Here is a 57671-nt window from a genome sequence, read left to right on the forward strand (position 1 = left end):
CTGATGTCCGCCGGCGCGGGTCTGATGCGAGGTGCGGACTATCTGGTCCTCGACCACCCGGACCGCGGTGACCTGGTCGGCGGCGACCCGGACCGCGGCGACCCGGCCCTCGGCGACGTGGTCCTCACCAGCAACGACGGTCGGCCGTCGCCGGACCGCATGCGGCACGCCGCGATCGCCGGCCTGTACGCACACGTGACCGCACCCCTGCGCCGGCTCGGCGACCGGTTCGCCACCGAGGTGTGCCTCGCGGTGACATCCGGACAGCCCGTGCCGGACTGGGTGTCGCGCGCTCTGCCCACCCTGCCGAAGCTGTTGCGCTCGGCGGATGCCCTGGCGGCGACGGCCGATCGGGTGAGCATCGACCTGACCGAGGCGGTCCTGCTGGCGAGTCGGGTGGGTGAGACGTTCGAGGCGGTCGTCCTGCACGCCGCCACCGAACACCGTCCGGCTCAGGTGTTCCTCACCGACGTCGCGGTGATCGCACCGTGCGAGGGCGACCCGCTGCCGGGGCAGCGTCTCGCGGTGACCCTCGAGGTCGCCGACCCCTCGTCGCGCACGGTGCGGTTCGTTCCCGCGGACCGGCCGCGGACTCCGTAGCGCCGTGATCGCGATCGGGCACCGACGGTCGGTGCGGCAGGCCCGTCAGAGGTCCTTGGCGACGCGGCGATAGGTCGCGATCGCGCGCTCGATGTCGGCTTCCTGACGTGCATCGATCCGACCGAGCACGAACATGTCCGCGGCCGAGACCGTACCGGACGCGGCGATCTCGGCCAGCCGATGCCGGTTGATCTGGGCGTCGTTGACGTCGCCGAGCGCCGACTGGATGGCCTTGGCGACCTTGGCCACCTTCCGGTACCGCTTGCGCGCCAGCGGCTCGGCGGCGTCGGTGCTGTAGCGCAGGCGCTTCGCCTTCTTCCGGATCGTGTGCATCTGCTCGGTCCACTCCGCCGAACCCTCGGTGAGGGTCGACAGGGTCGACTGGGCCTTGCGGATGCTCTTGCGGCTCTTGGCGATCGCCTTGTCCACGGCGACGACGGCGTCGAGGTCGGCGTCCGGCCCGGGTGGGGGAGACGCGATCATCTCGTCGATGGCGTCGAGCAGGGCGAAGTAGCGGTCGGAGTTCATCGCGGCATGCGCGGCCCTGATCGCGCGATCGTGGATCGCGGTCTCGGCGCCGGCGAGTGCGGCGATCAACTCCGGCGACGCGTTCTCCGCGCGGAGCAGTGAATCGTCGATGGCCAGTTGGACTTCGGAGTCCCGCGCGTCCCCGAGAATTCTTGCGAGCAGCTGCAATTCGGTGCTGAGGTGTGCGGTTCGGGTGGCATCGAGCACGCTCGGGAAACCGGAGAACACGCTGCGCAGACGTCGGCACGCCACCCGCATCTGGTGCACCGCGTCGTCGGCGTCGACCCGGACGAGCGGGTCGTAGCTGATCAACGAGTTGCGGTGGATGGCGATGTCGGTGATCACGAGTTCGAGCGCAGTCGGCCGCTTGCCGAGATGCGGTTCGGACACCGATGGGGTGGACCCGATCGCACGGGCGAGTTTGGACGCCGAGGACGCCGTGCGGCCGCCGCCGGCGCGGAGCAACTTCTCCGCGGCCTTCAGCAGCCGCGGATGTGCCTCGGTACCGAGGAGTTCGAACTCCCACTCCGCCCACTCCTGGAAATGTCCACCGGGCAGGAGGGATTGGGCGGTGACGAGGTCTTCGGCGAACTCGGCGACAGGGCGGCCGTCGGCGCCGAGCAGCGTGGTGATGGTCCGGGTCGTGGACACCGCGGCCACCGGGATGAGCTTGCGCGTGCGGGTCAGTGCGACGACGGGCGTGATGAGGTCGTCGGGTACGTCACCGTCGGCGGGTGCGTCGTCGAAGCGGACCTGGAGTTCGCGCCGGGCACCGGCGATCCCGGTCGGCTGCTTGAGGTGCCATCCCGAGTCGTGGCCGCCGGTGCGGCGTCGCATGGTGATGCGGTTGCCGGCGAGATCGAGGTTCTCGGTGTCGAAGTAGGTGGCGTCGAGGTTGACCGTCTCGGGGGCGGCGGCGCCGACGACACCGGGCAGTACGCGGAGATCCGGGGCCGTGTGACCCGCGTCGACATCGAACTTCAGTTCCACTTCGACCTGCTCGACTGCGGCCACCCATTCCTCCTGCGTGCTGTGATGACGCGCGTGCTGCCGCGTCGTGCCGGTGCTGCCCCGCAGTCTATGCGGACCGGTCCGCGAACTCGTCGGTCGCGGTGATCAGGTGGTGTTTGATCCCCGGTTCGAAGGAGGCGTGTCCGGCGTCGCCCACGATGTGCAGCGCGGCGCTCGGCCACGCCCGGTGCAGATCCCAGGCACTGCGCGTAGGACAGACGACGTCGTAGCGGCCCTGCACGATCACGCCGGGGATGTGCGCGATCCGGCCGATGTCGGCCAGGAGCTGCCCGTCGTCGAGGAAGCCGTGGTTGACGAAGTAGTGGTTCTCGATCGAGGCGAAGGCCAGATCGAATCGCGGGTCGCCCGCATCGTCGTCGTTGCCGGGCTTCTTCGGCAGCAGATAGCTCGTCGACTGCTCCCAGAGGGTCCAGGCGCTCGCGGCCCGCTGCGCCACCGCCGGGTCGGATGAGGTGAGCAGACGGTGATAGGCGGCGACCAGGTCGCCGTCACGCTCGTCCTCGGGGATGGGCGCCAGGTATGACTCCCAGAGGTCGGGGTAGATGTGCGCGGCACCCCCGTTGTAGTACCAGTCGATCTCGCTGCGTCGCAGCAGGAAGATGCCGCGCAGGACGAGTTCGGTGACCCGCTCGGGATGGGCCTGCGCGTAGGCGAGGCCGAGCGTGGATCCCCACGACCCCCGAACACCTGCCACCGCTCGATCCCGAGATGTGCGCGGAGGAGTTCGAGGTCGGCGATCAGGTGGGGCGTCGTGTTGACGGACAGATCGGCGCCGTCGGCGATGTGGGGGCGTGACCTGCCGCAGCTGCGCTGATCGAACAGCACGATCCGGTAGCGGGCCGGGTCGAAGAACCGGCGCTGGTCCGGTGATGTGCCGCCACCGGGACCGCCGTGCACGAAGACCGCCGGCTTCCCGTCCGGATCGCCGGAGGTCTCCCAGTAGATCTGCTGGCCGTCGCCGACGTCGAGGTGGCCGTGGTCGTACGGTTCGATGCTCGGATAGAAGTCGCGCATGGGTCAACCCTATGCGCGAGACCCACGTCTGGGCCCGACGTTTCGCTCCGGACGCCGGCGTCCGGTCAGTAGCTGTGTTCCGGTGCGGGGAACGTGCCGCGACGCACCTCGTCCGCGTACTGCTCGGCGGCCGAACGCAATTCCGTGCCGACCTCGCCGAAGCGCTTGACGAACTTGGCGGTCTTGCCGTGGGTGAGTCCGGCCATGTCCTGCCAGACCAGAACCTGCGCGTCGGTCTCGTTGCCCGCGCCGATCCCGACCGTCGGGATGGTCAGCTTGCGGGTGATCTGTCCGGCGAGGTCGGCCGGCACCATCTCCATCACCACGGCGAACGCGCCCGCCTCCTGGACGGCGATCGCGTCGGCGATGAGTTGGTCACCGGCATCGCCGCGGCCCTGCACGCGGTAGCCGCCGAGCCCGTTGACGCTCTGCGGGGTGAAGCCGATGTGTGCCATCACGGGGATGCCTGCGGCGGTGAGGGTGGCGATCTGATCGGCCACCCGTTCGCCGCCCTCGAGCTTGACGGCGTGTGCGCCGGTCTCCTTGAAGACCTTCACCGCCGACTCCAGTGCCTGCTGCGGGCTCGCCTCGTAGCTGCCGAACGGGAGGTCGGCGACGACGAGGCTGTGCGGTGCGCCGCGGACGACGGCACGGATCAGCGGGATCAGTTCGTCGATGGTCACTGGGATGGTGGTGTCGTAGCCGAGTACGACGTTGGCGGCCGAATCGCCCACCAGCAGGACGGGGATCTCGGCCGCATCGAAGATACGTGCGGTGGAGTAGTCGTAGCAGGTGAGCATCGACCACTTCTCGCCCTCGGCCTTCATCTGTGCGAGATGCTGCACGCGGGTGACGCGGCGGCGAGGTGCGGATGCGGAATCGGTCGCGACAGGGCTGGACGCGCCGTACACCGAAGAATCGGACATCGTTGTCTCTTTTCTGCCTCGAGTCCTGCTCAGCAGGTACCCGGGTTGGGTGGGACCGCACCATTGTCTCACCGTGGTTGGCCGTGATAAACGGCTTGACCTGTGGCTTTGCTCACATGCCCGCGCGAGTCGCGGCCGATCGCGACCGTAGGATCACCGTATGTCGTCCACCGCGCGCTCGATGGCGCGTCGGTTCCCGATCGTGGTGCTGATGCTCATCGCGGGGGTGGTGGCATCGTGCGGCGTCCCCGCCGCCGACGACGACATCGGTTGGCGCACGTGCGGAACCGACGACGGAGTCTCGGTCGGGTCGTTGCCCGCATCCCTCGACGGGCGCGTCACCTGCGCGCACATCGAGAACCCGCTCGACCCCGGTGATCGGTCCGCCGGAACCATCTCCATCGCTGTCGCACGGCTGCAGGCGCGGGGACCGCGTGAGGGGACCGTGGTGCTCAACCCGGGAGGTCCCGGCGGGGCCGGTGTGGCCCATCTCGTGGCGACGGCGCCGGAACTCGCCGCACTGGGGCTCGCCGACACCCACGACATCATCTCGTTCGATCCGCGCGGGGTGGGAGCGTCGCGGCCGTCGGTGCGGTGTCGCACCGACGATGAACGCGATGCCGAGCGCGCGGCGGACTTCGGGGACCGGACGCCGGCCGGGATCGCGCGGATCGAGGCCCACCAGCGGTTGGTCGCGCAGCGGTGTCGGGAGCGAACTGGCGAGGCGCTGCTGGCCCGGGTGGGCACCGACTTCGTCGTCGCGGATCTCGACCGCATCCGCGGGGCCCTCGGCATCGACAAGATCGCGTTCGTCGGCCATTCGTACGGGACCCGGATCGGTATCGGGTACGCCCGGCAGTTCCCGTCGCATGTCGCGGGTCTCGTCCTGGACGGGGTCGTCGACCCGGCGGAGGATCCCGTCGAGGCGTCGCTCGATCAGCTGCGCGGGTTCCAGGTCGCGTTCGACGCCTTCGCCGACGACTGCGTCCGGCGACCCGACTGCGCACTCGGCGACCGCGCAGACGAGGCGGTCACGAACTACCAGCAGCTGATCCGGCCGTTGAGTGATCGTCCCCTGCGGGTCGGGAACCGGACCCTGACGGGCGCCGACGCGGAGAACGGGACGGTGGCCGCGCTCTATCAGGAGAGCAGCTGGGCCCGGTTGCGAGTCGCGTTGCGACGGCTCGCCGACGGTGCGGGTGCCGACCTGCTGGCCCTGGCCGACCGGTTCGCCGGCCGCGACGCGCGCGGTCACTACGACGCGTCGCAGGACGCCTTCCTCGCGATCACCTGCGCGGACCAACCGTCGAGGTCCGCCGAGCGGAAGGTGTACGACGAGTTCGACCGCCGGGCACGCGACGTCGCACCGTTCCGCGACGACGGACGTGCCGGCGGACACGGACCGATCGGCATCTGCGAATCCTGGACGCCCGCCGCGCGATCCGATGCCGGTCCGGTCTCGGACGGTCCGTTCCCGCCGGGGGTGCCGCGCGGTCTCGTCGTCGCGGCGACTGGCGATCCGGCCACCCCGTATCCGACCGCGGTCGAGTTCGCCCGCCGGGTCGGTGCGGGGTTCATCGGCGTCGATGCCATGGCGCACACCGCCGTCTTCCGTGGCAACCGGTGCGTGGATGCAGCCGCGACCGCCTATCTGAGCGATCTCACAGTCCCGCGTGGTCGTCTCGTATGTTGAGATTCACGCCGAAAAACCGCAGGAAGAGGACTTTGAATTGTGGATGTAACACGGATTTAACAGGCTGCTCCTAATGTCCGGTGTCATGGATCGCCAAAAGGAATTCGTGCTCCGGACTCTCGAAGAGCGCGACATCCGATTCGTGAGGCTGTGGTTCACCGACGTTCTCGGCTATCTGAAGTCCGTGGCGATCGCGCCCGCCGAACTCGAGGGGGCCTTCGCCGAGGGTATCGGGTTCGACGGGTCGGCCATCGAGGGCTTCTCACGGGTGTCCGAAGCGGACACCGTGGCCAAGCCGGATCCGTCGACCTTCCAGATCCTGCCGTGGACGACCTCGAGCGGCCGGCACCACTCGGCGCGCATGTTCTGTGACATCGCGATGCCCGACGGCACCCCGAGCTGGGCTGACTCGCGTCACGTCCTGCGTCGTCAGTTGAACAAGGCCGCCGATCAGGGCTTCAGCTGCTATGTGCACCCGGAGATCGAGTTCTTCCTCTTGAAGGACGCGCCGCTGGACGGCACCGTGCCCACGCCGGCCGATTCCGGCGGCTACTTCGACCAGGCCGTCCACGACGCCGCCCCGAACTTCCGTCGCCACGCGATCGAGGCGCTCGAGTCGATGGGCATCTCCGTCGAGTTCTCCCACCACGAGGGCGCCCCCGGTCAGCAGGAGATCGACCTGCGGTACGCGGACGCGCTCTCCATGGCCGACAACGTCATGACCTTCCGCTACGTCATCAAAGAGGTGGCGATCGACGAGGGTACCTGGGCGACCTTCATGCCCAAGCCGTTCAGCGAACATCCCGGCTCGGCCATGCACACCCACCTGAGCCTGTTCGAGGGCGACACCAACGCCTTCCACAATCCGGACGACCCGATGCAGCTGTCCGACACCGGCAAGAAGTTCATCGCCGGGATCCTGCACCACGCCAGCGAGATCAGTGCCGTCACCAACCAGTGGGTGAACTCCTACAAGCGCCTGATCCACGGCGGGGAGGCGCCGACCGCGGCCACCTGGGGTGGGGCCAATCGCTCCGCGCTGATCCGGCTGCCGCTGTACACGCCGAACAAGGCGTCGTCGCGGCGCATCGAGGTGCGTAGCCCGGATTCGGCCTGCAACCCCTATCTGACCTTCGCCGTCCTGCTGGCCGCGGGCCTCAAGGGCATCTCCGAGGACTACGAACTGCCCGACGAGGCCGAGGACGACGTCTGGGCGCTGACCCCCGCAGAGCGCCGGGCGATGGGCTACCGGGAACTGCCCGGCAGCCTGGCCGACGCGCTGGTGGAGATGGAGAAGTCCGAACTGGTCGCCGAGGCACTCGGCGAACACGTCTTCGACTACTTCCTCCGCAACAAGTGGGCGGAGTGGACCAACTACCGCAGTCTGGTCACCCCCTTCGAGCTGAAGAACTACCTGCCGCTGTAGTCGCCGCCCTGCTCGACACCTGACCGGCGTCGCCCGCTACCTTTTGGTGTGTGACATCACTTCGTGGACGCGGCAGCGTGCCCAGCGCCGGCCGGCTCGGGCTGCTCGAGACCAGCGCCCCGGGCCACCTCGCGGACCTGGAGTGGGACAACGAGGATTCCGTCGACGTCTTGTGGGCTCTCTCGCGCGCACCGGACGCCGATCTCGCGCTGCGCGCACTGATCCGGATCAAGGGTGCCGTCGGAGCCGACGCCTGGGCCGAGGTCGACGATCTGATCCGCACCGACAAGGGGTTCCGGGGCCGGTTGTTCGCGGTGCTCGGCGGATCCGACGCGCTCGGTGACCACGTCGTCGCGGAGCCGTCGAGCTGGCGTCTGCTGACGACGTCGATGCTCCCGTCGGTCGACGAGATGAACGAGCGGATGCTGGCGTCGGTCGGCGCCACCCCGGAGCCCGGCGAATTGGAGAAGGGCAACAAGGTCTATCGCGCGGCGCTCACCGGTCCGAAGGCCGTGGTCGCACTGCGGATCGCCTATCGGGACCTGTTGCTGCAGTTGGCCGCCCACGACCTCGCGCCGACCGTCGAGGACGAGGAGGTGATGTACCTCCCCGAGGTCGGCGCCTATCTGGCCGATGCCGCCGACGCCGCCCTGACGGCCGCGTTGTCGGTGGCGATCGCCGAGGTCTGCGGCGACAAGCCGATGCCGGTCCGGCTCGCCGTCATCGCGATGGGCAAATGCGGGGCGCGCGAACTCAATTACGTCAGTGACGTCGATGTCGTGTTCGTCAGTGAGCCGGCCGACGGTGTCTCCGCGCGGATCGCCGGGGAGCTGATGCGGGTGGGGTCGCTGGCGTTCTTCGAGGTGGATGCGGCACTGCGTCCCGAAGGCAAGGCGGGCGCGCTGACCCGAACCGTCGACTCGCACCTGGCCTACTACCGGCGTTGGGCCAAGACCTGGGAGTTCCAGGCGCTGCTGAAGGCACGTCCGATGACCGGCGACATGCAGCTGGCCGACGAGTACCTCGCCGCGGTGAGTCCGCTGGTGTGGACGGCGGCCGAACGCGATGACTTCGTCCCCGAGGTGCAGGCGATGCGCCGCCGGGTCGAGTCGCTGGTGCCCGAGGAACTCCGCGAGCGCAACCTCAAACTGGGCAGCGGCAGCCTGCGCGACGTCGAGTTCGCCGTCCAGTTGCTGCAGATGGTGCATGGCCGCGTCGACGAGGAGCTCCGCGTGCGATCGACCGTCGAGGCCCTCGGCGCTCTCACCGCGGGTGGCTACGTGGGCCGCGACGACGGCGCGAACCTCACGGCGTCGTATCAGTTCATGCGATCCCTGGAACACCGTTTGCAGTTGCAGCGGCTCTCGCGTACCCACCTGTTGCCGGCCTTCGACGACGTGGACAACATGCGCTGGCTCGCCCGCGCGGCGCACATCCGTCAGGAGGGCGAACTCGATGCGACCGCGGTCCTGCGCGAAGAACTCAAGCGCCAGAAATCGCGGATCCGGCGGCTGCACGAGAAGCTGTTCTACCGTCCGCTGCTCGAGGCGGCGACCCGCTTCAACACCGACGAACTGACCCTGTCGGACAAGTCGGCCGAACGCCGGCTGTCCGCACTCGGATATGCGAAACCCGAACGGGCGCTGAGTCATATCCGGGCCCTCGCGTCGTCGGCTGGTCGTCGCGGTCAGATCCAGCTGCTGATCCTGCCGTCCCTGCTCGAGTGGATCGGCAACACCCCCGACCCCGATGCCGGGTTGTTGAACTATCGGCGGTTGTGCGACGTGATGGACGACGCCGACTGGTTCATCCGGCTGCTGCGCGACGACGGTGTGGTCGCCGAACGGTTGATGCACGTCCTCGGCACCTCCGAGTTCATCGCGAATCTGCTGATGCGATCACCCGAGGTGATCCATCTCTATTCGGACGGGGCCAACGGTCCCAAACTGTGCGAGGTGGATCCGGAGGACGTGGCCCGCGGCCTCATCGCGTCGACCGTGCGTCAACCCGACCTCAAACGTGCTGTCGCGGCGGCCCGTTCGCATCGACGGTTCGAGCTCGCCCGGGTGGCCTCCGCCGACATCCTCGGCATGATGGACGTGCCCGCGGTGTGCGCGGCACTCTCGAGCGTGTGGGCCGCGGTGCTCAACGCGGCCCTGACCGTCGTCATCGCGGAATCCGAGCGTGATCGCGGGGAGCCCGCGCCGGCGCGCATCGCCGTGATCGGCATGGGCCGGCTCGGTGGCGGCGAGCTCGGTTACGGTTCCGATGCCGACGTGTTGTTCGTCTGTCAGCCCGAGCCGGGCGTCGACGAGGCGCCGGCGGTGCGTTGGGCACAGACGGTCGCCGAGAAGGTGCGCTCGATGCTGGGGTCGCCCAGCGAGGACCCGCCGCTCGAGGTCGACACGGGTCTGCGCCCCGAGGGGCGCAACGGGCCGGTGGTACGGACCCTGGCCGCGTACTCCGCCTACTACGACCAATGGGCCCAACCGTGGGAGATCCAGGCGCTGCTCCGCGCCCATCAGGTCGCCGGTGACGACGCCCTCGGTATCGACTTCCTGCACATGGCCGATCGCATCCGCTATCCGGAGGGCGGGGTCTCGGCCGACGCGGTCAAGGAGATCCGGCGCATCAAGGCACGGGTCGACTCGGAGCGGTTGCCGCGCGGCGCCGACCCGGCCACCCACACCAAGCTCGGCCGTGGCGGACTGGCCGACGTCGAATGGACCGTGCAGTTGCTGCAGCTGCGTTACGGCCATCGCCATGTGACGTTGCACAACACGTCGACCCTGCAGTCGCTCGACGCGATCGGCGCGGCGGAGTTGTTGGGGGAGAACGACGTGGCCCTGTTGAAGGAGGCCTGGCTGACCGCGACCAGTGCGCGCAACGCGCTCGTGCTGGTCCGCGGCAAACCGATCGACCAGCTGCCGGCGCCGGGCCGGCAGCTGCGTGCCGTCGCCTACGCCGCCGGCTGGCCGGAAGATCAGGCCGCCGAGTTCCTGGAGAACTATCTGCGTGTCACCCGTCGGGCGAAGACGGTGGTACGCAAGGTGTTCGGGGCGTGATCGGCCGGTTCCTCCGGTTTCTCGCGGTCTTCGTCGGCTGTGCGCTGCTGGCCGGCGCCGGCGTGGCGATCTGGCTGCATCACCACGACTCGCAGGGGGAGATCGCGCTCTACCTCACCACCGCCGTGCCGTTCGCCGTCATCGCCGGTGCGCTGGCCGTGGTGATCTTCGCCGCCACCCGCCGCTGGATTCTGTTGGCGCTGTCCGTCGTCGTCACCCTCGGTGTCGTCTACACCCAGATCCCGCTGTGGCGGGCGCAGGCCGCGCCGGCAGGTCAGCCGATCACGATCGTCTCGGCGAACATCCTGTTCGGCGGTGCCGACATCGACGCGCTCGCCCGGCAGGTGGCGGACGCCGATGCCGACCTGCTGTCCGTACAGGAGGTGACGCCGGAGGCGCTGGCCAGGTTGCGGGCCGGCTCGATCGCCCGGCAGCTGCCCTACGAGTACGCGGTCCCCGGACCGGTCTCGGCCGGCACCGCCCTGTTCAGCCGGACGCCGTTGAGGGGCCAGACGCAGGTCGACGGTACGGTGCTGCGCAACCTGGAGGCGCAGACCGATCTCGCCGGTGCGGCCGGGACCCGCGTCCTCGCGCTGCATCCCGGCGCACCGCTGCGCGGCCGTTCCCAGGTGTGGAAGGACGACATCGACAGCATCCGGGACCACCTGAGCGGGCTGCCGCCGGGGCCGGCCATCGCGGCCGGTGACTTCAACGCCACCTGGGATCAGGCCCGCTATCGGGCGCTGTTGCAAAACGGTTTCGCGGACGCCACCGATCAGGCGGGGGCCGGATTCGTCGCCACGTGGCCCACCGACCGGCCCGGCGGAGCGCCGGTCATCGCCATCGACCACGTCATCACCCGGGGATTCGTCGCGACGTCGATACGGACCTTCGACCTCCCCGGTTCCGATCACCGCGGTGTGGTGGTATCACTGGTGGCATCATGACGACCACGCCCGAAGACGCCCGTCGCCTCGTCCACGCCGAGCCCGCCCGCCCTCTCTCGGAAGACCTGCGTGCCGCGACGGCGGTGGCACACGACCGGGCGGAACGCGCGACGTTCGTCGACGATCTGATGTCGGGCCGGCTCGATGCCCTCGGGTATCGACGGATGGCCGAGCAGCTCTACTTCGTCTATCGGGCGCTCGAGACCGTCGGCGACGAGCTGTCCGGCGATGACGTCGCCGGGCCGGTCGTGGACGAGCGTCTGCGTCGTCTCCCGCGGCTCGGCGCCGACCTGGCGACCCTGGGCGTCGATCCGTCCGCGGTGATCCCGCTGCCGGGGGTACGCGCGTATGTCGCGGCCATCGAGGCGACCCGCGATGACCCGGCGCGCTTCGTCGCACTCCACTACACCCGATATCTGGGCGATCTCAGTGGGGGACAGGTGATCCGGAGCCGGATGAAGCTGCACTACGGACTCACCGACGACGCGCTGACCTTCTACGTCTTCGACGACATCGACAAACTCAAGCGCTACAAGGACGCCTATCGCGACACCCTCGACGCGCTGCCACTCGACGAGGCGCAGGCCGCGGCGCTCGTCGAGGAGGCGGTCGCCGCGTTCGGACACAACGAGCGGATGTTCGCCGAATTGACCGGCTGAGTCACGAAACCGCCCGGCGCCGCACCTACTTCGCGTTGTCCGCGCGCTCCTCGCGGGCGTGCTTCACGCCGGCCTTGGCCAGCAGATAGGGCACGAACAGGGTGCCGACGGCCGTGACGACCCAGACGATCACCGTTGCGCCGATCCAGGTGGCCACCCCGCTGATCTCGATGCCGTCGTTGCCCAGCAGACTCGCGAGCAGCAACGCCACGAACGTCGAGACCAGTCCGACACCACCGAGGAAGGCCTCGGCGTTGGTACGCACGAACTTGACGATGAACGGGCCCAGGATGAGTTGCGCGGCAGCGAAGATCACCACGGCCAGCAGGAAGCCTGCGGCGTGGACGTTCATGTCGTCGAGGATCGAACCGGCCACCAGGATTCCGAGGGCCGCCGAGATCAGGTAGACGACCGTACGGATGAGTATGCGGATCATGGGTCCATCCTAGGCGTGTGACACCGGATTTCGGACGTGGATCACCGGTGTCGGACGACTTCGCGGGCGGAGATCAGACGGACTCGATGAGTGCGTCGATCCCGTCGAGGATCACCGACAGCCCGAAGGTGAGTTCGGTGGTGAAGTAGTCGTCGTCCTCGGGCGGTCCCGGATCGTTGATCGCCGCCGCGAGATGCGGCAACCGGTGGTCGACGAGTTCGGACACCATCGCCTCGTAGGTGGGGCCGGTCCCGGTGTCGGTGGCGTCGAGCATGCCCATCTGGCTCGCCTGCCGGACGTGGTGACGGACGAATCCGTCCACCAGGAGCAGGGCGCTCAGCTTCTGCTGCCCGGTCAGTCCGGTGTCGGTGAACGATCGGACGCCGGCGTCGGTCCAGGACAGTACGTTGGGCCCGACCGGTGGCCGGCGCAGCGGGATCGCAGCGAGCCAGGGACGTTCGCGCGACAACGACGCGGCGGCGAGCGCCCACGAGGTGAGCCGTTCCCGCCAGGTGCCCGTGGCGGTCAGGGTCGGATCGCACGGGCCGAAGGCCGTGTCGACCATCACCTCGATCACATCGTCCTTGCTGTCGACGTAGCGGTACAGCGACATGGTCGTCAGTCCGAGTTCCGCGGCGATGGCCTTCATCGACACCGCGCCGACACCCTGTGCGTCGGCGATCGCGACGGCGGCCCGACCGATGTCGTGCACGGTCAGGGTCGGACGGGGCCCGCGTCGCGGAGTCGGGTCCTCGCGTCCCCACAGCAGTGCGAGATACCGCGGGATCAGGGGGTGGTCGGCATCGTCAGACGAGGGCATACCGGACATCGTAACCAACTGCTTGCCATGTACACAGTTTCTGCCTAATATCTGCGTATCCAATAAACAGTCTATTAAGTACGCAGATATGAAAGGTGTTGCCATGCCTCGCCGATCTCCCTGGCGCCGATCTCCCTGGCTCGGTCTGCTCGTCCTGTGCCTGCCGATGCTCATCGTGTCCATGGACGTGTCCGTCCTCTTCTTCGCCGTGCCATACATCGCGGCGGATCTGGCGCCGACTCCGGAGCAACAACTGTGGATCTTCGACGTGTACGGATTCGTCCTCGCGGGTCTGCTGCTGACGATGGGGTCGGTGGCCGACCGGATCGGGCACCGACGGCTGTTGATGATCGGGGCCGCGGGGTTCAGTGTGGCGTCACTGGCTGCCGCGTTCGCCACCTCGGCGGAGATGCTGATCGGCGCCCGGGCGCTCCTCGCGGTGGCCGGGGCGACCCTGATGCCCTCGACGCTCGCGATGATCCGGCACATCTTCGACGATGCCACCCAGCGAACGAAGGCCATCGCCATCTGGAATGCGGTGCTGGCCGGCGGCGTGGCGGTGGGTCCGGTCATCAGCGGCCTGCTGCTCGAACACGTCTGGTGGGGGTCGGTGTTCCTGATCAACGTGCCGATCATGGTGGTGCTCATGCTGGCCGCCCCGCTGGTCCTGCCGGGCCACACGTCGACGCCGGGTCGACGAGTGGATCTGCTGAGCGCCGCGTTGGTCCTGGGGTCCATGCTGCCGGTCGTCGCGGCGATCAAGAACCTCGCCGCCGACGGCTGGTCGGTGCCGCGGGTGCTGATGCTCGCGGTCGGACTGCTCGTGGGCGTGGTCTTCGTGATGCGGCAGAGGCGGATCGAGGAACCGATGGTCGATCTCGCACTGCTGGGTGAGCGACGATTCGCCACCTCGGTGTGGACCAACCTCGTCTGCATGTTCGCCCTGCTGGGCAACTCGATCCTGATGACGCAGTATCTGCAGTCGGTGCTCGGGTTCTCACCGCTGCGCGCAGCACTGTGGAGTCTGGCGCCGTCGGTCGCGGTCGGTGCGATGGCGCCGCTGGCCGCCGGTGCCGCGCAACGCGTCGGTCGGCTGGCCGTAATGGTCGCGGGATTACTCACCGGTGCAACGGGTTTCGCCACCCTCGGCGCATTCACCGGGACGGACTCGTTGGTCGCGGTGCTGATCGGGGCAACGTTGTTGGCGTCGGGCATCGTGGCGACCACGTCGATGATCGCGGACCATGTGGTCGGTGTGGCACCGGCGGACCGCGCCGGCGCGACGTCGGGGCTGCTGGAGACGTCGAGCGAACTCGGTGGGGCGCTGGGTATCGCGATCCTCGGCAGCGTGGTCAACGCGGTGTTCCGCGCCGCCTTCCCCGGCGACCTGATCGGAGGAGAGGCGTCGCGGAGTCTGGCGGGTGCGGTGGCCGCGGTACCGCACCTCGCGCCCGATCAGGGTGCGGCGGTGCTGGCCGCCGCGCGCGAGGCCTTCGTCGACGGCCTCACCGTCGCGGCGTGGGTCGGTGCGGCGGTGCTCGTGGTCTCCGCTGCGGTCGTCTGCTGGGCACTGTGGGACCGACCGCGTACCGGGGCCGTGGACAACGGTCGGGTCCGTGCCGCCGCCGACCGGGATGTCAGTCGGATCCCCTAGCCTGTGGCCATGCAGATCCATCCGATCGGTCGCATCCTCGGTGACGCGCTGACCCTGCCTCTTCGTGTGGGGCAGAAGGTCGCGGCACCGGGGATCGCGGTCGCGGAGGAGGTCGCCCACCACGTGCCGCAGCGGGTGCTCGACCTCCACTTCGGCTCCGACGAGGTAGACCACCATCAGGTGGTCTACGACTTCTTCTCCGGGATCGAGCCGGAGATCCGGAACCCCGGCGGGTCGCTGCCGGGGGCCAACCGGTGGGACACGCCGCCGGGCGCCACCCACCGATACCCGGTGATCCTGGTCCACGGCACCGGGGGTGGCGCACAGAGCAACTGGGGGACCTACGTGCCGCTGCTCGTCGGCGAGGGGTTCTCGGTGTTCACACTCACCTACGGGGCGGTCGCGGGCGCCGCATGGCCGATGTCCGCGCTGGGCGGGATGAATCGCATCGAGGACAGCGCCGCCGAGTTCGGCGCGTTCGCGCAGAAGGTCCTCGACGCAACCGGTGCCGACAAGATCGACGTCGTCGGCCATTCGCAGGGCACCATCGTGCCCGATTACTGGGCGAAGTTCCTCGGCGGCGCGGACAAGATCCGCAAGTACGTGTCGTTGGCGCCGCTGTGGCAGGGCACCACCGCGTTCTCCCACACCCACGAGATCTTCCACTTCCTCAACCTGCGCTTCGGGTTGGACCCGTCGACGCTCATCCCGTGCTATTCGGCGCTCCAGATGGCGGCCGGTTCGGATTTCATCACCACGTTGAATTCCGATGGTGGGCCGTATCTTCCAGGTATCGAATACACGAACATCTCGACCGAGCACGACGAGTTCGTGCGTCCGTACACCAGCGGGCAGCTACCCGGACCGCCCGGGACGTCGGTGACCAACATCGTGGTCCAGGACGGTTGTCGCACCGATTTCAGCGACCATCTGGCGATCTGCGGTTCGAAACGGGCTGCCGCGCTGGTGCTGAACGCGCTCGACGACCACGCCGACCACGTGGTGCCCTGCGATGTGGTGCCGCCGTTCTTCGGTTCGGGACCCATCGGTCGGGTGGGTGGCGCGCCGGCACTCATCGAACCGTTCGCGGTGGGACTCGATGAGGACGGCGCGTCGCCATCAGTTCACGGCGCGGATCACGACGCGGATCGCGACCTGTCCACCGAGGACACGACGAACGACGAACGGGGACAACGATGACCGAAGCACCGAGCGATCCGGTCCTGGCGCGTATCACCGCGGCGGTCGGACGGTCGCACGGTGGTGACCTCGCCGGCGCACGGCAGACGCTGATCGCTCTCTGGACGGAGATCCGGCCCGACGGCGACGCGTTTCATCGGTGCGTGCTGGCGCACTACCTCGCGGACATGTTCGCCGACCCGGCCGAAGCGCTGATGTGGGACACCCGTGCGCTCGACGCGGCCGACGCACTCTCGGACGGCCCGGTCACGGCGCACGGTCACGACCTGCAGGTGGCGGCGTTCTATCCCTCACTGCACCTCAACCTCGCCGACAACCTGCGCCGCCTCGGCTCGTTCGAGGCCGCGGGCACGCATCTGGCGGCAGCACGCGATCGTCTCGACCTACTCGGAGACGACGCATACGGTGACATCATCAGGCAGGGGATCGCGGGGGTGGCGGAAGGAATCGCGCACCGGTCGACGGCACCCTCGCCGACCGCGCCCGCACAGGCACAGTGACGTGGACGTTCAGGGATGAGGACGTTCAGTGATGAGGACGTTCAGGCCCGCGGCGCGCGAGTCCGCTTGAGGATCGCCGAGCCGATCGCGACCACGATGATCGACCCGATGAGCGCACCGACGATGCCGCCCCAATCGAACTTGTCGGAATCGCCGATCCCGAGCAGGCCGGTGAAGATCCAGTAGCCGAGCAGGGCGCCGAGCAAACCGAGGACCGTGGAGGCAACCCAGGATTGCCAGCCGCTCATGGTGTTGAAGGCGTCGTTCGGGATGAGCGCACGCGCGATGGCGCCACACACGAAACCGAGCAGTAGGGCAGCGATCAGACTTCCGACGTCCATGATGACCTCCTGACCCGCAGACTAGGCCGGTCCGCCCGCGCTCGGCGGGCGTTTCGGGTCACCGACCGTCAACGGATCGGCATCGATTCGGAGGTCGGTGTGCGGACCGTCGGGCCCGGGTGGAGCTAGAGGATCTCGACCTTGGTGCCCAGCGACAAGGTGATCACATCGCGCTCGTCGGAGCTGTTCACGAGCGAGATGATCAGGTTGTCACCCGTCTCGTCGGGTACGGCGGAGCGGACTACGGCCCGCAATCCATCGACGCTGAAACGGTCGCCGGGTGCGAGGTCTTCGACGAATCTGGTGCGCATGGTGGTGGTCATGGCTATCAACCTAAGGGGAATCGGTGTGAAACGGCAGGGTACAAGGGCCTTAACGTGAGGCCAATCACGAAAATCCGTCATCGGCCAGACGCCGAAGGGCGGCCGGTGACCCGGCCGCCCTTCGGGGATGGTGCCTGTGCTCAGCAGTCGTAGTAGAGCGCGAACTCGTACGGGTGCGGACGGATCTGCACCGGCTCGATCTCGTTCTCACGCTTGAGCGCGATCCAGGTCTCGATGAGGTCCTCGGTGAACACGCCACCGGCGGTGAGGTATTCGTGATCCTCTTCGAGCTTGTCGATGACGGCCGACAGTGAGGTCGGGGCCTGCGGGATGCCCTTGGCCTCCTCCGGCGGGAGCTCGTAGAGGTCCTTGTCGACGGGCTCGTGCGGCTCGATCTTGTTCTTGATGCCGTCGAGGCCCGCCATCATCATCGCGGCGAACGCCAGGTACGGGTTGCCCGAGCTGTCCGGGCAACGGAACTCGAGACGCTTGGCCTTCGGGTTGTTGCCGGTGATCGGGATACGCACGCACGCGCTGCGGTTGCGCTGGCTGTACACCAGGTTGATCGGGGCCTCGTAGCCCGGCACCAGACGCTTGTAGGAGTTCACCGTCGGGTTGGTGAACGCCAGCAGCGACGGTGCGTGGTGCAGGATGCCGCCGATGTAGTAGCGCGCCAGATCCGACAGGCCCGCGTAGCCGGCCTCGTCGTGGAACAGCGGCTTGCCGTCCTTCCACAGCGACTGGTGGGCGTGCATGCCCGAGCCGTTGTCGCCGAACAGGGGCTTCGGCATGAAGGTGACGGTCTTGCCGTTCGCATACGCCGTGTTCTTGATGATGTATTTGAACAGCAGCACGTCGTCGGCGGCGTGCAGCAGCGTGTTGAACTTGTAGTTGATCTCCGCCTGACCGCCGGTGCCCACCTCGTGGTGACCGCGCTCGAGCTCGAAGCCCGCGTTGGTCAGATTGGTCGACATCTCGTCGCGCAGATCCACGTAGTGGTCGTACGGCGCGACGGGGAAGTATCCGCCCTTCGGACGGACCTTGTAACCGAGGTTCGGGCTGCCGTCCGGGTCGGTCGGCGAGCCGCTGTTCCACCAGCCGGACTCCGACTCGACCTCGTAGAAGGTGCCGTTCATCTGGGAGTCGAAGGACACCGAGTCGAAGATGTAGAACTCGGCCTCGGCACCGAAGAAGCAGGTGTCGGCGACGCCGGTCGACGCCAGGTAGTCCTCGGCCTTGCGGGCGACGTTGCGCGGGTCGCGGCTGTAGGCCTCACGGGTGAACGGATCGTGGACGAAGAAGCTGATGTTCATCGTCTTGGCCTTGCGGAAGGGGTCGATCCGCGCGGTGGCGGGGTCGGGCAGCAGCATCATGTCCGACTCGTCGATCGACTGGAAGCCGCGCACCGACGAACCGTCGAACGCCAGACCGTCCTCGAACACATCCTCGGTGAACGCCGTGGCCGGGATCGAGAAGTGCTGCATCACACCGGGCAGGTCACAGAAGCGGATGTCGACGTATTCGACGCCCTCTTTCTTGATGCCCTCGAGAAGTTCTTCTTTGCTGCTGTACACCGTGCGGTGACTCCTTAACTTGGTCGGGTGGCCAGATCACCTGGCCCGCCTCATCCGCCACCGAGAATGCAGCAGCGGATCTCAGCCAGAACCGTATGGACGCGAAGTTGCCCGTGCGTCAAGACCGTGTTTCTCCTGTGTTACGCGGCTGATGCCGGACACCTCGGTGCAACTCTGTCGTTCCGCATCGCAACGATGCCACGTTGCCGAACGGAACTCCATCGAAGTCCCGGAAAACCTCGGCCGAACACACGGGTCGGCGGCCCGGTGGAGCGCACATCGGCGCCGCGAACAGCGCGACTACCATGGCGGTATGCGTCGATGCACCATGTCCAGCACGCCGGGGCCCAACACACCTGGGCCCGGCACACCGGGGTCCACCACATCGCGGTCCAGCGCAGCCGGCCGACCCGGCCGGCGGGGTGACCGCTGATGGGGCGCGCGACCGGGTCCTGGCTGTCGGGTCCACAGATCGGACCGAGTGGCGGGGACGTCGACTATCGCGGGCAGGATCTCGGCCTGCCGGAATCCGGTCCGGGCGCGCTGGCGGGCGGATGGCAGCGCACCGCGGCACTGCTGGTCGACTGGTTGCTCGCGGGCGGGCTGTCGCTGTTGTTCGTGCCGTTCGGATCACCGACCCTGGGGACGACCGTGCTCGGCGTGTGGTTTGTCCTCGGCATCGTCGCGGTGACGTTCTTCGGGTTCACGCCCGGTCAGTTCGCGCTCGGTCTGCGTGTGGCACGCGTCGACTTCGGTCCGGAGCGGACCGAGGCGGAGGCGACCGGCAAGGCACCGTTCGCTGCCGTCGGCATCCTCCGCACCCTCGGCCGTCAGGTGCTGATCGTGTTCCTGGTCCCGGCACTGATCAACGACTACAACGGTCGCGCCATGCACGATCGTGCGACCGGCACCGCGTTGGTGCGCACCCGCTGATCAGTCCGTCTTCCCCTTGAGGATCTCGTCCTCGATCGTCCCGCCGAGGCCTTCGGCTTCCGGATCGAACCCGTGCAGGCCGCCGGTCACCGCGTACTCCTCTTCCGGGGAGAGCACCAGCCGGTGGCGTCCGTAGAGGCCGAACACCAGCAGTCCGATCACGTAGAACACGACGATGGCGATCACCGCGTCGCGGTAGTCCGGATTGATCAGCACGCCGATGAAGGTGATGGCCGCGATGACGAAGGCGACCACGGCACCCGCGACACCGGTCGGGCTCTTGTACGGGCGGCGTGCGTTCGGGTACTTCCTCCGCAGGATGACGAACGAGATCATCTGCAGCATGTAGGCGAGCACCGCACCCCACACCGCGATGTTCAGAACGATCGCTCCCGCACCGGAGATCCAGTACTCGATGACCAACAGGGCGACGAAGCCGATGACCGCACCCGCGATCAGCGCCACGTACGGTGTCCGCCGCGACCCGGTGAGCGACAGCACCTTCGGGTAGTAGCCGGCCCGGCTCAGCGAGTACAGGTTGCGGCCGTAGGCGTACATGATGCCCTGCAGGCTGGCGAGCAGTCCGATCAGGGCGAAGGCCGACAGCACCGACGCCCAGCCGGACGGCAGGAAGGAACGGAAGCCGTCGAGCAGCGGCTCGTCGGAATCGCCGAGGGCGGCGGATCCGGTGACCGCGGGATTGAGGAAGAACACGATCGCCGCGCAGCCGACGAGGGTGACCATGCCCCAGATCCCGGCACGCGGGATGTCCTTGGTCGGTTCGTGCGCCTCCTCGGCGGCCAGCGGCAGTTCCTCGATGCCGAGGAAGAACCACATCGCGAAGGGCAGGGCATAGAGGATGCCCATCACGCCGAACGGCAGGAAGTCGCTCGCACCGGCCTTGGAGGTGTCCGGGTCGATGTCGAGGAGCTTGCCGAAGTCGACGGCGCCGTTGGCGATCGCCAGGATGCCGAAGAGCACGAGGATGCCGATGGACACGACTGCGACGACGATGGCGAACTTGAACGACGCCTCGGCGCCCCACGAGTTCAACGCGATGAAGATGGCGTAGAGGATCAGCCACCACACCCAGGCGGGCAGGCTCAGCCCGAACAGGTCGTCGGTGATCGCGTTGGCGTACGACGCGGAGAAGTAGACGACGACACCGGTGGTGAAGACGTATTCGATGGTCTCGGCGAAGCCGGTGACGAAGCCGCCCCACGGGCCCATCGCCGCCCGCGCGAACGAGTAGGCGCCACCGGTGTGTGGCATGGCCGCCGACATCTCCCCGATGGAGAACAGCATGCCGAAGTACATGATGACGATGACCAGCGCGGCCACGCCGAGGCCACCCCACCCGGCCTGGCCGATGCCGTAGTTCCAGCCGGAGAAATCGCCGGAGATGACCGCGGCGATGCCGATGCCCCAGATCCCCCAGAACCCCGCACTGCGTTTGAGCTGTCGTTTCTCGAAGTAGCCGTCCTCGGCGTGGGTGTAGGTGGCGCCGGACGACTTCATCGCTCGTGTCGTCGCTGCCGGTGTCGAAGCTGCCGGTGTCGAAGCTGCCGGTGTCGAATCGTCTGCCATCACGATCTCGCTCTCGGTGGGGGCCGGATACACGCTCGCGGGCCGGCCCGGTCGGGTTCCACTGATAAGGCAGAATAGGACTCCAATGGTCGGTACACCCTCCTTTAAACGAAACATTCGGGTTAAATCGTGAGGTGGATCAGAGTTGATCGATCGTCCAATGGTTGACTGGACCGGTGAGCGACCTGCTGGTCACCAAGAAACCGACGGCTGCAGAGGAGTGTCGATGACCGACGGCATGCTGGACATGACCGATCTGCAGGAACGCGTCATGGCCGACGAGGTCGACACGGTGATAGTCGCGTTCCCGGACATGCAGGGACGCCTCACCGGCAAGCGGGTGTCCGCACGACTGTTCCTCGACGACGTGGCGGCCCACGGGTCCGAATGCTGCAATTATCTGCTGGCGGTCGACGTCGAGATGAACACCGTAGACGGCTACGCGATGTCGAGTTGGGACACCGGCTACGGCGACATGGTGATGACCCCCGACCTCTCCACACTGCGCCTGATCCCGTGGCTGCCGGGGACCGCATTGGTGCTGGCGGATCTGAGCACCACGACCGGATCACCGGTCACCGTGGCGCCGCGCAGCATCCTGCGCCGCCAGATCGAGCGACTCGACCAGCGCGGTCTGGTGCCCTTCGTCGGCACCGAACTCGAGTTCATGGTGTTCGACAACACCTATCGCGAGGCGTGGGCCACGCGGTACCACGACCTCACACCCGCGACCGATTACAACGTCGACTACGCGATGCTCGCGTCGACGCGGATGGAGCCGCTGCTGCGCGACATCCGCCGGGGTATGAGCGGGGCCGGTCTCTACTGCGAGGGTGTGAAAGGGGAGTGCAACCTCGGTCAGCAGGAGATCGCCTTCCGCTATGACCACGCGCTGGTCACCTGTGACAACCACACCATCTACCGCAACGGTGCCAAAGAGATCGCCGACCAACACGGCAAGAGCCTCACGTTCATGGCGAAGTTCGACGAGCGGGAGGGGAACAGCTGTCACATCCACATCTCGCTGCGCGGCGAGGACGGTACGCCGGTGTTCGCCGACGATTCGGCGCCGGACGGGATGTCGCCGATGTTCGGTCATTTCATCGCGGGCATCCTCGCGTCACTGCGTGAGCTGTCACTGTGCTTCGCGCCGAACATCAACTCCTACAAGCGTTTCGTCGACGGAAGTTTCGCACCGACGGCCATCGCCTGGGGCATGGACAACCGGACGTGCGCGCTCCGGGTGGTCGGGCACGGTGCCGGCATGCGCGTGGAGTGCCGGGCACCGGGCGGTGACGTCAACCAGTATCTGGCGGTGGCGGCGCTGATCGCGGCCGGCCTCGACGGCGTCGATCGGGAGTTGCCGTTGCCCGAGATCGCTTCGGGCAACGCCTATGTCGGGTCGGCGGAACGACTCCCGACCTCACTGGCGGAGGCCGCCGACCTCTTCGCCGGCTCGACGCTCGCCGCGACCGCCTTCGGACCGGACGTGGTGGAGCACTACCTGAACAACGCGCGGGTCGAGCTCGCGGCATATGGTGCGGCGGTGACCGACTGGGAAAGGGTGCGTGGCTTTGAGCGACTCTGAACGGGACCGCAAGCCGGTCGTCGGGCTGACGACATATCTCGAACAGTCACGGACGGGCGTCTGGGACGTGCGGGCGAGTTTCCTGCCGCAGGTCTACTTCGACGGTGTCGCCCGCTCGGGCGGGATCGCCGTGCTGCTGCCCCCACAGCCGGTCGATGCGAGCGTGGCCGAACGCGTGGTCGACGGCCTGGACGCGCTGGTGCTGACCGGCGGGGTGGACGTGAACCCGGCGAGCTACCGGCAGGAGCCGCACCCGGAGACCGATCGCCCGCGGACCGACCGCGATGCCTGGGAGTTCGCACTGCTCGACGCCGCGCTGCGTCGTGGACTGCCGATCCTGGGCATCTGCCGCGGCATCCAGGTTCTCAACGTCGCGTTGGGTGGGACGCTGCACCAGCATCTGCCCGACATCGTCGGGCATTCGCGTCACCGTGCCGGTAACGCGATCTTCAGTCCCACCGAGATCCAGATCGCCCCGGGCACTCGACTGGCGTCGCTGCTCGGCGATCATGTCGACGCGCAGTGTTATCACCATCAGTCCGTCGACCGCGTTGCCGACGGACTGATCGTCAGCGCCCACGACGCGGACGGGCTGGTGGAGGCCGTCGAACTCCCCGGTGACGATTTCGTCCTCGGCGTGCAATGGCATCCCGAGGAACGGCTCGACGACCTGCGGCTTTTCGCCGCGGTGGTCGACGCTGCGCGACTCCGGCTCGTGCGGGCCGAGGAGGTGGATGCATGACGGTAGTCGATCTGATCAACCCGGCGACCGAGGAAGTCGTCACCACCGTGGACCTGCTCGACGAATCGGCGGTCGACGAGGCCGTCGCGACCGCGCATCGGGCGCAACGGATCTGGGCGGCGCTCTCTCCGGCCGCACGCGCCGCCGGACTGCGTGACCTCGCCGCGGCGGTGGACGGGAACCGAGACGAGCTCGCCGCTCTCGAGGTGGCGAACTCCGGTCATCCCATCGGCCAGGCGAGGTGGGAGGCCGAACACGTCCGTGACGTGCTGACCTTCTACTCGGCATCCCCGGAACGGTTGTCGGGCAAGCAGATCCCCGTGGCCGGCGGCATCGACATGACATTCTGCGACCCCATCGGCGTGGTCGGGATCATCACGCCGTGGAACTTCCCGATGACCATCGCGTCGTGGGGATTCGCTCCCGCACTGGCGGCGGGTAACGCGGTGATCGTCAAACCCGCCGAATGGACACCGCTCACCACCATCCGGCTCGCCGAGATCGCCGAGGAGGCGGGCCTGCCGCCCGGGCTGCTCCAGGTGGTGCCCGGGCGGGGCGATGTGGTGGGCGAGGCGATGCTCGGACATCCGGGTATCGGCAAGATCGTGTTCACGGGCTCCACCCGGACCGGACGGCACGTGATGACGCGGGCCGCGGAGTCGGTCAAGCGGATCACCCTCGAACTCGGCGGCAAGAGCGCCAACATCGTGTTCGCCGACTCCGACCTCGAGCAGGCGGCCGCGACCGCACCCTACGGCGTGTTCGACAATGCCGGCCAGGACTGCTGCGCCCGGAGTCGAATCCTGGTGCAGCGCAGTGTCTACGACCGTTTCATGGAGTTGCTGGAGCCCGCCGTCGCGGGTGTGCGGGTGGGCGACCCGATCGACGACGCCACCGAGATGGGGCCGTTGGTGTCCCGGGCGCACTGGCAGAAGGTCGCGTCCTATGTCCCCGACGACGCGCCGGTCGCCTTCCGTGGCACCGCTCCCGAGGGGCCCGGCTTCTGGTTCCCGCCGACCGTGCTGACCCCACAGCCCAACGACCGGGCCGTGGTGGAGGAGATCTTCGGTCCGGTTGTCACCGTGCTGCCGTTCGACGACGAGGCGGACGCCATCGCGATCGCCAACGCCACCGAGTACGGGCTGGCCGGTTCCATCTGGACCGACGATCTGTCGCGCGCGTTGCGGGTGTCGCGCGCCGTCGCCGCCGGGAACCTGTCGGTCAACTCGCATTCGTCGGTGCGGTACTCCACGCCGTTCGGCGGCTTCAAGCAGTCCGGACTGGGCCGCGAACTCGGACCTGATGCGCCACTGGGATTCACCGAGACCAAGAACGTCTTCATCGCCGTGGGTGCCGCGACGCCCGCGCAGAGCCAGAGAGGGACTTCATGAGCAACACAGTCGATCTGACCCGACGGCTCGGCGGCCGGGTCGCCGTCGTGACCGGCGGCGGCAGCGGCATCGGCCTGGCGTCGGCGCGACGCATGCATGCCGAGGGGGCGACGATCGTCATCGGTGATCTGGATCCGGATGCGGGCAAACGCGCCGCCGACGACGTCGACGGGCTCTTCGTCCCCGTCGACGTGGCGGATCAGGGGCAGGTGGACGAGCTGTTCGACACCGCCGCACAGAGATTCGGTTCTGTCGACATCGCCTTCAACAACGCGGGGATCTCGCCGCCCGACGACGACCTCATCGAGAACACCGATCTCGATGCGTGGCAGCGGGTGCAGTCGGTCAATCTCAACTCGGTCTTCTTCTCCTGCAAGGCCGCCCTGCGGCACATGACCGCGGCGGGCAAGGGCTCGATCGTCAACACCGCGTCGTTCGTGGCGGTCATGGGGTCGGCGACGTCGCAGATCTCCTACACCGCATCCAAGGGCGGCGTGCTGGCCATGTCACGGGAACTCGGTGTGCAGTATGCGCGGCAGGGCATCCGGGTCAACGCGTTGTGCCCGGGACCGGTGAACACGCCGCTGCTGAAGGAGTTGTTCGCCAAGGACCCGGAGCGGGCCGCCCGTCGGCTGGTACACGTGCCAGTGGGCCGGTTCGCCGAGCCGGAGGAATTGGCCGCGGCGGTCGCGTTCCTGGCCAGCGACGACGCGTCGTTCATCACCGGATCGACGTTCCTGGTCGACGGTGGCATCAGCTCCGCCTACGTGACCCCGCTGTAGGAGTCCGATGACCTCGGCCCACTCCGAACAGCTCGCCGACGCACTGCTGGCGCCGGTCCGTCCGGCGAATGCCTTCGAGGAGACGGTCGGCAGGCTGCTGCAGCTGATCCGGCTGGGGGTGTTCGGACCGGGCGAGTCGATCCCGCCGGAACGGGAGCTCGCGGTGCGACTGGGGGTCAGTCGCGACACGCTGCGGGAGGCGATCCGCGCCCTGGCCGACGCCGGATTCCTGGTGTCGCGGCGTGGCCGCTACGGCGGGACATTTCTCGCCGAGGTCCTGCCGGCGCCGGGCTCCGTCGATCACTCCGACCTGGCGGCCGAGGCGGAGCCGATCACCCGCGCCGAACTCGACGACGCCCTCCGGGTCCGGGAGATCCTCGAGGTCGGCGCTGCGCGCATGGCGGCAGGCCGGACGTTCTCGGCCGCCGAACGTGAATCCCTGTGGACCCGACTCACCGACATCCGCGTGGCCGTCGGCGACGATTACCGTCGGCTCGACTCCCGGCTGCACCTCGCGATCGCGGAGGCCGCCGGGGCGCCGTCCGTCGTCGCGCTGGTGGCCGACAACCGGATGCGGATCAACCGCCTGCTCGATCGCATTCCGCAGCTCGAGCGCAACATCGCGCACTCGGAGGAACAGCACGAGGCGATCGTCATCGCGATCCTCACCGGCAACGCCGATGCGGCCGCCGTCGCGATGCGCGCACATGTCGAGGGCACCGCGACGCTGTTGCACGGCTTCCTGGACTGAGCCGGCGTCAGATCAGCTGCGGCGGCGCGCGGTGCGTTGCATGCCCCGCACCTTGGCATTGCCCGGCAGTGGGCCCTTGGGCACCCCGGGTCCCGGGGCCTTGCCGCCGAGCGCGGCGAGCCTGCCCTCGAGGGCGTCGATCCGCTTGCCGTCGATGTTCTTGGGCAGCTTGTTGATGTGTCGCTCGAGCTTGCTCAGCGGAACCTGGCCGTCGTCGTTGCCGACGACGATCTCGTAGATCGGGGTGTCGCCGACAACGCGTGCGACCTTCTTCTTTTCTTGGGACAGAAGCGTTCTGACGCGGGTGGGCGACCCCTCGGCGACCAGGATCACGCCCGGTTTGCCGATCACCCGGTGCACGGCGTCGAGGTGGGCGTTGCCCGACACCGCCTGCTTGACGCGCCACTGGCCACGCATGTTGCCGAGGGCCCAACCCGCTGCGCCGGCCTGTCCCTCCGCCTTCGTGTAGACGGTGCGCTGCACCCGACGGCCGAACAGGATGAAGGCGGCGAGCAGGCCCAGCACGATACCCAGCGGCAGCAGCAGCCAGACCGAACCGAAGACGAAACCGAGCACGACGAAGACCGCGACGATGGCGACGAACAGGCCGACCATGTACGGGATGAGCCGCTTGTCTTCCTTGCGCTGCATCTGGAAGGCCTGCCACAGCTGCTGGCGCCTCTCCTTGGACGCCTGCCTCCGGGCCTTCTTTGCTGCGGCCTTCGCCTCTTTGTCTTGCGCCTTTGCCATGGTGCCCAGTTTACGTCGCAGGGTTGCGCGCCGGACGAGACGGTCGAACTCGATCCCGACCGGGGCCTTCGAGCGGGTGGCGCCTACTTGGCGAGGCGCGCGAGCAGGCTGGTCGCCTCTTGGCTGGCCGAACCCTCGTCGGCCAGGTGCGCCATGGCCGGCGCCAGTTCGCGACCGCGATGCGCCATCGCCTGCGCGTACAGGCGACCGGCACGATACGACGACCGCACCAGCGGTCCGGCCATCACGCCGGCGAAGCCGATCTCGGTGGCGAACTCGGAATGGTCGACGAACTCCTCCGGCTTGACCCACCGCTCCACCGGATGGTGCCGCGGCGACGGCCGCAGGTACTGGGTGATGGTCAGGATGTCGCAGCCCGCCTCGTGCAGGTCGACGATGGCCGACTGGACCTCTTCCGGGGTCTCACCCATGCCGAGGATCAGGTTGGACTTGGTCACCAGGCCGAAGTCGCGGGCCTGGGTGATCACGTCGAGCGATCGTTCATACCGGAACGCCGGACGGATGCTCTTGAAGATCCGCGGCACCGTCTCGAGATTGTGGGCGAGCACCTCCGGGCCGGCGTCGAACACCTCGGCCAGCAGGTCCGGCTTGGCGTGGAAGTCGGGGATGAGGTTCTCCACGCCGGTACCCGGGTTGAGGCGCTTGATGGCGCGCACGGTCTCGGCGTACAGCCAGGCGCCCTCGTCGGGCAGGTCGTCGCGGGCGACGCCGGTGATGGTCGAGTAGCGCAGGCCCATGGCCTGGACGCTCTCGGCGACCCGACGGGGTTCGTCACGGTCGAGTTCGGCCGGCTTACCGGTGTCGATCTGGCAGAAGTCGCACCGTCGCGTGCACTGTTCGCCGCCGATGAGGAATGTGGCCTCGCGGTCCTCCCAACATTCGTAGATGTTGGGGCAGCCGGCCTCCTCGCATACGGTGTGCAAGCCCTCGCGCTTCACCAGGCCTTTCAGCTCGGTGTACTCGGGGCCCATCGTGGCGCGCGTCTTGATCCAGTTCGGCTTGCGCTCGATGGGGGTCTGCGCGTTGCGCACCTCGAGGCGGAGCAGTTTGCGGCCACTCGGGGCGGTGTTCGGGGTGGTTCCGCCCGGGGTGGTGGCGGGAGAAGTGATCTCGTCAGAGGTTGGGGACACAGTCACCGCTCCGATCCTACGCTCGCGGTGATGAGCCCATCGGGTGCGTGGTGGTCGTCGTCGAGGGCCCGCTCGACGGCCGCGGCGATCGGATCGAGGACCGCGTCGACCGTGATCGGCCGCCCGACCTCGAGACTCAGCGAGGTCACACCGGCATCGGCGATACCGCACGGCACGATCGCCTCGAACGCCGCCATGTCGGGGTCGACGTTGAGGGCGAAGCCGTGCAGCGCGACACCCCGAGCCACCCGGATGCCGATCTGACCGAGTTTGCGTTCTCCGCTCCGGTTCGGCGCGCTGTCCCGGTCCGTGACCCACACACCCGACCGGCCCTCGACGCGGCCCGTGGCGACTCCCAGGTCGGCGCACACCGTGATCAGGGCCTCCTCGAGTCGCCGGACGTACTCGACGACGTCGAGCGGTTCGGCGAGTCGGACGATCGGGTAGCCGACGAGCTGACCCGGTCCGTGCCAGGTGATCCGGCCGCCGCGGTCGACGTCGATGACGGGTGAGCCGTCGGTGGGTCGGTCGGCTTCCTCGGTGCGTTTGCCCGCCGTGTAGGTCGACGGATGTTCGAGCAGCAGCAGAACGTCGTGGTCGAGGGCGCCGTCGGCCCGCTCGCCCGCGAGCCGATGCTGCAACTCGTAGGCGGACGTGTAGTCGACGACGCCGAGTCGCCGGACCTCGATCGGCGCGGTGGAGGCGCGGATGGATCGATCACGCATTGACGTATCCCAGCGCGTCGTCGATCCCCGGATGGTCGAAGGTGAATCCGTTGTCGGTGAGCACACCAGGTGCAACGCGCTGACTGAACAGAATCATTTCCTCCGCCATCTCGCCGCCGACGGCTTTCGCCGCGAACGCCGGCACCTTCAGGATCGTCGGGCGGTGCATCGCCCGTCCCATGGCGTCGGCGAACTCGCCGAACGGCAGCGCCCCCGGCGACGACAGATTCACCGGTCCGCTGATCGAGGACTCGAGCAGGAACGCGATCGCGCGTACCTCGTCGGGCAGGCTGATCCAGGAGAAGTACTGCTTGCCGTCGCCGATCGCGCCGCCGAGTCCAAGCCAGAACACCGGCCGCAACCGCGACAGCAGGCCGCCCTTGCGTGACAACACCGGTGCGGTGCGCAGCAACACGACCCGGGTCCCGCCGGCACCGGCCGTGGCCGCACGCTCCCAGTCGGTCACCAGCCCGGCGAGGAAACCTTCTCCGGCGGAGTCGGTTTCGGTCGCAACATCGGACCCGGTGTTGCCGTAGTAGCCGGTCGCCGAGGCGCTGATGAACGTCGGCACCCCGGCGCGGGTCACAGCGTCGGCGAGCACTTCGGTCGGGGTGATCCGCGAGTCCCGCAGTTCCTGCTTGAACCGGCCGGTCCAACGTTGGTTGGCGACGCCGACCCCGCCGAGCGAGATCACCGCGTCGACGCCTTCCAGGCTCTCGTCCGGAACCCCGAATGTCTCGGGGTCCCAGCTGAACTCGTCATCGGAAAGCGCCTCGCGGCGAACCAGGCGGACCACGGAGTGGCCCGCGTCCCGCAAGGCGGAGACCACCGCGGAGCCGATCAGCCCCTGCGAGCCGGCGACGGCTACCCGCATCGCGTCCTAGAGTCCGAGATCGGCGGCGAACGCGGCCTGCTCGAGGCGTTTCTTCACGGTGGTGAGGAATCGGCCCGCGTCCGCACCGTCGATCAGGCGGTGATCGTAGGTGAGCGGCAGGTACGACATCGACCGCACCGCGATCGACTCCGACCCGTCGTCACCGGAGATGACCACCGGGCGCTTGACGATGGCGCCGGTCCCGAGCATCGCCGCCTGTGGCGGCACCAGGATCGGGGTGTCGAACAGGGCACCCTGACTGCCGATGTTGGTGATGGTGAACGTGCCGCCGGCCAGCTCGTCGGGCTTGAGCTTGTTGGTCCGCGCACGGCCCGCGATGTCGGCGATGGCCCGGGCGAGCCCGGCGATCGACAGGTCGTCGGCGTTGTGGATCACCGGGGACAGCAGTCCCTGCTCGGTGTCGACGGCGATGCCGAGATGCACCTTGTCGTAGTAGGTGATCTCCTTCTTGTCCTCGTCGATCGACGCATTGACGTTCGGGTGCGCCTTGAGCGCCTCGACGACGGCCTTCGCGATGAACGGCAGGAAGGTGAGGTTCACACCCTCGGACGCCTTGAACGATTCCTTGGCCTGCTTGCGCAGCGTCACGATCTTGGTCATGTCGACCTCGAAGACCTGGGTGAGCTGTGCGCTGGTCTGCAGCGACTCGCGGGTCTTCTTGGCCGTGATCTGCCGGATCCGGTTGATCTTCTGCGTGGTTCCGCGCAACGCGGCCAGCTCGGGCTTGACCTCCGGCGACGCCGAGGCGGCAGGTGCCTGCGGAGTAGTGGGAGCTGATGCGGCGGGTGCGGGCGCCTCGGCAGGAGCCTTGGCGGCCTCGGCCGCGGCCAGCACATCCTGCTTGCGGATGCGGCCGCCGACGCCGGTGCCCTTGATGCTGTTCAGGTCGATGTCGTTCTCCGCGGCCAACTTTCGGACCAGCGGCGTGACATAGGGAGTCGACTCGACGGTCTTCGGTTCCGGCGCGGGTGCGCTCGCGGGCTTCGACTCCGCAGCGGCGGGTGCCGGTTCGGCCTTGGCGGGTTCCGGCTCGGGCTCGGGTTCCGGCTCCGGTTCGGGCTCGGACTTGGCCTCGGGCTCCGGTTCGGACTTCGCGGGTGCCGCATTCGCGTCACCGATGACGGCCAGCTTGCCGCCGACCTCGACGACGTCGTCTTCCTCGGCGACGATCTCCAGCAGGGTGCCGGCGACCGGTGACGGGATCTCGGTGTCGACCTTGTCGGTGGAGACCTCCAGCAGTGCCTCGTCCGCGGCGACCTCGTCGCCGACTGCCTTGAGCCAGTTGGTGACGGTGCCCTCGGTGACCGACTCGCCGAGCTCGGGCATCACCACGTCGGTGCCCTGCGCGGAGCCACCGCCCTTGGTCGATTCCGCCGACGGCTTCTCGGCCGGGGCCTCGGCTTCCGTGGACGGTGCCTCGTCGGCCTGTTCCGGCTCGCCGGCGTCGGTGGGCTCGTCGCCGCCCGCGGAAGCGGCCGAATCCTCGCCGCCACCGGACTCGGCCGGTGCCTCTTCACCGGCGTCGCCGATCAGGGCCAGCTCGCCGCCGACCTCGACCACATCGTCTTCCTGCGCGACGATCTTCGTCAGCACACCCGAAGTGGGGGCGGGGATCTCGGTGTCCACCTTGTCCGTGGACACTTCGAGCAACGGCTCGTCGGCCTCGACGGTGTCGCCCTCCTCCTTCAGCCACCGAGTGACTGTCCCTTCGGTGACACTTTCACCCAGGGCGGGCATCTGGACGGAGAAGGCCATCGTTGTTGACTCCTGAACTCGACGTGTGGTCACTAGGTCTGCGCGCCGCGGTGTGTGCGCCGTCGGTGCACGGAGACGGGCTGTGGCGGGTGAGCCGTCCGTCCCCGAATCACCCTACCCGGCTCGCGTCACACAGACGTGGTGTGCCCGGACATTTGATGCGTGCCTCACGCTCGGTCCGTCGGCGGCGCTCAGCCCTGCGCCGCGATGTCCTCGAGCACCCGGGCGATGGTCCGGACGGGGACGCCGGTGCCGCCCTTGGGGGTGTACCCCCACGGGCCGCCGGTGTTGAACGCCGGACCGGCGATGTCGATGTGCGCCCAGGCCACCGATGCGGGCACGAACTCCTTGAGGAACAGTCCCGCCGACAGCATCCCGCCGTTGCGGTGATTGGTCACGTTCGCCAGATCGGCGACCCGCGACTTGAGGTCGCCACGCAGCTCCGCGGGCAACGGCATCGCCCACGCGTTCTCGCCGACCTCACGGGACAGCGCCGCGACCCGATCACGGAAGTCGTCGGTGCCCATCACGCCCGGGGTGCGCGCCCCCAGCGCCACCATCTGCGCACCGGTCAGGGTGGCGGTGTCGATGAGGTAATCGGGTTCGTCCTCGCACGCGCGCACGATGGCGTCGGCGAGGATGAGACGTCCCTCGGCGTCGGTGTTGAGGACCTCGACGGTGATGCCGCCGTACTGGGTGAGCACGTCGCCGGGCCGCTGCGCGGTGCCCGACGGCATGTTCTCCGCCATCGGGACGGTCGCCGTGACCGACACGTCGAGGTCGAGTCGCGCGGCCAGGATGACGGCGCCGATGACGGCGGCCGCACCACCCATGTCCGACGTCATGTGATCCATGTTCGCGGCCGGCTTGATCGAGATGCCGCCGGTGTCGAACGTGATGCCCTTGCCGACCAGGGCCACCTTCTTGGCGTCCTTCTTGCCGGTGTGGGTCAGGCGCACCAGCCGGGGCAGTCGCGACGATCCCTTGCCGACACCGATGATGCCGCCGTATCCGGCCTTCTCGAGCGCCTGATCGTCGAGCACCTCGACCTTGAGGCCTGCCGCGCTGCCGAGATGGCGGGCCCGCTCGGCGAACTCCTCGGGATAGAGGTGACTCGGCGGCGTGTTCACGAAGTCGCGGGCGATCGCGACCGAGTCGGCCACCGCGACGGCATGTGCGAGATCGGCCTTGGCCGCCTTGCCCTTGTCCTCGACGAGCAGGGTCAGTCGGGCCACCGGTGCCTTCTTGGGTCGCGTCTTGTCGGACCGGAAGGTGTCGAATCGGTACGCGCCCAGGAAGAATCCCTCTGCGGTGGCACCGAGGTCCACCGACGACAGGGTCGTTGCGGCCTGCTCGAGGCCGTCGAGTTCACGCGCGGCGACGCCGGCGGCCTGACGCAGCTGATCGGCGTCGTCGAGGTTGTCCGCGGTGCCGAGTCCGACCGCGACCACCAGGTCGACGCCGAGACCGTCGGGCCCGGGCAGGCGGGTGATCTCACCGTGCGATCCGTTCGCGCCCAGTCGGCGGACCGCCGATGCGATCTGGTCGGCCTGCGCGTCGTCGAGGATTCCGTCCCCGATCGCCAGCGTCGGCTCGGTGGCCGTGGCTTCGCCGTCGGTGCCCTCGTCGCCGTTCTCGGCCTTGATCAGTCCGATCACCAGGGCTTTGTCGCCCTTCCCGAGGGTGGTCGCCAACTCCAGTTCCGGACCGCGCACGCGGTCGACAGTCTCGTTCTTGGTCACGGCACAACTCTGCCACAGCGTCGTGCGCCCTCGCCGGAATGCTTCCCAGTACCGTGGACGACCATGAGTGAACTCCTCGCCGGTCCGATCGCCGATCGCCATGTCGCACTCGGTGCGACCTTCGCCGAGTTCGGCGGTTGGGACATGCCCGTCTCGTACGCGGGTACCGTCGCCGAGCACACCGCGGTCCGCGAGGCGGTGGGCATCTTCGACGTGAGTCATCTGGGCAAGGCCCTCGTCTCGGGGCCGGGCGCGGCCGCGTTCGTGAACCGCACGCTGACCAACGACCTCGGCAAGATCGCGCCCGGAAAGGCGCAGTACACGTTGTGCTGCAACGATTCCGGTGGTGTCATCGACGACCTGATCACCTATCTGGTCGGCGACGACGAGGTGTTCCTGGTGCCGAACGCGGCCAACACTGCGACGGTCGTGTCCCGGTTGCAGGAGGTGGCGCCGGACGGGGTGACGGTGACCGACCAGCACCGGGAGTTCGCGGTGTTCGCCGTGCAGGGGCCCAAGGCGCCGGAGGCGCTCGCGGCGCTCGGCCTGCCGACGGAGATGGAATACATGGCGTTCGACGATGCCGAGGTGGCCACCGCCGCGGGTTCGTTGCCCGTCCGGGTCTGCCGCACCGGGTACACGGGGGAGCGGGGCTACGAGATCCTCCCGCGGTGGTCGGATGCCGGACCAGTTTTCGACGCGCTGCTCGAGGCGGTCACCGACCTCGGTGGGCAGGCGGCGGGACTCGGCGCGCGCGACACCCTGCGCACCGAGATGGGTTACGCGCTGCACGGTCATGAACTGAGCACCGACATCACCCCGGTCCAGGCCCGGACCGGCTGGGCGGTCGGTTGGCGCAAGCCCGAGTTCTTCGGCCGGGATGCGCTCGTCGCGGAGAAGGCCGACGGCCCGGCCCGCCGCCTGTACGGCCTGCGGGCCACCGGTCGCGGCGTGCCACGGGCCGACTGCGCGGTTCTCGCCGGACCCGGCGGTGCATCGATCGGCACCTGCACCTCCGGCACCTTCTCGCCGACGCTCAAGCAGGGCATCGCGCTCGCCCTGATCTCCACCGACGCGGGCGTCGCGGTGGGTGACGAGGTCGTGGTCGACGTGCGCGGGCGCGATCTGATCTGTGAGGTCGTCACACCGCCGTTCGTGCCGTCACACGTGTAGGACAGGTGTGGGAATCGCCTGACCGGGCGGAAACGGGTTTGCGGTCCGGCGGTACGATTGGCCAATGACCTTGCAGTTCACGCGTACCGAGCATCCCCACCCGGTGTCGGAGAATCGTCGTGCGGACATTCTCGCCGCACCCGGATTCGGCAAGTTCTTCACCGACAACATGGTGATGATCGACTACGACGCGGACCGGGGTTGGCACAACGCGCAGGTACGCCCGTACGGCCCCATCGCGCTGGACCCGTCGGCGATGGTGCTGCACTACGGCCAGGAGGTGTTCGAGGGCCTCAAGGCCTACCGGCAGCCGGACGGCTCGATCGCCGCGTTCCGGCCCGAGGCCAACGGGCTGCGCCTGCAGCGGTCCGCCGAGCGTCTCGCCATGCCGCCGCTGCCCGTCGACGACTTCATCGCCTCACTGCGGGTGCTGCTCGACGCCGACAACGAGTGGGTTCCCGCCGCCGGCGGAGAGGAAGCGCTCTATCTGCGGCCGTTCATGTTCGCCTCGCAGGCGGGCCTCGGCGTCAACGCCCCCTCCAACTCCTACATCTACTCCGTGATCGCCTCGCCCGCAGGCGCGTACTTCTCCGGCGGCATCAAGCCGGTCAGCGTCTGGCTGTCCACCGAGTACGTGCGGGCGGCGCCCGGCGGCACAGGCTTCGCCAAGTGCGGTGGCAATTACGCGGCCGCATTCCTGGCCCAGGCGCAGGCCACCCAGCACGGGTGCGATCAGGTCGTGTGGCTTGACGCGATCGAACGGCGCTACATCGAGGAGATGGGCGGGATGAACCTGTTCTTCGTCTTCGGGTCCGGCGCGGACGCGCGTCTGGTCACCCCCGAACTGAGCGGTTCGTTGCTACCGGGGATCACCCGGGAGTCGTTGCTGCAGTTGGCAACCGACGCCGGGTTCGCCGTCGAGGAACGTCGCATCAGCACCGAGGAACTCCGCAAGGGTGTCGCGTCGGGCGACATCACCGAGGTGTTCGCGTGCGGCACCGCCGCGGTGATCACGCCGGTCGGCCGGGTCAAGGGCGACACCGAGGACTATGTGATCGGCGACGGCACCGCCGGGGAGGTCACGCAGGCACTGCGCGACACCCTCACCGGTATCCAGCGCGGTACGTTCGCCGACACCCACGGATGGATGACAGAGCTCTACCGTCGCTGACCGGAGGTGACCGTCGGTGGTGACCGGTCCGCTCAGATGAGCAGGCCGATCACCGAGACCGTCACTCCCAGTTCGATTCCGGCGCCCAGGACGTCGCCGGTGAGGCCACCGATCCGGCGGGCGCAGTGCGCTGTGAACCACCACCCGGCACCGATCACGGCAGCGACCACGATCATGGCCTGGATCGCCTCGGGCACCGACAAACCGTCGGGACCCCAACCCACGGCGAGTGCGCCGAGCATCGCGACGGCGCCCCACACGACGATCGACGTGCGCTGGGAGTCGGCGACGAGTGCGCCGAAGCCCTCCGGATGTGCGGCCGGCAGCCCGCGCCGTGAGCCGATCACGGCGACGATACGGCCGAGTGCGACGGCGAAACCGATCTCGTACCAACGATGTCCGGCGGCCAGCGTGCCGAAGCCGATGGTCTGCACGATCATCACCGCGACCACCGTGGCCACCCCGAACGGCCCGGCGGGGCCACCACGCATCACCTCGGCCACCCGCTCGGGTGGTCCGTAGCAGCCGAGTCCGTCGGCGGTGTCGGACAGACCGTCGATGTGCATGCCACGCGTTCCCAGTGCGAGCGCGACGACCACCAGGATGCCGATCATCGCAGGCGGCAGGTCGGTCGGTGACAACACGGCGGCGAGTCCCGCCGCCATCGCCCCGAGGATCGCGCCGACCACCGGCACCGCGCTCATCACCGCGGCACCGACCTCACGGTCCATCGCCGCGCGCGGCTGGGGGAGCGGCATCACCGTCAGCCAGCTCAGCGCCACGTGGACAGCCCGGACCGGCGACGGCATCTGTCGGAGTCTCAGGTGGCCGCGGTGGTGACGACGCCCGCCGGCTCGGCGTCGCGGTCGGACACCCCGGCCTCGTCGAACGTGGCCATCGAGGTCAGGATGTCCACCGACGACGCCACGATGGGCAACGCGGCGAGCGCCCCGCTGCCCTCGCCCAGCCGCATCGACAGATCGAGCACCGGATCGAGGTCGAGGTGCTCGAGCGCGATGGTGTGGGCAGGCTCGACAGACCGGTGGCCGGCGAGCCACCAGCGCACGGCCCCCGGGGCGAGTTCGTTGGCCACCATCGCGGCGGCCGTGACGACCATGCCGTCGAGGATGACCGGCGTCCGCCGCACCGCCGCCTGCGCGAGGAACCCGGCGAGTGCGGTCAGGTCGGCGCCGGCCACGGCGGCGAGGAGGGAGAGCGGGTCGTGCACGTGCCGACGCGCCCGGCGCATGCCGTCGCGGATCGCGGCGGTCTTACGGATCCACCCGGCGTCGTCGATACCCGTTCCGCGACCGACGATCTCGACCGGCTCACGGCGGGTCAGCGCGCCGATCAGCACGGTCGCCGGCGTGGTGTTGCCGATACCCATCTCGCCGCCGATCAAGAGGTCGGCGCCGGAGTCGACCAACTGGTCGGCGATCGCCCGTCCGGCGGCGAGTGCCTCCCGTGCCTCGGCGAGCGTGAGTGCGTCGGTGACCCGCAGGTCCCCGCTGCCACGCCGGACCTTGTACCCGGAGATCTCGGGTGCGGTGTCGGCGTCGACCGACATGTCCACGACCCGGACCGTCGCACCCGCGCGGCGGGCGAGCACGTTGACCGCGGCGCCACCGGACGCGATGTTGGCGACCATCTGCGCCGTCACCTCCGGTGGGAAGGCCGACACACCTGATCGCGCCACGCCGTGGTCGCCGGCGAACACGACCACGGTCGGTGCGGTCAGCGGTCGCGGGGGACAGATGCCCTGGCACGACGACAGCCAGACGCCGATGTCCTCGAGCCGGCCCAGTGCGCCGGGTGGCTTGGTGAGGGTCAGCTGCCGCTCGCGTGCCGCCGAGGCGACGCCGAAGTCCGGCGGGACGATCGTGTCGAAGATCTCGGCGTCGGTCGGATCGACCGGGCCGTCGAAGGTTGCGGCCGGCGCGGATCCGGGTGCCGTCGGTGTCGGCGCCGGCGCCTCGGCCGCAACCGCGGCAGCGGCGGGGGCGGCAGCCGCCGTCGGGGCGGCGGCGCGGGTGGGCGGCGCCGGCAACTCGACGACCCGGCCGGCGACGATCAGCACCACGCGATCGCAGACCGCGGCGACGGCCTCGTTGAGCACGCCGAGCTCGTCCTGGAAGCGGCGGCCCGCCGGCGTCGGGGGCACGAGGGACAGGCCGACCTCGGGACTGATGATCACCAGGTCTCCGGTGACGTCGGCGATCGCACGGCACAGTCCGGACCGGACATCGTCGATGTCGACCGCGTCGTCGTCCCAGCCGCCGACGGCGTCGAGCTGCGCGGCGAGCCAGTTGCCGAGGTCGTCGACCAGCGTCGGCGTCTGGGGTTCGGCACGCAGCGCACCGGCGACGTCGATGGTCTCGACCGTGGTGTAACGGTCGTCGCGCCGGTCCCGGTGAGCGGCCACGCGGGCCACCCAGTCCGCGTCGGACGACCTCGTCGGGCCGGTGGCCACGTAGCGCACCCGCGCATGGTCGCGCAGCAACGATTCACCGTGCCCCGATTTACCCGACCGCACTCCGCCGAGGACGAGTGTGCGGGTGGGCTCCCCCCGCGATACCACCGGGTCAGACCTCGTCGCCCGGCGACACCTGTGGCTTGGGTGCGCGCATCATGCGCAGCTGCATGGCGCGGGTGAACGCGTACCAGCCCAACCGGAATCCGGTCTGCGACGGATCGACGTCGGGATAGCGCTCGCGCACCCGGCGGTTCACCAGGCGACCCAGCACGAATGCATCGATGGCCATGAAGAGCACGAACACCAGCAGCACGAAGTTGGCGTACACCGCCAGCTGCGGGACGAACATGACCACGATGAGCACGATCGCGAACGGCATGAAGAGCCCCGCGAAGTTGCGTCGCGAGTCGACGAGGTCACGGGTGAAGCGCTTCGCCGGGCCCTTGTCACGGGGCATGAGGTAGCGCTCGTCGCCGGCCATCATCTTCTCGCGCTGTTCGGTGCGCTGAGTACGTCGCTCGTCCGACGCCCGACGCTTGTCTTCCTTCGACAGCGTCGACTTCAGTTCCTTCTTGCGGGCGCGTGCCTCGGCACGGGTCGTCGGCGGCGGTGCCACCGGTCCGCGTCGTCGTCGTTCCGCCTCGCGCCGCGACGGGGTCGGGCGCCCCTTGCCGGGTGTCGCGGAGGGGCCCCTGGAGTCGCTGTTCGTGCTGGTGGACGCGTCGTCGTCGGCGGTGGTCGACACGTCGGTGTCAGTGCCCGCTGCGGCCGCGTCGTCGTCTGACTTCCATGGCAACTTCACACCCCCGAGCCTAGGCGATTCCGCGCTGCCGAGGTTCGCCGACCTCCCTATACTTCGTGCGCATGGCAACCAGACGAGCGCCCGGCGATCACCCGGTGACGAGGCCGACATGCGGGTGCTGATCGCGCCGGACTCGTTCGGCGACACGCTGTCGGCGGTCGCGGCGTCGGCGGCGATCGCGCGGGGCTGGTCGGCGGCGCGGCCCGGCGACGACATCCGGTCGGCGCCGCAGTCCGACGGCGGGCCCGGCTTCGTCGATGTGCTCGCCGCGCGGTTCGGCGAGGTGCGCACCGCGACGGTGTCCGGCCCGCTCGGTGCCGCGGTCACCGCGTCGTGGCTGTTCGACGGCCGGGGATCGTCGCCGGTGGCCTACATCGAATGCGCCCAGGCGTGCGGATTGCACCAACTCGGTGGCCGGCCGACGCCGCGCACCGCACTGGCCGCCGACACCACGGGCGTCGGTCAGCTCGTCGTCGAGGCTCTCGACGCGGGAGCCACCCGCGTCGTCGTCGGGCTCGGCGGTTCGGCGACCACCGACGGGGGCCGCGGGATGGTCGACGCCCTCGGCGGGCCGCAGGAGGCCATCCGCAGGCTCGCCGGGGTCGAGGTGGTGGCGGCCTCCGATGTGGAGAACCCGCTGCTCGGCCCCGTGGGTGCGGCGGCGGTGTTCGGCCCGCAGAAAGGTGCCGATCCGGCCACCGTTGACCGGCTCGAGGAGCGCATGACCCAGTGGGCACGTGTACTCGCGGGAATGGCCGGCCGGGATGTCTCGGGTGACGAGGGTGCCGGCGCGGCCGGTGGTCTCGGGGCCGCACTGCTGGCGCTCGGTGGTCACCGCGTGTCCGGCGCGACGGTCGTCGCCGAGGCCACGGACCGGGCCGGCGACGTCGGGTCGGCGGACCTGGTGATCACCGGGGAGGGCAGGTTCGACTCGCAGACGTTGCGCGGCAAGGTGGTCTCCGCGCTGACCGGCGCCGCGGCGGGCGCCGGGATCCCGACCGTGGTGTTCGCCGGTCAGGTCACGTTGCCGGCCGCGGAGATCGCCGCGGCCGGTATCGCAGGGGCATACGCGATCGTGGACATCGCGGGATCGGTCGAGGTCGCGATGGCCGATGCGGACAACCAGTTGGCGCGGTTGGCCCGCCATGTCGCAGACTCCTGGGGTGCAGACGACGAGAGCGACGGGGTACGTGGTGCGTGACGGTCGGTGACCGACCGTCCGACGAGAGCCCCGCGCAATACCCGGCTGGTCGGTGCGGGCTACGCGGTGGGTGCCTACCTGCTGTGGGGCTTCCTGCCGCTCTACTTCGTGCTGCTCGAGCCGACCGGCCCCTGGGAGGTCGTCGCCTGGCGCATCCTGCTCTCCCTGGTCTTCTACCTGATCCTGATCCCGGTCGTCGGCGGATGGCCGAGGCTGCGCACCGTCTTGTCCAACCGTCGGCTGGTGATGTGGACCGCGGTGGCGGGCCTGCTGATCTATCTCAACTGGCAGGTGTTCCTGATCGCGACGCTCACCGGGCACGTGATCGAGATGAGCCTCGGCTACTTCATCAATCCCATCGTCACCGTCCTGCTCGGCGTGGTCGTGCTCCGCGAACGGCTGCGGCCGATGCAGTGGACCGCGGTGGGTCTCGCCGTCGTGGCCACCCTGGTGATCGTCGTCGGTTACGGCGCGGTGCCGTGGCTGGCGCTCGGAGTCGCGTTCTCCTTCGGTCTCTACGGGCTGGTCAAGCGACACATCGGCCCGTCGGTGGACGTCACGAGCGGCCTCACGCTGGAATCACTGTGGCTCGCGCCACTGGCGATCGTGCAACTCGTCATCGTGGCGATGACGACCGGGCTCACCATGGGCACCGCCGGCGCCGGGCACGGTGTCCTGCTCGCCCTGGCCGGTGTCATCACGGCGGCACCGCTGATGTTGTTCGCCGCCGGCGCGCGCCGCGTGCCGCTCACGGTCCTGGGGATCGCGCAGTTCATCACGCCGATCATGCAGCTGGTCATCGGGGTCTGGGTGCTCGACGAGCCGATGCCCCCGGAACGGTGGATCGGGTTCGCCATCGTCTGGCTGGCACTCGGGGTCTTCACCCTGGACTCGGTCGTCGCCGCCCGCAGGCGCCGGGCGGAGCGCCGTGCCGTCCCACCGTCGCGCTCGGCTCGGCAGGAATAGACTCTGACGGGGTACCGTTGATGCAGACACGTGGCCTGATCGGCGTGCCGGTATTCCAGACCGGTCCGTCCCAGGAGGACCTCGAACCGAGACATACAGGAGTATCGATGACCGTTCAGAACGAATCCGGAACCACCACCACGACCGGTGTCCTTCTGACCGACGCGGCCGCCGGCAAGGCCAAGGCGCTGCTCGACCAGGAGGGCCGCGAGGACCTGTCGTTGCGGATCGCTGTTCAGCCCGGCGGTTGCGCAGGTCTGCGCTACCAGCTGTTCTTCGATGACCGCAGCCTCGACGGTGACCTCACCGACGACTTCGGTGGCGTGACCCTGGCCGTGGACCGGATGAGCGCACCCTACGTCGGCGGCGCGACCATCGACTTCGTGGACACCATCGAGAAGCAGGGTTTCACCATCGACAACCCGAACGCCACCGGCAGCTGCGCCTGCGGTGACTCGTTCAACTGATCGACCAGATCCTCCGACGCTGACCGCATCCCCGACCGGGGGTGCGGTCAGCGTCGTCTGCGGCCCGCAGTAGCGTGGACTGCTGTCCGACTCCGGCAGAACGAAGGGCGACCCGCACGTGGCAATCGTTGTCTGTGGCTCCATCGCAACCGACCATCTGATGACCTTCCCCGGGAAGTTCTCCGAGCAGTTGCTCGGCGATCAGCTCGAGCACATCTCGCTGAGCTTCCTCGTCGAGGATCTCGTCGTCCGTCGCGGCGGTGTCGGGGGCAACATCTGTTACGCGATGGGTGAACTCGGGGGCCGTCCGCTTCTCGTGGGCTCCGTCGGCCCGGATTTCCAGGATTACCGGCAGTGGCTCGAGGCCCACGGGGTCGATTGTGCCGCCGTCCGGATCTCCGAGACGCAGCAGACCGCGCGGTTCATGTGCACCACCGACCAGACGATGGCGCAGCTGGCCACGTTCTATGCGGGCGCGATGAGCGAGGCACGCGAGATCGCGCTGTCAGAGGTGTTCGCGCAGAACGGAACTCCCGAGTTGGTGCTCATCGGTGCGGACGATCCGGATGCGATGATCCGGCACACCGACGAGTGCCGGAAGGCCGGCGTCCCGTTCGCCGCCGACCCGTCGCAACAACTCGCACGGCTCGACGGCGAGCAGGCGCGCGCGCTGATCGACGGTGCCGCCTACCTGTTCACCAACGAATACGAGTGGGGACTGCTGCGGCAGAAGACCGGTTTGTCGGAAGCCCAGGTCGCCGAGATGGTGGGCGTCCGGGTCACCACTCTCGGCAAGGACGGTGTGGAGATCGTCGAGCGGGACGGCACCCGCACGGTGGTCCCGGTGGTCCCGGAGACCGAGAAAGTCGATCCGACCGGTGTCGGCGACGGATTCCGTGCCGGCTTCCTGACCGCCCTGGGCAAGGGTCTCGGGTTCGAGCGCGCCGCACAGGTGGGCTCGATGGTCGCCGTGCTCGTGCTCGAGACCGTCTCCACCCAGGACTGGACCTGGGATCGGGAGCTGTCGCTCAAGCGGATCGCGGACGCCTACGGCGACACCGCCGCGACCGACATCGCGACGTACCTCTGACGTTCCGGACCCGGTGCGGCTAGAGCCGCACCGGGTAGTGGTGGTCGGTGATGTCGGGGACGATCGACCGCTCCACGAAGATCCCGTGCCACACCATGAACATGAGCAGCGTCCAGAGGCGTCGGCTGTTGTCGACCACCCCGTCGCGGTGCTCGTTGAGCATCGAGACGATGGCATCCTTGTTCAGGATGTGATCGGTCTGTGAGTGTTCGATGGTCTCGTGGGCCCAGTCGAACATCTCGGTACCCGCCAACCAATGTCGGATCGGTACCGGGAATCCGAGCTTCTTCCGATGCAGGACGTGCGCCGGCACGATCTGCTCGAGCGCCTGCCGCAATGCGTACTTGGTGGTGCCGTGCGCGATCTTCTCGTCGTAGGGCAGCGTCTCGGCGACCCGGAAGACCTCGGGGTCCAGGAACGGCACCCGCAATTCCAGCGAGTTGGCCATCGTCATCTTGTCGGCCTTGACCAGGATGTCGCCGCGCAGCCAGGTGAACAGGTCGACGTGCTGCATCCGGGCCACCGGATCGAGACCTTCCGACATCGCATAGATCGGCGCGGTCACGTCGGTGTGCGTCCATTCGGGCCGGTAGTCGCGCAGCACGGCGCGCAGGCGCGCGTCGTCGAAGCTGCGTGCGTTGCCGTAGTAACGCTCCTCGAGGGTCAACGAGCCGCGATGCAGCAGACTCTTGCCCCGGGTCCCCTCGGGGATGCGGTCCGACAGCCGTCCCGCGAGTCGGCGCAGCGCGGTGGGGAGCCGGTCGAACGCGCTGAGCGACAACGGTTCCTTGTAGATGGTGTAGCCGCCGAACAGTTCGTCGGCGCCCTCGCCGGACAGCACCACCTTGACGTGCTTGCGCGCTTCGGCGGCGACGAAGTATAGGGGGACCAGCGCCGGATCCGCGACCGGGTCGTCGAGGTACCAGACGATCTTCGGGATCGCGTCGATGAACTCGCCGGGGCCGACCACCTTGACGATGTGGCGGGCGCCGATGGCCTCGGCGGATTCGGCGGCCACGTCGACCTCCGAGTAGCCCTGGCGCTCGAATCCGGTCGTGAAGGTGATGAGATCCGGGTTGTGCCGGATGGCCAGCGCGGCGATGGCGGTGGAGTCGATGCCGCCGGAGAGGAAGGACCCGACGGTGACGTCGGCGCGCATGTGCTTGGCGACCGAGTCGGACAGGACCTCGGCGATCTCGTCGTAGCGCTTCTGCCGGGTCGCGTCGGTCACCGGACGCACCCCGAACCGGGGGGTGAAGTACCGCTGGATCTGCGGTGCGTTGCCGGGTCGGATCGTCGCGTGGCACCCGGACTCCAGACGGCGGATCGCGGAGTGCAGCGTCTCGGGTTCGGGCACGTACTGCAGGACCGTGTAGTGCTCGATGGCACGCGGATCGAGTTCGTCACCCAGACCGAGCCGGCCGATCAGTTCGAGCAGGCTCTTCTTCTCGCTGCCGAACGCGGTGCCGCCGGGTCCGGTGGCGAGGAACAGGGGTTTGATGCCGAACGGGTCGCGGGCGAGGAAGATCGACCGCGTCTCGGTGTCCCAGACCGCGAAGGCGAACATCCCGCGCAGCCTGCGGACGGCGTCGGGGCCCCAGTGATGGAACGCGGCGACGATGGCCTCGCCGTCACCCTCGGTGGCGAACACGGCGTCATAGTCGCGCCGTAGCTCCTCGCGGATCTCGAGGTAGTTGTAGATCTCCCCGTTGAACACGAGCGCGTAGCGGTCGGGTGCCTCCGGCGGACCCCAACGCAGCGGCTGATGCGAGTGCTCGATGTCGATGATCGAGAGCCGGTTGAAACCGAGGACGAGGTCGTCGTCGTGCCAGGTGCCCGGCTCGTCGGGGCCGCGATGCCGCATGCAGTGGGAGGCCTCCGACACCAGGTCGACGGCGGTGGCCGCCGATCCGTCCGAGGTCAGCAGACCGAGCAAACCACACACCAGACAGGCCTCACTTATCGACGATCACGCGTGCTTCCGACGCGTCGAGTATGCCTGACGCAGCCGGAAGTCAGGGCGCGCGGGCGGCACCGACGCACGCAGGCAAACCCCAATCACGAAAGGTTCGTCGTGTTGGTCTACGCTGCGTAGTACTAGGTGCAAGAATTGCCATAGTGCCGGGTGAGAGTCAGCTCGGTGCGGGCGAAGAAAGCCCTGTGCGGGTCATGTGGCATGGCAACTCGGGCGGCGCGATGGTGCCGATTCCGAGCGAGCGGGAAGGCGTGAAATTGGCACACGGTGGACGGCCGGGGGCGCGGAGGGCCCGTTCCGCGACGCGGACGATCAAACAGGTCGGTGCTCTGGTCGCACTCGGCATCGGTGCGCTTCTCCTGTCGGGCTGCGACGCCCGCACGGCGATGCGATTCGGTTGGCCCGCGGGCGTAACGCCCGAGGCCGAGAAGATGGGCGATCTGTGGACCTGGTCGGTCATCGCAGCACTGCTCATGGGCATCCTGGTCTGGGCCCTGATCTTCTGGACCATCACCTTTCACCGGGCCAAGGCCGGTAAGGACGAGTTCCCGCGTCAGACCGCGTACAACGTTCCGCTGGAACTCGGCTACACGGCGATCCCGTTCGTCATCATCGCGGTGCTGTTCTACTTCACCGTGATCGTGCAGAACGACGTGGAGAGCAAGACCTCCGATCCCAAGGTCGTCGTCGATGTGACGGCGTTCCAGTGGAACTGGAAGTTCGGCTACCGCAACGTCGAGTTCACCGACGGAGCGCGCTACAACGGATTCGAGAGCTCCGGCAGCCCCTTCGAGCTGCAGGCCCGCAACATGCGTACCGAGCACGGCGAGGAGCATCCGGTGCTCGGCCCGGCCGGTGGCCGCGACGACGACATCCGCAACTACCTCAAGTTCAACCAGATCGAGACCGTCGGCTCGTCCTCGGAGATCCCGATCCTGGTGCTGCCGACCGGCAAGCGCATCGAGTTCGACATCGCCTCGGCCGACGTCATCCACTCGTTCTGGGTGCCGGAGTTCCTGTTCAAGCGCGACGTGATGCCGTTCCCGAAGCAGAATCACAGTGACAGTGTCTTCCAGATCTCGAGCATCGACCGCGAAGGCGCATTCGTCGGCCGCTGTGCGGAGATGTGCGGCACGTTCCACTCGATGATGAACTTCGAGGTTCGCGCCGTCAGCCAGCAGAAGTTCGACGCGTACATCAAGTACCGCGAGGGCAATCCGCAGGCGACCAATGCGCAGGCGCTCGAAGCGATCTGCGAGGTCCCGAAGTCGGTGACCACGGTGCCGTTCGACACGCGCCGGGCAACCGGTGGTGACACCCCGACGAACCTGGGCGACGCGAACAACACGAACCTGCAGAACTGCACGGTGGGAGCAAACGGATGAAAATCGAGGCCCGGATCTTCGAGCTGCTGACCGCGTTCTTCTTCCTCGCGGGCGTCATCTACACGATCTGCACGGCGTTCTCGAGTCGCGGTGTGGAGTGGGCCGGCGTGACCGCGATGTTCTTCAGCGGTGGCCTGACCCTGATCGCCGGAACGTACTTCCGCTTCGTCGCGCGTCGCGTCGAGATCCGTCCCGAAGATTACGAGGATGCGGAGATCGAGGACGGCGCAGGCGAACTCGGCTTCTTCAGCCCCGGCTCCTGGTGGCCGATCGCGATCGCCGCCGGTGCCGCGATGTTCGCCATCGGCTTCGCGACCGGCAACTTCTGGTTCGCCATCTTCTCGGCGTTGGTGATCATCGGGACGGCTGCGGGACTCGTGTTCGAGTACCACGTGGGCCCCGAGAAGCACTGACACACAGTTCTCGATCGTCAGCGGCCGCATCCGATCACGGGTGCGGCCGCTGACGTGTTGCGGGCCTGATCAGTTCCGTTCTGACGCGGGCCGATCGGTTCTGCGCCGATCTGTCGCGCGTCGATCAGTCCTTGGCGATCGGGGCGAAGACCCGGAGCGCACGGTAGGCGACCCGGAACGAGGCGTCGCGGTACGACTCGCCGATCTCCCCGTCGTGCGCGACGACCACCGGTTCGTCGACCGCGGTGAACGAGAACTCCGGCACCTGGACCTCGTGGTAGAAGGGTGAGCGCTCGAGTCGGCCGGCGATGAGGGACCCGAGCATCCGGATAGCCACGAACCGGTGACCCACCTCGAGGATGCGGACGTCGAGCAGCCCGTCGTCGAGACGCAGGCGCCGAGACGGTGCGAAACCGGATGGTCGATAGAGCGAGTTGCCGAGCAGGAACAGCGACGTCTCGATCACCCGGCCGTCGACCCGGATCCGGACCGGGCGGGTGCGCCGGATCGTCGCGGTCATCGCCACTGCGGTGGCGATGGGGCGACTCAGCTTGTGCTGCAGCCGCGTTCGGGTGCGGACGAAGTGTGGGTAGGCGCCGATGCTCGCGGTGTTGAGGATGACCGTGTGGTCGTTGAGCGTCGCGACGTCGACGCCGATCACGCTGCCGGCGGCCAGTGCGGCGACGGTGTCGGCGACCGTGGGCACCCCGAGGTCCCGGGCGAAATGGTTGTAGGTCCCGCCCGGGAAGACCGCGAGCGGAAGGTCGGTCTCGAGTGCGACCTGCGCCGCCGTCGCGACCGTCCCGTCGCCGCCGGCGATCGCGAGGACATCCGCGCGGGTTGCGGCGTCGCGCAGCAGTGCTTCGATGTCGTCCCCCTCGGCCACCTCGATGATCTCTGCGTCCGGTAGAGACGTGCGCACCTCGTCGAGGACGCGCATGCCGGTGCCGGAGCCCGATGCGGGGTTGATCACCGCGATGACCCCCGCGCCGCGGGGACGCGGCTCCGTGGGCACCCTGGTGGGGGAGGGGACCGCGATGCTGTGCGCGGTGACCGGTGGGACCAGGCGCGCGCCGAGGACGGCGATGCATGCGCCGATCCCGAAGCCGGCCACCACATCACCGGGGTAATGGGCCCCGGTGGCCACCCGGGACAGCCCGACCAGTCCGGCCAGCCCACCGAGCGCCAGTCCGGTCGGTCCGTGCTCGATGCCGACGCCGAGGGCGAAGGCAGCCGCGCTGGCGGAGTGACCGGACGGCAGCGAGTTCGAGGTGGGCAACCGGTGACTGCGGCGTTCGAGGGGAACCGACGTCGTGGTGGGCCGCGCGCGGTTGCGCACCCGTTTGGCGATCTGATTGGTCACGAGACTCGTCACGGCGAGGGTGCCCAGGCCCCGTGCGGCGGCTCGTTGCGCGGCGGGACGTCCGCTCAGGGCCATGCCGGCGGCGATCGCCAGCCACAGCTTGGAGTGATCGGCCGCGCGCGACAGCGGCCGCATGCTCGCGTCGAGGGCGGGGGACTGTGACCGTGCAATGGTCTCGAACAGTTCGGCGTCGAGGGTGCCGAGGCCACGGGTGATCTGACGTAAACCCGAAGAGTCCCAATCGAATCGGTTGCGGGCGGCGGGTCGTCGACGGGGTCTGTACACATCCACGATCCTAGCCATGCCACGACGTCGGCCGTCCCGATCGCGGACCGGAGGAAAAAAGAACTCGGCTGCCGTCGCGGAGGCGACGGCAGCCGAGTCGTGTCGATCGAGGAACTCGATCAGTCCAGGGCGTCGCCGCCCTTGGCCTGGAGTTCGCGGAGGGCCTGTTTCTCGGCCTTCTCCACCTCGTGTTCCCGCTCGGTGTTGCGGATCTGCTGCTCCGGAGGATCCTCGAGGAGGATCGAGCCGGTGCCGGGGGCGCCTGCCGAACCGAGCTTGTTCATCCGCTTCGGCAGCGCTGCACCCTCGTAGGGGAGCGGGATCGGGTGACCGTGGTCGTCGACCGGGCCGAGTGGCTGGTGCACCTCGATGTACTCACCCTGCGGCAGGCGCTTGATGATGCCCGTCTCGATGCCGTGCTGCAGGACGAAGCGGTCACTGCGCTGCAACGCCAACGCCCAGCGATAGGCGATGAAGTAGGCCAGCGGCGGCACGACGATCAGACCGATCCGGCCCATCCACGTCGTCGCGTTCAGCGATATGTGGAACTTGAGCGCGATGATGTCGTTCATACAGGACAGCGTCAGGATGATGTAGAACGACAGGGCCATCGCACCGATCGCGGTCCGCACCGGAACGTCGCGGGGGCGCTGCAACAGGTTGTGGTGCGCATCGTCGCCGGTCAGCCGTTTCTCGATCCACGGGTACGAGAACATCAGGCCGAACATGATCGTGATGATCACGACCACCCAGAAGATCGCGGGCACCGTGTAGTTGCCCAGATAGAGCTCCCAGGCTGGCATGAGTCTGGCGAGGCCGTCCGTCCACATCATGTAGATGTCGGGCTGAGAGCCGGCCGAGACATGCGCCGGGTTGTACGGGCCGAGCACCCAGACCGGGTTGATCTGGAAGATGCCCGCCATGATCGCCAGCACGCCGGTGGTGATGGCGAAGAAGGCGCCCGACTTGACCGCGAACACCGGCAGGATGCGTACACCGACGACGTTCTTCTCGGTGCGGCCGGGGCCGGGGAACTGGGTGTGCTTCTGGTACCAGACCAAGGCGAGGTGCGCACCGATGAGCGCCAGGATGATTCCCGGGAACAGCAGGATGTGCAGCACGTACAGGCGGGGGATGATGATGTCGCCGGGGAACTGGCCGCCGAACAGGGCCCAGTGAATCCAGGTACCGATCAGCGGGATGCCCAGGACGATGCCGCTCATCGCGGCGCGGACGCCGGTGCCCGAGAGCAGGTCGTCGGGGAGCGAGTAGCCGAAGAAGCCCTCGAACATCGCCAGGATCAGCAGGACGCAGCCGATGATCCAGTTGGCCTCACGCGGCCGCCGGAACGCACCGGTGAAGAAGATGCGCGCCATGTGCACGATGATCGACGCGGCGAACAGCAGGGCCGCCCAGTGGTGGATCTGTCGGACGAACAGACCGCCGCGCACCTCGAAGGAGATGTTCAGCGTGGTCTCGTACGCCCTGGTCATCATCACGCCGTTGAGCGGCTGGTAGGCGCCCTCGTAGACGACTTCCTGCATCGACGGATCGAAGAAGAAGGTCAGGTAGACGCCGGAGACCAACAGGATGATGAAGCTGTACAGCGCGATCTCACCCAGCAGGAACGACCAGTGGGTGGGGAACACCTTGTTGATCTGACGACGGATACCCGGCGACAGGTGATAGCGCGAGTCGACCTCTTCGGCCTGCGTCGCGAGACGGTCGGCGATGGTCATGATCTACGCTCCCAGAATGCCGGTCCGACGGGTTCGATGAAGTCGCCTGCAGCGACCATGTATCCCTGATTGTTCACCGTAATCGGCAACTGTGCCAGGGCTCGTGCAGCCGGACCGAAGACCGGCTTCGCATACTCGAGGGCATCGAACTGCGACTGGTGGCACGGGCACAGGATGCGATTGGTCCGCTGCTCGAACAGGGACGTGGGGCAACCCAGGTGGCTGCAGACCTTCGTGTAGGCGAAATAGTCGCCGTAGTTGAAGCTCTCCTGGTTCTTCCGCTTGATGGCCCGGGCCGCGTCCTCCGGACGCAGACGGATCAACATGACGGGATTGCTCACGTAGCGCAGACCCTCGATGAGCTTGTGGCGCGACTCCTCGGTCTCGCCGTAGCCGTCGGACACGCGCCACGGGAAAACGGTCTCCATCGCGCCGGCGTCGAGATCCTCGGGACGGACCAGGGCGACCTGCAGGGGGTTGCCGGTGTCGCGGCGCAGGAACACCGTCTCGTTCGGATCGTCGGCCGGGTTGTAGATCGGCGACCATCCGGTGTGCCACAGCGGGGCCTTCTCGCGCTGCGCCCACGGGTTCTTGATGAGGCCGCCGACGCCGGCGATGAGTCCGGTGAAGGCGAACGTGCCCAGGCCGAATGCCGCGGAACCGAGGATCATCTTGCGACGCGGCAGGGTGGAGGTCCGCAACGAATCGTCGAACTCGGCCGCGATGGTCTTCTTGTCGACGTCGGACGAGCCGCCGTCGTGGCGATCCTGCACCGAGATCTCGGCCGGGATGAACTTCTTGGTGAACAGCACCATGCCGACGCCGATCGACAAGACCGACAGGCCGAACGTCACGCCCAGCAGCGGGGTGTTGAGCGTGTAGCGCCAGTAGTCGACCGAATCGGGGAGGGCGAACTCCCAGTGATTCCAGATGAAGATCACGAAGCAGGCGAGTGCGGAGACACCCGCGAGGGTGAACCACGCCGCGACCTGGCGTTCGGCACGCTTCTCGACGCCGGTGCCGGGTTCGGGGAACCGCTCGGCCCGGTGGATGATCTCCACGCCGTCGAGGTTGGTACCGAGCTTGACCAGTTCCTCGTTGCTCATCTGGTCGAGCTCGTCCTTCGACGGATCGTCTTTACCGCCGCTAGCACTCATGTCCGTGATCCCATCCACATTGCGCCGGCGACGATCGCCACGACGCCGATAGCCCACATCACCATGCCCTCGCTGACCGGACCGAAACCGCCGAGGGAGAGGCCGCCCTGCGGCTTGGACTCGGTGACGTACTTGATGAAGCCGATGATGTCCTTCTTCTCCTCCACCGACAGCTGGCGGTTGGAGAACTTCGGCATGTTCTGCGGACCGGTGAGCATCGCGGTGTAGATCTGCTGCTCTTCCACTCCGTCGAGCTCCGGGGCGAACTTGCCCGATGACAGCGCGCCGCCACGGCCGGTGAAGTTGTGGCACGACGCGCAGTTGAGGCGGAAGAGTTCGCTGCCGCGGCCGAGGTTCTTGCCACGCAACGACTCCTGCGCCAGCACGGGCAGGCCGTCCTGCATCTTGACCGAGCCGTCCGGATTGCGCTCGTAGATGACCTGCGGTCCGCCGCCCTCGGACTGGATGTAGGCGCCGAGCTGATCGATCTGGGCCTTGGTGAACTTCGGCGGCTTGCGCAGCGCCTGCGCCTCACCACGAGCAGCCGGCATGCGGCCGGTCGACACCTGGAAGTAGACCGCCGCGTCGCCGACACCGAGCAGGGCCGGGCCGCGGTCGTTGACGCCCTGGAGGTTGGCGCCGTGACAGGTGATGCACGAGGTCTCGTACAGCTTCTTGCCGTCGGCGATCAGCGCGGCGTTCGACTCGTCGGCGACCGCGACCTGAGGCTTCGGGGTCAGGACCGATGCCAGGACGCCTGCGGCCACCAGGCCGACCAGCAGCAGCAATGTGCCGCTGGCACGTCGACGGAGTTTGCGTCGTGACTTCGCCTTGCGCGCGCGCGTGGAGGCAGAGTTGCCGGACGGCGAGCCGTCGGCCGTTCCGGCGTCGTCGCTATCCGACGGTCGCGGTGGAGATGAACTCATCTGTGACTCTCTACTAAGCGGACGGACTGTTGTGCAGGTGACTGCCCGACGGGGCGGTTACCTGATGAAGTAGATGGTGACGAAGAGACCGATCCAGACGATGTCGACGAAGTGCCAGTAGTACGACACCACGATGGCCGCAGTGGCCTGCGCCGGTGTGAATTTGGACAGTTTGGTGCGGATCAGCAAGAAGATGAAGGCCACGAGTCCGCCGATGACATGGAGACCGTGGAATCCGGTGGCCATGTAGAAGACCGAACCATAGGCGCTCGAGCTGAGCGTCGTCCCCTCGTGCACCAGGTGGTAGTACTCGTACGCCTGGCCGGCGACGAAGAACGAGCCCATCAGGAACGTCAGGACGTACCACCGGCGGAGACCGAAGACGTCACCACGTTCCGCGGCGAACACGCCCATCTGGCATGTCACCGACGACAGGATCAGAACGGTCGTCACCGGGATCGCGAGCGCGAGGTTCAACTCCGTGGGTTCGGGCGGCCAACCGATCGACGAATTGGCCCGCGCGACGAAGTACATCGCAAAAAGTCCAGCGAAGAACATGAGCTCACTGGACAGCCACACGATGGTGCCGACGCTGACCATGTTGGGCCGGTTCAGCGAGTGCACGCGCGAGGTGATGGCTGTTCCTGAGGTACCTACAGCGCTAGTCACAAAGTGAAGTATGACGGTTCGTAGTAAGCGCTGACCACTTGGGTCACCAAATTGGCCGAAGTATTTCTCCCGACCCAGGTGGCGGGCCTGCCGCCGCCCTCGTCGGCGTGTCCCGAAGCGTGGTTTGCTGGGGGTGTGAACGGCGATCGGAACGTCTCGCGGGCGTCGATGTCGGGCCCGCGTGACCTGAACGGGAGAGCGGTGACACCGGGCCGCTGGGAGCGTCTGCGCAATCGGCTTCCCGGGGGTGCGCGCGGACACGATCCACTCGACGTCGCGGAGGCGGATCTCGTCGTGGTGGCGGAGTCCGACGATGAGGCCGCCGCGAGTTCGTCGGTGCTCGACGCCTCCGACTGGCGCCCCGACGACGAGGTCGTGCTGCGCCATGTTCTGCGCCTGCCCGGCGACCGGGTCGCCGATGCGGTGGCCACCGCGGCACTCGACGGCTACGGACGGGTCGATCAGGCGCGGCCCGACGAGCGTGCCTCGGACACCGTGACGCTGGGTCTCGCCCGCGTCCAGCTCCTCGACGCGATGCACCTGGCGCAGGAACGTTCCCGTATGGCCAGCCTCGGTTCGCGGCACGGGGGAGTCGTCCTGCGGTGGCAGGTCCTGCAGCGCCCGGTCGCCGGGTAGGCGCGGGGCGGGACGGACCGATCTTCTGAGCAGCTCTCGGGTGGCACTACTGTTTGCAGCGTGAGCAGCACACAGACCTCCTTCAGCTGGCCGCAGATCCTCGGGCGTGTCACCGACGGCATCGACCTCTCCGTCGAGGAGGCCTCCTGGGCGATGAACGAGATCATGAGCGACGCCGCGACCGGTGCGCAGATCGCCGCGTTCGGGGTCGGCGTGAAGATGAAAGGCGCCGCGCCGGCGGAGTTGCGTGGACTCGCCTCGGCGATGCTCGAGCACGCCACGCTGGTCGAGGTCGCGGGAACCTGTGTCGACGTCGTCGGGACCGGTGGCGACCGATCGCACACGGTGAACATCTCGACCATGACCTCGATCGTGATCGCCGCTGCAGGCGTTCCGGTGGTCAAGCACGGCAATCGCGCCGCATCGTCGAAGAGCGGTGGTGCCGACGTGCTGGAGGCGCTCGGGATCGACATCACGCTCGGCGCGGCGGATGTCGCCCGCTGCGTCGAGGAGCTCGGGATCGGGTTCTGTTTCGCGCCGGTCTTCCACCCGGCCTTCCGCTTCACCGGGCCCCCGCGCAGTCAGATCGGTATACCGACCGTGTTCAACGTCCTCGGGCCGTTGACCAACCCGGCGCGTCCGCAGCGCGGACTCATCGGCTGTGCGTTCGTCGACCTGGCGCCGGTGCTCGCTCAGGCGTTCGCCGAGCGCGGCAATTCGGTGCTCGTCGTGCGCGGCGACGACGGCCTCGACGAACTGACCACCACCACCACCTCGACGGTGTGGCAGGTGGTCGACGGTGAGGTCCACGAATTGACCCTCGACCCCACCGACCTCGGTATCGGCCGGGTCGAACTCGCGGCTCTGCAGGGCGGCGACGCCACGGTCAACGCCGCGATCGCCCGCGACCTCTTCGCGGGCACCACCGGGCCCGTCCGCGAGGCCGTCCTGCTCAATGCCGCGGGTGCGATCGTCGCTTTCGAGCAGACGTCGGCGATGAGCAGCGCTCAGCTGACCGACGCGATGGGCAAGGCGACGGCACGCGCGGCGGCGGTGGTCGACAACGGCGACGCGACCCGGTTGCTGGACCGGTGGGCGGCACTCAGCACCGAGCTGGCCGCTGCGGCTCGCTGATCGATCACCGGTGAGCGGGGATCACTCCTCGCCGATGGAGAAGCCGCCCTCCACATCCGAACTGGAGTAGCTGCGGAACGCGATGTGGGTGGCGCTGTGCGAGACACCGGGCAGCCGGTTGATCTTCCCGGTGACCACATCCGCGATCTGCTCGTGATCGCGGACCTTGATCTTGGCGATCAGGTCGACGTCGCCGGCACACGAGTACACCTCCGAGACGCCCGGGATGTCGGCCACTGCCTGCGCGGTCTCCGGGATCTGGTGGACGTCGGCGTGGATCAGGACGATGGCGGTGATCATGGTTGACACAGTAGTGCGCGCCCGGCCGCGATCCGGGGCGCATTCGGGGGTGCGTTCGGGCGCCGCGCCGCCGTCGGCCGTCGGGAGGCGTCAACCGGCACGCCGTGGGGCCGTGCGGGCGGCGTGCGCGGTCTGCGACCACGCCGACCATCGCTCGGCACAGGCGCCGGGCAGGGCGAACGGTTCGGAGGCCGAGACGATGCGTGCCCCCGGCTCGGTGACCCAGCGATACAGCAGGCCCGCCTCCTCCGGCGCCGCGCCGAGCAGCGGCCCGTCGTCGGCCACCACCGTCTCCGCTGCGGCGACGAGGGTGGCGGCCACCGGCATCGGCGCCACCCCGCGGCGCGCCACCCCCGCGCTGGCCAGCCGTCCGTGCCGGATCACCGCCAGTTCCCACCCGCGGTCCTGATCGGGCCGGGCCACCACCAGTTCCGCGATGCGGCACAGGGCGGCGAGTCGCTGGCAGCGCGCGAGGGCGTCGATGGTCGCCGACATCCGATCCCGGTGTCGTGCCGCGCTCTCGAACATCTGGGCGTCGGACAGTCGGATCAGCCGGTCGGTGAGCACGGTGAGCACGTCGTCGGAGTCACCGGAGAGCAGGTCGCGGACCGCGGTGACCCGGGGCAGATAGTCCGGGAGGGTCTGCGGGAGGTCCGATGCGGCATTGCACCCGCCGATCTGCGGCCCACCCACCGACTCCGATCGACACCAGTGATGCGACGCCGAACCCAATCGTGTTGTACAGCTGCGTAATCCGGCCGCCTGACCGATGAGGTCGGCGATGGTCGCGGCGGTCGTCCGGTTGCCGATGGGACCGAGGGCGTCCTCGGTCGGCGTGCGGGAGACCTTCAACCGCGGAAAGCGTTCGCCGGTGAGCACGATCCACCAGCCGCGGTGGGGCTGGGTCGATCGGCGGTTGTAGGCGGGCGCGTGGGCGGCAAGCAGGCGCAGTTCGCGGACGCCCGCCTCGAGCGCGTGGGCACACTCGACGTGATCGACGCGGGTGGCCAGGTTCACCATCTCGCCGATCCGTCGTCGGGGATCGCTGCCGGTGAAGTAGGAGAGCACCCGACGGCGGAGGTCGACGGCGGTGCCGACATAGAGGACCTCGTCGGACGGTCCGCGGAACAGGTAGACACCGGGGCGCGCCGGGAGGTCGCGGGCCAGGGTGCGTTTGGCCCGCAGTCGCGGGTTCGACCGGGGTAGGTAGGCGGTGAGCTCCCGATAGGTCCCGACTCCCTGGTTGCCGACCCGCTCGAGCAGCCGGTGGAAGACCTCCACGGTTGCGCGGGCGTCGTCGAGGGCACGGTGGGTGGGCCGTACGGAGACGTCGAACAGGTCGGCCAGCGCCGACAACCGGACCGTCGGTGCCTCGTCGCGGGTGAGGATGCGCCGGGCCATGGTGACCGTGCAGAGACTCGCGTTGAACGGCCAGTCGATGTCGAGCCGGGCCGCGTTCTGGCGGAGGAAGCCCATGTCGAACCGCGCGTTGTGGGCCACCAGGATGGCACCCCGGGCGAACTCCACGAACGACGGCAGCACCTGCGCGATGGTCGGAGCGTCGCTGACCATCGCCTCGGTGATGCCGGTGAGCGTGACGATCTGGGGCGGGATGAGCCGGCCCGGATCGACCAGGGTGGCGAACTCGCCGATCACCTCTCCGCCGCGGATCTTCACCGCCCCGATCTCGGTGATGCGATCCTCCGTCGGGCTGCCGCCCGTGGTCTCGAGGTCGACGACGACCAGGGTCGTGTCGAACAGCGAGCGGTCCGTGTAGTCGTCGCCGCCGTTCTCGAGGTCGGCGAAGGTCAGTTGACCGCCGACCGATTGTGCTGTGAACCCCACGGACCGAACATTAGTTCGATGTAACGACAGATTCTGGTGTGACAGGCGGGAAAGCTGGGTTCGGGATCGCGGAGACGCGTGACTGTCGGTGCCCCTCCCTAGTCTCCCTTGCATGTGACGCACTGAGCCGAAAGCCCGTGATTCGGCCCGGCGACATACCACCAGCACGCAAGTGAGATGGAGATCACAGATGTACATCGACTGCCAGTCCTGCCCGGGTCGCCCGGCCGCCTGTGACGGATGCATGATGCAGGTACTGTTCGACGCCCCCAACTGCGAAAACCCGACCTCCGAAGGTGGAGGAAAGGTTACGAAAACCACCCGTTCAGGGGACGCCGAGATCGACGCCGCGATCGATGTGTTCGTCGCCGCTGCGATGGTCTCCAGTGCGTCTGCAATATCTGCAAGAAATGGAAAAACTGCAGCTCAGGGCGTAGTTTCCGGCCGCAATCTGCGAATTCTGCGGGCCGGGTGACCTGACCTGGAAATTCGTTGCCTCAACGCTCGGTGGACAGACCCGCATCAGATTTCGTAACCTTTCCGAGACCTTTGCAGAGCGTCCCGCTCCAACAGGAGTGGTCTGGATAGGTCACCGCTCAATCGCCTTCTGGGCGAACCGGGGAACCACCAGTTTTCGGAGCGATCCGAATCGGGGTGAATCGCGCATGCCCGCCGACGTTCACGCGTCGTGTGGACCTACGCGTAGGGCCATTCTTCCGGCCCGAACCCGACAGCTAACTCGGTAGGCGGTCGAGGGAGAGCAAGGAGAAGTCGCTTCGTGGCCAAACATCGTTTGGAACAGCCCAACCGCGGCAGCAAGGTCGCCAAGCGTGCGGTCGTGGCCGGGTCGATCACCGTCGGCTCGTTCGCCGCTGTCGCCGGACCGGCACTCGCCGCGCCGGTGCACGTGCCCAACGTCGGCACATTCGAGCTTCCTGGGGTCGATACGAAACAGATCCCCCAGCAGTTCC

At 68.2% G+C, this 57671-nt stretch carries 52 protein-coding genes, 1 pseudogene and 1 riboswitch (2 of these 54 running past the window's edge); of the genes and pseudogenes, 27 read left to right on the forward strand and 26 right to left on the reverse strand.

The features are described from left to right. On the forward strand, positions 1-600 hold the 3' portion of the coding sequence (locus D7316_RS00900) for an RNB domain-containing ribonuclease (protein ID WP_124706631.1). Its footprint begins 906 nt before the window's first position; 600 of the gene's 1506 nt are visible here — the last part of the coding sequence; its start codon lies off the left edge, out of view; it ends in the stop codon at positions 598-600. A gap of 45 nt (positions 601-645) precedes the next feature. On the opposite strand, the gene D7316_RS00905 is transcribed toward D7316_RS00900, so the two are convergent. From D7316_RS00905 to panB, 3 genes and pseudogenes are all read right to left on the reverse strand, one after another. Next, positions 646-2142, reverse strand: coding sequence for a CYTH and CHAD domain-containing protein (locus tag D7316_RS00905; RefSeq protein WP_124706632.1), 1497 nt, complete (start codon positions 2140-2142; stop codon positions 646-648). Between the two features lie 64 nt (positions 2143-2206). Beyond that, a pseudogene (gene pip / locus D7316_RS00910) lies at positions 2207-3174 on the reverse strand (prolyl aminopeptidase). A gap of 65 nt (positions 3175-3239) precedes the next feature. Beyond that, positions 3240-4100: a 3-methyl-2-oxobutanoate hydroxymethyltransferase gene (panB, locus tag D7316_RS00915; RefSeq protein WP_124706633.1), complete on the reverse strand. Its 861-nt coding sequence runs from the start codon at positions 4098-4100 to the stop codon at positions 3240-3242. 160 nt (positions 4101-4260) lie between these two features. On the opposite strand from panB, the gene D7316_RS00920 reads away from it, so the two are divergent. The 5 genes from D7316_RS00920 to D7316_RS00940 all read left to right on the forward strand — a co-directional run bounded on the left by D7316_RS00920 (position 4261) and on the right by D7316_RS00940 (position 11890). Then, the gene (locus tag D7316_RS00920) at positions 4261-5793 is read left to right on the forward strand and encodes an alpha/beta fold hydrolase (RefSeq protein WP_124706634.1); all 1533 of its coding nucleotides are present in this window, start codon (positions 4261-4263) and stop codon (positions 5791-5793) included. An 85-nt stretch (positions 5794-5878) separates the two neighbouring features. Continuing rightward, positions 5879-7219, forward strand: coding sequence for a glutamine synthetase family protein (locus tag D7316_RS00925; protein WP_124706635.1), 1341 nt, complete (start codon positions 5879-5881; stop codon positions 7217-7219). Positions 7220-7269: 50 nt separating this feature from the next. Beyond that, the gene (locus D7316_RS00930; protein WP_197718158.1) at positions 7270-10284 is read left to right on the forward strand and encodes a bifunctional [glutamine synthetase] adenylyltransferase/[glutamine synthetase]-adenylyl-L-tyrosine phosphorylase; all 3015 of its coding nucleotides are present in this window, start codon (positions 7270-7272) and stop codon (positions 10282-10284) included. After that, positions 10284-11231, forward strand: a complete 948-nt coding sequence (locus D7316_RS00935) for an endonuclease/exonuclease/phosphatase family protein (protein WP_232017108.1) — start codon at positions 10284-10286, stop codon at positions 11229-11231. The genes D7316_RS00930 and D7316_RS00935 overlap by 1 nt, the downstream gene beginning before the upstream one ends. Continuing rightward, complete coding sequence (locus D7316_RS00940) at positions 11228-11890, forward strand: biliverdin-producing heme oxygenase (RefSeq protein WP_124706637.1); 663 nt, start codon at positions 11228-11230, stop codon at positions 11888-11890. Before D7316_RS00935 ends, D7316_RS00940 begins: the two co-directional genes overlap by 4 nt. Before the next feature lie 25 nt (positions 11891-11915). On the opposite strand, the gene D7316_RS00945 is transcribed toward D7316_RS00940, so the two are convergent. Next, complete coding sequence (locus tag D7316_RS00945; protein WP_124706638.1) at positions 11916-12326, reverse strand: phage holin family protein; 411 nt, start codon at positions 12324-12326, stop codon at positions 11916-11918. Positions 12327-12399: 73 nt separating this feature from the next. After that, positions 12400-13146 carry a TetR/AcrR family transcriptional regulator gene (locus tag D7316_RS00950; RefSeq protein ID WP_124706639.1) on the reverse strand — a complete coding sequence of 249 codons (747 nt, stop codon included), beginning with the start codon at positions 13144-13146 and terminating at the stop codon, positions 12400-12402. 103 nt (positions 13147-13249) lie between these two features. Between D7316_RS00950 and D7316_RS00955 the strand changes: the two genes are divergently transcribed. Genes D7316_RS00955 through D7316_RS00965 form a run of 3 tightly spaced genes read left to right on the forward strand, consistent with a single transcriptional unit; the run spans position 13250 to position 16500 of the window. Beyond that, complete coding sequence (locus D7316_RS00955) at positions 13250-14800, forward strand: MFS transporter (RefSeq protein ID WP_232016710.1); 1551 nt, start codon at positions 13250-13252, stop codon at positions 14798-14800. 9 nt (positions 14801-14809) lie between these two features. Beyond that, complete coding sequence (locus D7316_RS00960; protein ID WP_124706640.1) at positions 14810-16000, forward strand: esterase/lipase family protein; 1191 nt, start codon at positions 14810-14812, stop codon at positions 15998-16000. Continuing rightward, the gene (locus D7316_RS00965; protein ID WP_124706641.1) at positions 15997-16500 is read left to right on the forward strand and encodes a hypothetical protein; all 504 of its coding nucleotides are present in this window, start codon (positions 15997-15999) and stop codon (positions 16498-16500) included. Before D7316_RS00960 ends, D7316_RS00965 begins: the two co-directional genes overlap by 4 nt. A 41-nt stretch (positions 16501-16541) precedes the next feature. Here D7316_RS00965 and D7316_RS00970 read toward each other — a convergent pair whose 3' ends face one another. The 3 genes from D7316_RS00970 to glnA all read right to left on the reverse strand — a co-directional run bounded on the left by D7316_RS00970 (position 16542) and on the right by glnA (position 18738). Next, a complete protein-coding gene (locus tag D7316_RS00970; protein WP_197718159.1) occupies positions 16542-16841 on the reverse strand; it encodes a GlsB/YeaQ/YmgE family stress response membrane protein in 300 nt (99 codons plus the stop codon). A 125-nt stretch (positions 16842-16966) separates the two neighbouring features. Next, positions 16967-17164, reverse strand: a complete 198-nt coding sequence (locus D7316_RS00975) for a hypothetical protein (RefSeq protein ID WP_124706642.1) — start codon at positions 17162-17164, stop codon at positions 16967-16969. Between the two features lie 140 nt (positions 17165-17304). Further along, on the reverse strand, positions 17305-18738 hold the full coding sequence (glnA, locus tag D7316_RS00980) for a type I glutamate--ammonia ligase (RefSeq protein WP_124706643.1): 1434 nt from the start codon (positions 18736-18738) through the stop codon (positions 17305-17307). A gap of 432 nt (positions 18739-19170) precedes the next feature. On the opposite strand from glnA, the gene D7316_RS00985 reads away from it, so the two are divergent. Beyond that, the gene (locus D7316_RS00985; protein ID WP_124706644.1) at positions 19171-19671 is read left to right on the forward strand and encodes an RDD family protein; all 501 of its coding nucleotides are present in this window, start codon (positions 19171-19173) and stop codon (positions 19669-19671) included. Here D7316_RS00985 and D7316_RS00990 read toward each other — a convergent pair whose 3' ends face one another. Beyond that, on the reverse strand, positions 19672-21189 hold the full coding sequence (locus D7316_RS00990; protein WP_124706645.1) for an amino acid permease: 1518 nt from the start codon (positions 21187-21189) through the stop codon (positions 19672-19674). It abuts the gene before it with no gap. A 295-nt stretch (positions 21190-21484) separates the two neighbouring features. On the opposite strand from D7316_RS00990, the gene D7316_RS00995 reads away from it, so the two are divergent. Genes D7316_RS00995 through D7316_RS01015 form a run of 5 tightly spaced genes read left to right on the forward strand, consistent with a single transcriptional unit; the run spans position 21485 to position 26512 of the window. Next, positions 21485-22846 carry a glutamine synthetase family protein gene (locus D7316_RS00995; RefSeq protein ID WP_124706646.1) on the forward strand — a complete coding sequence of 454 codons (1362 nt, stop codon included), beginning with the start codon at positions 21485-21487 and terminating at the stop codon, positions 22844-22846. Further along, positions 22833-23588 carry a gamma-glutamyl-gamma-aminobutyrate hydrolase family protein gene (locus tag D7316_RS01000; protein WP_124706647.1) on the forward strand — a complete coding sequence of 252 codons (756 nt, stop codon included), beginning with the start codon at positions 22833-22835 and terminating at the stop codon, positions 23586-23588. The genes D7316_RS00995 and D7316_RS01000 overlap by 14 nt, the downstream gene beginning before the upstream one ends. After that, on the forward strand, positions 23585-24979 hold the full coding sequence (locus D7316_RS01005) for an aldehyde dehydrogenase family protein (protein WP_124706648.1): 1395 nt from the start codon (positions 23585-23587) through the stop codon (positions 24977-24979). Before D7316_RS01000 ends, D7316_RS01005 begins: the two co-directional genes overlap by 4 nt. After that, entirely contained in the window at positions 24976-25761 is a 786-nt protein-coding gene (locus D7316_RS01010; protein WP_124706649.1) for a 3-oxoacyl-ACP reductase, read from the forward strand. Before D7316_RS01005 ends, D7316_RS01010 begins: the two co-directional genes overlap by 4 nt. Before the next feature lie 7 nt (positions 25762-25768). After that, positions 25769-26512 (forward strand): FadR/GntR family transcriptional regulator, encoded by a 744-nt coding sequence (locus tag D7316_RS01015; RefSeq protein WP_124706650.1) that lies wholly within the window; start codon positions 25769-25771, stop codon positions 26510-26512. 12 nt (positions 26513-26524) lie between these two features. Here the strand turns inward: D7316_RS01015 and D7316_RS01020 are convergent, their stop codons facing one another. From D7316_RS01020 to D7316_RS01045, 6 genes are all read right to left on the reverse strand, one after another. Continuing rightward, on the reverse strand, positions 26525-27262 hold the full coding sequence (locus tag D7316_RS01020; protein ID WP_124706651.1) for a DUF4191 domain-containing protein: 738 nt from the start codon (positions 27260-27262) through the stop codon (positions 26525-26527). A gap of 83 nt (positions 27263-27345) precedes the next feature. Then, positions 27346-28392: a lipoyl synthase gene (gene lipA / locus D7316_RS01025; protein ID WP_124711021.1), complete on the reverse strand. Its 1047-nt coding sequence runs from the start codon at positions 28390-28392 to the stop codon at positions 27346-27348. Between the two features lie 23 nt (positions 28393-28415). After that, the gene (lipB, locus tag D7316_RS01030; protein ID WP_124706652.1) at positions 28416-29138 is read right to left on the reverse strand and encodes a lipoyl(octanoyl) transferase LipB; all 723 of its coding nucleotides are present in this window, start codon (positions 29136-29138) and stop codon (positions 28416-28418) included. After that, on the reverse strand, positions 29131-30012 hold the full coding sequence (locus tag D7316_RS01035) for a TIGR01777 family oxidoreductase (RefSeq protein WP_124706653.1): 882 nt from the start codon (positions 30010-30012) through the stop codon (positions 29131-29133). Before D7316_RS01035 ends, lipB begins: the two co-directional genes overlap by 8 nt. Positions 30013-30018: 6 nt before the next feature. After that, a complete protein-coding gene (gene sucB, locus D7316_RS01040; protein WP_124706654.1) occupies positions 30019-31788 on the reverse strand; it encodes a 2-oxoglutarate dehydrogenase, E2 component, dihydrolipoamide succinyltransferase in 1770 nt (589 codons plus the stop codon). Positions 31789-31979: 191 nt separating this feature from the next. Further along, positions 31980-33530: a leucyl aminopeptidase gene (locus D7316_RS01045; RefSeq protein WP_124706655.1), complete on the reverse strand. Its 1551-nt coding sequence runs from the start codon at positions 33528-33530 to the stop codon at positions 31980-31982. Positions 33531-33593: 63 nt separating this feature from the next. Here D7316_RS01045 and gcvT point away from each other — a divergent pair, with 63 nt between their 5' ends. Both gcvT and D7316_RS01055 read left to right on the forward strand, forming a co-directional pair. After that, complete coding sequence (gene gcvT, locus D7316_RS01050) at positions 33594-34703, forward strand: glycine cleavage system aminomethyltransferase GcvT (protein ID WP_124706656.1); 1110 nt, start codon at positions 33594-33596, stop codon at positions 34701-34703. Positions 34704-34767: 64 nt separating this feature from the next. Continuing rightward, positions 34768-35874, forward strand: a complete 1107-nt coding sequence (locus D7316_RS01055; RefSeq protein WP_124706657.1) for a branched-chain amino acid aminotransferase — start codon at positions 34768-34770, stop codon at positions 35872-35874. Positions 35875-35906: 32 nt separating this feature from the next. On the opposite strand, the gene D7316_RS01060 is transcribed toward D7316_RS01055, so the two are convergent. The 3 genes from D7316_RS01060 to D7316_RS01070 are packed head-to-tail and all read right to left on the reverse strand — an operon-like array spanning position 35907 to position 39149. Further along, the gene (locus D7316_RS01060) at positions 35907-36683 is read right to left on the reverse strand and encodes an adenosylcobinamide-GDP ribazoletransferase (RefSeq protein WP_124706658.1); all 777 of its coding nucleotides are present in this window, start codon (positions 36681-36683) and stop codon (positions 35907-35909) included. Positions 36684-36694: 11 nt separating this feature from the next. After that, the gene (gene cobT, locus D7316_RS01065) at positions 36695-38452 is read right to left on the reverse strand and encodes a nicotinate-nucleotide--dimethylbenzimidazole phosphoribosyltransferase (protein WP_124706659.1); all 1758 of its coding nucleotides are present in this window, start codon (positions 38450-38452) and stop codon (positions 36695-36697) included. A 4-nt stretch (positions 38453-38456) separates the two neighbouring features. Next, on the reverse strand, positions 38457-39149 hold the full coding sequence (locus D7316_RS01070) for a DUF3043 domain-containing protein (protein WP_124706660.1): 693 nt from the start codon (positions 39147-39149) through the stop codon (positions 38457-38459). A 109-nt stretch (positions 39150-39258) separates the two neighbouring features. On the opposite strand from D7316_RS01070, the gene D7316_RS01075 reads away from it, so the two are divergent. From D7316_RS01075 to D7316_RS01090, 4 genes are all read left to right on the forward strand, one after another. After that, entirely contained in the window at positions 39259-40350 is a 1092-nt protein-coding gene (locus tag D7316_RS01075) for a glycerate kinase family protein (protein ID WP_124706661.1), read from the forward strand. A 6-nt stretch (positions 40351-40356) separates the two neighbouring features. Beyond that, complete coding sequence (gene rarD, locus D7316_RS01080; RefSeq protein ID WP_197718160.1) at positions 40357-41316, forward strand: EamA family transporter RarD; 960 nt, start codon at positions 40357-40359, stop codon at positions 41314-41316. Positions 41317-41423: 107 nt separating this feature from the next. Then, entirely contained in the window at positions 41424-41783 is a 360-nt protein-coding gene (locus D7316_RS01085) for a HesB/IscA family protein (protein ID WP_124706662.1), read from the forward strand. A gap of 118 nt (positions 41784-41901) precedes the next feature. Continuing rightward, positions 41902-42873 (forward strand): carbohydrate kinase family protein, encoded by a 972-nt coding sequence (locus tag D7316_RS01090; RefSeq protein ID WP_197718161.1) that lies wholly within the window; start codon positions 41902-41904, stop codon positions 42871-42873. A 19-nt stretch (positions 42874-42892) separates the two neighbouring features. Here D7316_RS01090 and asnB read toward each other — a convergent pair whose 3' ends face one another. Next, positions 42893-44818 (reverse strand): asparagine synthase (glutamine-hydrolyzing), encoded by a 1926-nt coding sequence (asnB, locus tag D7316_RS01095; RefSeq protein ID WP_124706663.1) that lies wholly within the window; start codon positions 44816-44818, stop codon positions 42893-42895. A gap of 341 nt (positions 44819-45159) precedes the next feature. Here asnB and ctaC point away from each other — a divergent pair, with 341 nt between their 5' ends. Beyond that, entirely contained in the window at positions 45160-46233 is a 1074-nt protein-coding gene (gene ctaC, locus D7316_RS01100; protein WP_456298023.1) for an aa3-type cytochrome oxidase subunit II, read from the forward strand. Further along, positions 46230-46646 carry a cytochrome c oxidase subunit 4 gene (locus D7316_RS01105; RefSeq protein ID WP_124706664.1) on the forward strand — a complete coding sequence of 139 codons (417 nt, stop codon included), beginning with the start codon at positions 46230-46232 and terminating at the stop codon, positions 46644-46646. The genes ctaC and D7316_RS01105 overlap by 4 nt, the downstream gene beginning before the upstream one ends. A 124-nt stretch (positions 46647-46770) precedes the next feature. Here D7316_RS01105 and D7316_RS01110 read toward each other — a convergent pair whose 3' ends face one another. From D7316_RS01110 to ctaE, 5 genes are all read right to left on the reverse strand, one after another. Next, positions 46771-48312, reverse strand: a complete 1542-nt coding sequence (locus tag D7316_RS01110) for a bifunctional phosphatase PAP2/diacylglycerol kinase family protein (protein ID WP_124706665.1) — start codon at positions 48310-48312, stop codon at positions 46771-46773. Positions 48313-48413: 101 nt separating this feature from the next. Then, entirely contained in the window at positions 48414-50033 is a 1620-nt protein-coding gene (gene qcrB, locus D7316_RS01115; RefSeq protein WP_124706666.1) for a cytochrome bc1 complex cytochrome b subunit, read from the reverse strand. Continuing rightward, the gene (qcrA, locus tag D7316_RS01120) at positions 50030-51190 is read right to left on the reverse strand and encodes a cytochrome bc1 complex Rieske iron-sulfur subunit (RefSeq protein ID WP_124706667.1); all 1161 of its coding nucleotides are present in this window, start codon (positions 51188-51190) and stop codon (positions 50030-50032) included. Before qcrA ends, qcrB begins: the two co-directional genes overlap by 4 nt. Further along, positions 51187-52116 (reverse strand): cytochrome bc1 complex diheme cytochrome c subunit, encoded by a 930-nt coding sequence (gene qcrC, locus D7316_RS01125; RefSeq protein ID WP_124706668.1) that lies wholly within the window; start codon positions 52114-52116, stop codon positions 51187-51189. Before qcrC ends, qcrA begins: the two co-directional genes overlap by 4 nt. 57 nt (positions 52117-52173) lie before the next feature. Next, positions 52174-52785: an aa3-type cytochrome oxidase subunit III gene (gene ctaE, locus D7316_RS01130; protein ID WP_124706669.1), complete on the reverse strand. Its 612-nt coding sequence runs from the start codon at positions 52783-52785 to the stop codon at positions 52174-52176. Positions 52786-52920: 135 nt separating this feature from the next. Here ctaE and D7316_RS01135 point away from each other — a divergent pair, with 135 nt between their 5' ends. Continuing rightward, positions 52921-53421, forward strand: a complete 501-nt coding sequence (locus D7316_RS01135; RefSeq protein ID WP_331852553.1) for a hypothetical protein — start codon at positions 52921-52923, stop codon at positions 53419-53421. A 60-nt stretch (positions 53422-53481) separates the two neighbouring features. Then, positions 53482-54555 carry an anthranilate phosphoribosyltransferase gene (gene trpD, locus D7316_RS01140; RefSeq protein ID WP_124706670.1) on the forward strand — a complete coding sequence of 358 codons (1074 nt, stop codon included), beginning with the start codon at positions 53482-53484 and terminating at the stop codon, positions 54553-54555. 21 nt (positions 54556-54576) lie between these two features. Here the strand turns inward: trpD and D7316_RS01145 are convergent, their stop codons facing one another. Beyond that, the gene (locus D7316_RS01145; protein WP_124706671.1) at positions 54577-54855 is read right to left on the reverse strand and encodes an Lrp/AsnC family transcriptional regulator; all 279 of its coding nucleotides are present in this window, start codon (positions 54853-54855) and stop codon (positions 54577-54579) included. Positions 54856-54945: 90 nt separating this feature from the next. Then, complete coding sequence (locus tag D7316_RS01150) at positions 54946-56700, reverse strand: DEDD exonuclease domain-containing protein (protein WP_232016713.1); 1755 nt, start codon at positions 56698-56700, stop codon at positions 54946-54948. A gap of 244 nt (positions 56701-56944) precedes the next feature. Between D7316_RS01150 and D7316_RS01155 the strand changes: the two genes are divergently transcribed. Then, positions 56945-57175 (forward strand): hypothetical protein, encoded by a 231-nt coding sequence (locus D7316_RS01155; protein WP_232016714.1) that lies wholly within the window; start codon positions 56945-56947, stop codon positions 57173-57175. Positions 57176-57283: 108 nt separating this feature from the next. Beyond that, a riboswitch (cyclic di-AMP (ydaO/yuaA leader) is annotated at positions 57284-57464 on the forward strand. 14 nt (positions 57465-57478) lie between these two features. Then, positions 57479-57671, forward strand: the start of a protein-coding gene (locus tag D7316_RS01160) for a C40 family peptidase (protein ID WP_124706674.1). It continues 512 nt past the right edge of the window; only the first 193 of its 705 coding nucleotides appear in the window; the start codon lies at positions 57479-57481; its stop codon lies off the right edge, out of view.

Source organism: Gordonia insulae, assembly GCF_003855095.1.
GTDB lineage: Bacteria > Actinomycetota > Actinomycetes > Mycobacteriales > Mycobacteriaceae > Gordonia > Gordonia insulae.

What these genes read in the sequence shown, in the direction of transcription:
- panB (WP_124706633.1), bottom strand. Translation starts at nt 4,100, where the DNA reads ATGTCCGATTCTTCGGTGTACGGCGCGTCCAGCCCTGTCGCGACCGAT.
- D7316_RS01035 (WP_124706653.1), bottom strand. Translation starts at nt 30,012, where the DNA reads ATGCGGGTAGCCGTCGCCGGCTCGCAGGGGCTGATCGGCTCCGCGGTG.
- gcvT (WP_124706656.1), top strand. Translation starts at nt 33,594, where the DNA reads ATGAGTGAACTCCTCGCCGGTCCGATCGCCGATCGCCATGTCGCACTC.
- sucB (WP_124706654.1), bottom strand. Translation starts at nt 31,788, where the DNA reads ATGGCCTTCTCCGTCCAGATGCCCGCCCTGGGTGAAAGTGTCACCGAA.
- D7316_RS01010 (WP_124706649.1), top strand. Translation starts at nt 24,976, where the DNA reads ATGAGCAACACAGTCGATCTGACCCGACGGCTCGGCGGCCGGGTCGCC.
- D7316_RS01145 (WP_124706671.1), bottom strand. Translation starts at nt 54,855, where the DNA reads ATGATCACCGCCATCGTCCTGATCCACGCCGACGTCCACCAGATCCCG.
- D7316_RS01015 (WP_124706650.1), top strand. Translation starts at nt 25,769, where the DNA reads ATGACCTCGGCCCACTCCGAACAGCTCGCCGACGCACTGCTGGCGCCG.
- D7316_RS00985 (WP_124706644.1), top strand. Translation starts at nt 19,171, where the DNA reads ATGGGGCGCGCGACCGGGTCCTGGCTGTCGGGTCCACAGATCGGACCG.
- D7316_RS01085 (WP_124706662.1), top strand. Translation starts at nt 41,424, where the DNA reads ATGACCGTTCAGAACGAATCCGGAACCACCACCACGACCGGTGTCCTT.
- D7316_RS01020 (WP_124706651.1), bottom strand. Translation starts at nt 27,262, where the DNA reads ATGGCAAAGGCGCAAGACAAAGAGGCGAAGGCCGCAGCAAAGAAGGCC.
- D7316_RS01105 (WP_124706664.1), top strand. Translation starts at nt 46,230, where the DNA reads ATGAAAATCGAGGCCCGGATCTTCGAGCTGCTGACCGCGTTCTTCTTC.
- D7316_RS01055 (WP_124706657.1), top strand. Translation starts at nt 34,768, where the DNA reads ATGACCTTGCAGTTCACGCGTACCGAGCATCCCCACCCGGTGTCGGAG.
- lipB (WP_124706652.1), bottom strand. Translation starts at nt 29,138, where the DNA reads ATGCGTGATCGATCCATCCGCGCCTCCACCGCGCCGATCGAGGTCCGG.
- D7316_RS00960 (WP_124706640.1), top strand. Translation starts at nt 14,810, where the DNA reads ATGCAGATCCATCCGATCGGTCGCATCCTCGGTGACGCGCTGACCCTG.
- D7316_RS00990 (WP_124706645.1), bottom strand. Translation starts at nt 21,189, where the DNA reads ATGAAGTCGTCCGGCGCCACCTACACCCACGCCGAGGACGGCTACTTC.
- D7316_RS01005 (WP_124706648.1), top strand. Translation starts at nt 23,585, where the DNA reads ATGACGGTAGTCGATCTGATCAACCCGGCGACCGAGGAAGTCGTCACC.
- D7316_RS00955 (WP_232016710.1), top strand. Translation starts at nt 13,250, where the DNA reads ATGCCTCGCCGATCTCCCTGGCGCCGATCTCCCTGGCTCGGTCTGCTC.
- qcrB (WP_124706666.1), bottom strand. Translation starts at nt 50,033, where the DNA reads ATGACCATCGCCGACCGTCTCGCGACGCAGGCCGAAGAGGTCGACTCG.
- D7316_RS00965 (WP_124706641.1), top strand. Translation starts at nt 15,997, where the DNA reads ATGACCGAAGCACCGAGCGATCCGGTCCTGGCGCGTATCACCGCGGCG.
- D7316_RS00920 (WP_124706634.1), top strand. Translation starts at nt 4,261, where the DNA reads ATGTCGTCCACCGCGCGCTCGATGGCGCGTCGGTTCCCGATCGTGGTG.
- D7316_RS01075 (WP_124706661.1), top strand. Translation starts at nt 39,259, where the DNA reads ATGCGGGTGCTGATCGCGCCGGACTCGTTCGGCGACACGCTGTCGGCG.
- qcrC (WP_124706668.1), bottom strand. Translation starts at nt 52,116, where the DNA reads ATGAGTTCATCTCCACCGCGACCGTCGGATAGCGACGACGCCGGAACG.
- qcrA (WP_124706667.1), bottom strand. Translation starts at nt 51,190, where the DNA reads ATGAGTGCTAGCGGCGGTAAAGACGATCCGTCGAAGGACGAGCTCGAC.
- D7316_RS00970 (WP_197718159.1), bottom strand. Translation starts at nt 16,841, where the DNA reads ATGGACGTCGGAAGTCTGATCGCTGCCCTACTGCTCGGTTTCGTGTGT.
- D7316_RS01060 (WP_124706658.1), bottom strand. Translation starts at nt 36,683, where the DNA reads ATGCCGTCGCCGGTCCGGGCTGTCCACGTGGCGCTGAGCTGGCTGACG.
- D7316_RS01110 (WP_124706665.1), bottom strand. Translation starts at nt 48,312, where the DNA reads ATGGCTAGGATCGTGGATGTGTACAGACCCCGTCGACGACCCGCCGCC.
- D7316_RS00950 (WP_124706639.1), bottom strand. Translation starts at nt 13,146, where the DNA reads ATGCCCTCGTCTGACGATGCCGACCACCCCCTGATCCCGCGGTATCTC.
- D7316_RS01155 (WP_232016714.1), top strand. Translation starts at nt 56,945, where the DNA reads ATGATGCAGGTACTGTTCGACGCCCCCAACTGCGAAAACCCGACCTCC.
- D7316_RS00945 (WP_124706638.1), bottom strand. Translation starts at nt 12,326, where the DNA reads ATGATCCGCATACTCATCCGTACGGTCGTCTACCTGATCTCGGCGGCC.
- D7316_RS00995 (WP_124706646.1), top strand. Translation starts at nt 21,485, where the DNA reads ATGACCGACGGCATGCTGGACATGACCGATCTGCAGGAACGCGTCATG.
- D7316_RS00975 (WP_124706642.1), bottom strand. Translation starts at nt 17,164, where the DNA reads ATGACCACCACCATGCGCACCAGATTCGTCGAAGACCTCGCACCCGGC.
- D7316_RS00940 (WP_124706637.1), top strand. Translation starts at nt 11,228, where the DNA reads ATGACGACCACGCCCGAAGACGCCCGTCGCCTCGTCCACGCCGAGCCC.
- D7316_RS00925 (WP_124706635.1), top strand. Translation starts at nt 5,879, where the DNA reads ATGGATCGCCAAAAGGAATTCGTGCTCCGGACTCTCGAAGAGCGCGAC.